At 60.7% G+C, this 53,184-nt stretch carries 60 protein-coding genes, 1 pseudogene and 1 riboswitch (1 of these 62 running past the window's edge); of the genes and pseudogenes, 19 read left to right on the top strand and 42 right to left on the bottom strand.

All coding sequences use genetic code 11. The annotated features are described in order from the left end of the window. The 7 genes from ACKPCU_RS16215 to ACKPCU_RS16185 all read right to left on the bottom strand — a co-directional run. Positions 1-406, bottom strand: partial view of an acyl-CoA dehydrogenase family protein gene (locus ACKPCU_RS16215; RefSeq protein ID WP_321348292.1) — the 5' portion only. 1,247 nt of this gene lie to the left of the window's left edge; the window shows 406 of its 1,653 coding nt (coding positions 1-406); it begins with the start codon at positions 404-406; its stop codon lies off the left edge, out of view. After that, the gene (locus tag ACKPCU_RS16210; RefSeq protein ID WP_321348290.1) at positions 403-1,041 is read right to left on the bottom strand and encodes a TetR/AcrR family transcriptional regulator; all 639 of its coding nucleotides are present in this window, start codon (positions 1,039-1,041) and stop codon (positions 403-405) included. The genes ACKPCU_RS16215 and ACKPCU_RS16210 overlap by 4 nt, the downstream gene beginning before the upstream one ends. A 94-nt stretch (positions 1,042-1,135) precedes the next feature. Further along, the gene (locus tag ACKPCU_RS16205) at positions 1,136-1,306 is read right to left on the bottom strand and encodes a DUF2788 domain-containing protein (protein ID WP_088273917.1); all 171 of its coding nucleotides are present in this window, start codon (positions 1,304-1,306) and stop codon (positions 1,136-1,138) included. A 102-nt stretch (positions 1,307-1,408) separates the two neighbouring features. Further along, a complete protein-coding gene (locus tag ACKPCU_RS16200; protein ID WP_321348288.1) occupies positions 1,409-1,897 on the bottom strand; it encodes an Lrp/AsnC family transcriptional regulator in 489 nt (162 codons plus the stop codon). 119 nt (positions 1,898-2,016) lie between these two features. After that, the gene (locus tag ACKPCU_RS16195; RefSeq protein WP_321348286.1) at positions 2,017-2,220 is read right to left on the bottom strand and encodes a hypothetical protein; all 204 of its coding nucleotides are present in this window, start codon (positions 2,218-2,220) and stop codon (positions 2,017-2,019) included. Between the two features lie 268 nt (positions 2,221-2,488). After that, complete coding sequence (locus tag ACKPCU_RS16190) at positions 2,489-3,370, bottom strand: cation diffusion facilitator family transporter (RefSeq protein ID WP_321348285.1); 882 nt, start codon at positions 3,368-3,370, stop codon at positions 2,489-2,491. Beyond that, positions 3,370-3,882 (bottom strand): polyribonucleotide nucleotidyltransferase, encoded by a 513-nt coding sequence (locus ACKPCU_RS16185; RefSeq protein WP_321348284.1) that lies wholly within the window; start codon positions 3,880-3,882, stop codon positions 3,370-3,372. Before ACKPCU_RS16185 ends, ACKPCU_RS16190 begins: the two co-directional genes overlap by 1 nt. A 19-nt stretch (positions 3,883-3,901) precedes the next feature. Between ACKPCU_RS16185 and hrpB the strand changes: the two genes are divergently transcribed. The 3 genes from hrpB (at position 3,902) to ACKPCU_RS16170 (ending at position 8,354) form a co-directional block, all read left to right on the top strand. Further along, the gene (gene hrpB, locus ACKPCU_RS16180) at positions 3,902-6,439 is read left to right on the top strand and encodes an ATP-dependent helicase HrpB (RefSeq protein WP_321348282.1); all 2,538 of its coding nucleotides are present in this window, start codon (positions 3,902-3,904) and stop codon (positions 6,437-6,439) included. Between the two features lie 70 nt (positions 6,440-6,509). After that, positions 6,510-7,529 (top strand): class I SAM-dependent methyltransferase, encoded by a 1,020-nt coding sequence (locus ACKPCU_RS16175; protein ID WP_321348280.1) that lies wholly within the window; start codon positions 6,510-6,512, stop codon positions 7,527-7,529. 26 nt (positions 7,530-7,555) lie between these two features. Further along, a riboswitch (yybP-ykoY riboswitch) is annotated at positions 7,556-7,719 on the top strand. A 47-nt stretch (positions 7,720-7,766) separates the two neighbouring features. Next, complete coding sequence (locus ACKPCU_RS16170) at positions 7,767-8,354, top strand: TMEM165/GDT1 family protein (RefSeq protein ID WP_104737220.1); 588 nt, start codon at positions 7,767-7,769, stop codon at positions 8,352-8,354. Between the two features lies 1 nt (position 8,355). Here the strand turns inward: ACKPCU_RS16170 and ACKPCU_RS16165 are convergent, their stop codons facing one another. Continuing rightward, positions 8,356-9,297 carry a GGDEF domain-containing protein gene (locus tag ACKPCU_RS16165; protein WP_104737219.1) on the bottom strand — a complete coding sequence of 314 codons (942 nt, stop codon included), beginning with the start codon at positions 9,295-9,297 and terminating at the stop codon, positions 8,356-8,358. Positions 9,298-9,383: 86 nt separating this feature from the next. Further along, positions 9,384-10,694, bottom strand: coding sequence for a hypothetical protein (locus tag ACKPCU_RS16160; RefSeq protein WP_321348276.1), 1,311 nt, complete (start codon positions 10,692-10,694; stop codon positions 9,384-9,386). A 159-nt stretch (positions 10,695-10,853) separates the two neighbouring features. On the opposite strand from ACKPCU_RS16160, the gene ACKPCU_RS16155 reads away from it, so the two are divergent. Further along, positions 10,854-12,116 (top strand): ABC transporter substrate-binding protein, encoded by a 1,263-nt coding sequence (locus tag ACKPCU_RS16155; protein WP_321348274.1) that lies wholly within the window; start codon positions 10,854-10,856, stop codon positions 12,114-12,116. On the opposite strand, the gene ACKPCU_RS16150 is transcribed toward ACKPCU_RS16155, so the two are convergent. From ACKPCU_RS16150 to ACKPCU_RS16125, 6 genes are all read right to left on the bottom strand, one after another. Continuing rightward, entirely contained in the window at positions 12,113-13,096 is a 984-nt protein-coding gene (locus tag ACKPCU_RS16150) for an ArsA family ATPase (RefSeq protein ID WP_321351859.1), read from the bottom strand. The two genes, ACKPCU_RS16155 and ACKPCU_RS16150, sit on opposite strands and share 4 nt — an antisense overlap. A 50-nt stretch (positions 13,097-13,146) precedes the next feature. Then, on the bottom strand, positions 13,147-13,428 hold the full coding sequence (locus ACKPCU_RS16145; protein WP_088273516.1) for a cory-CC-star protein: 282 nt from the start codon (positions 13,426-13,428) through the stop codon (positions 13,147-13,149). Beyond that, a complete protein-coding gene (locus ACKPCU_RS16140; RefSeq protein WP_321348268.1) occupies positions 13,418-15,103 on the bottom strand; it encodes a carbon starvation CstA family protein in 1,686 nt (561 codons plus the stop codon). Before ACKPCU_RS16140 ends, ACKPCU_RS16145 begins: the two co-directional genes overlap by 11 nt. 75 nt (positions 15,104-15,178) lie before the next feature. Continuing rightward, complete coding sequence (locus tag ACKPCU_RS16135; RefSeq protein WP_321348266.1) at positions 15,179-15,535, bottom strand: antibiotic biosynthesis monooxygenase family protein; 357 nt, start codon at positions 15,533-15,535, stop codon at positions 15,179-15,181. Positions 15,536-15,553: 18 nt separating this feature from the next. Further along, positions 15,554-16,147, bottom strand: coding sequence for a LysE family translocator (locus tag ACKPCU_RS16130; protein WP_321348264.1), 594 nt, complete (start codon positions 16,145-16,147; stop codon positions 15,554-15,556). Next, the gene (locus tag ACKPCU_RS16125; RefSeq protein WP_104737475.1) at positions 16,147-16,383 is read right to left on the bottom strand and encodes a DUF1272 domain-containing protein; all 237 of its coding nucleotides are present in this window, start codon (positions 16,381-16,383) and stop codon (positions 16,147-16,149) included. Before ACKPCU_RS16125 ends, ACKPCU_RS16130 begins: the two co-directional genes overlap by 1 nt. Positions 16,384-16,497: 114 nt before the next feature. Between ACKPCU_RS16125 and ACKPCU_RS16120 the strand changes: the two genes are divergently transcribed. Beyond that, complete coding sequence (locus ACKPCU_RS16120) at positions 16,498-17,145, top strand: DsbA family oxidoreductase (RefSeq protein ID WP_321348260.1); 648 nt, start codon at positions 16,498-16,500, stop codon at positions 17,143-17,145. Here the strand turns inward: ACKPCU_RS16120 and ACKPCU_RS16115 are convergent, their stop codons facing one another. Together ACKPCU_RS16115 and ACKPCU_RS16110 are read right to left on the bottom strand one after the other, a co-directional pair. Continuing rightward, positions 17,146-17,526, bottom strand: a complete 381-nt coding sequence (locus tag ACKPCU_RS16115; protein WP_321348259.1) for a hypothetical protein — start codon at positions 17,524-17,526, stop codon at positions 17,146-17,148. 192 nt (positions 17,527-17,718) lie between these two features. Next, the gene (locus tag ACKPCU_RS16110; RefSeq protein ID WP_104737210.1) at positions 17,719-18,216 is read right to left on the bottom strand and encodes a hypothetical protein; all 498 of its coding nucleotides are present in this window, start codon (positions 18,214-18,216) and stop codon (positions 17,719-17,721) included. Positions 18,217-18,415: 199 nt separating this feature from the next. Between ACKPCU_RS16110 and chrA the strand changes: the two genes are divergently transcribed. Then, a complete protein-coding gene (chrA, locus tag ACKPCU_RS16105) occupies positions 18,416-19,729 on the top strand; it encodes a chromate efflux transporter (RefSeq protein ID WP_321348256.1) in 1,314 nt (437 codons plus the stop codon). 6 nt (positions 19,730-19,735) lie between these two features. Here chrA and ACKPCU_RS16100 read toward each other — a convergent pair whose 3' ends face one another. From ACKPCU_RS16100 to ACKPCU_RS16090, 3 genes are all read right to left on the bottom strand, one after another. Beyond that, positions 19,736-20,389, bottom strand: a complete 654-nt coding sequence (locus ACKPCU_RS16100) for a 7-cyano-7-deazaguanine/7-aminomethyl-7-deazaguanine transporter (protein WP_104737988.1) — start codon at positions 20,387-20,389, stop codon at positions 19,736-19,738. 207 nt (positions 20,390-20,596) lie between these two features. Then, positions 20,597-21,403 (bottom strand): M48 family metallopeptidase, encoded by an 807-nt coding sequence (locus tag ACKPCU_RS16095; RefSeq protein WP_321348251.1) that lies wholly within the window; start codon positions 21,401-21,403, stop codon positions 20,597-20,599. Between the two features lie 67 nt (positions 21,404-21,470). Beyond that, entirely contained in the window at positions 21,471-21,605 is a 135-nt protein-coding gene (locus tag ACKPCU_RS16090) for an entericidin A/B family lipoprotein (RefSeq protein WP_321348249.1), read from the bottom strand. A gap of 206 nt (positions 21,606-21,811) precedes the next feature. On the opposite strand from ACKPCU_RS16090, the pseudogene ACKPCU_RS16085 reads away from it, so the two are divergent. Continuing rightward, positions 21,812-23,936: pseudogene (locus tag ACKPCU_RS16085) on the top strand (methyl-accepting chemotaxis protein). On the opposite strand, the gene ACKPCU_RS16080 reads toward ACKPCU_RS16085, so the two are convergent. The 3 genes from ACKPCU_RS16080 to ACKPCU_RS16070 are packed head-to-tail and all read right to left on the bottom strand — an operon-like array spanning position 23,921 to position 25,013. Continuing rightward, positions 23,921-24,571: an SOS response-associated peptidase gene (locus ACKPCU_RS16080; RefSeq protein WP_321348247.1), complete on the bottom strand. Its 651-nt coding sequence runs from the start codon at positions 24,569-24,571 to the stop codon at positions 23,921-23,923. The pseudogene ACKPCU_RS16085 and the gene ACKPCU_RS16080 overlap by 16 nt on opposite strands. After that, positions 24,568-24,816, bottom strand: coding sequence for a putative signal transducing protein (locus ACKPCU_RS16075; RefSeq protein WP_321348245.1), 249 nt, complete (start codon positions 24,814-24,816; stop codon positions 24,568-24,570). Before ACKPCU_RS16075 ends, ACKPCU_RS16080 begins: the two co-directional genes overlap by 4 nt. A gap of 2 nt (positions 24,817-24,818) precedes the next feature. Further along, a complete protein-coding gene (locus ACKPCU_RS16070) occupies positions 24,819-25,013 on the bottom strand; it encodes a CPXCG motif-containing cysteine-rich protein (protein WP_211287101.1) in 195 nt (64 codons plus the stop codon). A gap of 115 nt (positions 25,014-25,128) precedes the next feature. On the opposite strand from ACKPCU_RS16070, the gene ACKPCU_RS16065 reads away from it, so the two are divergent. Next, positions 25,129-26,286, top strand: coding sequence for a 1-acyl-sn-glycerol-3-phosphate acyltransferase (locus ACKPCU_RS16065; protein ID WP_104737981.1), 1,158 nt, complete (start codon positions 25,129-25,131; stop codon positions 26,284-26,286). A 12-nt stretch (positions 26,287-26,298) separates the two neighbouring features. Here ACKPCU_RS16065 and ACKPCU_RS16060 read toward each other — a convergent pair whose 3' ends face one another. Beyond that, the gene (locus ACKPCU_RS16060; protein ID WP_104737980.1) at positions 26,299-26,574 is read right to left on the bottom strand and encodes a hypothetical protein; all 276 of its coding nucleotides are present in this window, start codon (positions 26,572-26,574) and stop codon (positions 26,299-26,301) included. Positions 26,575-26,852: 278 nt separating this feature from the next. Here ACKPCU_RS16060 and ACKPCU_RS16055 point away from each other — a divergent pair, with 278 nt between their 5' ends. From ACKPCU_RS16055 to ACKPCU_RS16025, 7 genes are all read left to right on the top strand, one after another. Continuing rightward, a complete protein-coding gene (locus tag ACKPCU_RS16055) occupies positions 26,853-27,314 on the top strand; it encodes an outer membrane lipoprotein (RefSeq protein ID WP_104737979.1) in 462 nt (153 codons plus the stop codon). A 218-nt stretch (positions 27,315-27,532) separates the two neighbouring features. Beyond that, the gene (locus ACKPCU_RS16050) at positions 27,533-30,325 is read left to right on the top strand and encodes a monovalent cation/H+ antiporter subunit A (protein ID WP_321348241.1); all 2,793 of its coding nucleotides are present in this window, start codon (positions 27,533-27,535) and stop codon (positions 30,323-30,325) included. Beyond that, positions 30,325-30,651 carry a Na+/H+ antiporter subunit C gene (locus ACKPCU_RS16045; protein ID WP_104737977.1) on the top strand — a complete coding sequence of 109 codons (327 nt, stop codon included), beginning with the start codon at positions 30,325-30,327 and terminating at the stop codon, positions 30,649-30,651. Before ACKPCU_RS16050 ends, ACKPCU_RS16045 begins: the two co-directional genes overlap by 1 nt. Then, a complete protein-coding gene (locus tag ACKPCU_RS16040) occupies positions 30,651-32,168 on the top strand; it encodes a monovalent cation/H+ antiporter subunit D (RefSeq protein ID WP_104737976.1) in 1,518 nt (505 codons plus the stop codon). The genes ACKPCU_RS16045 and ACKPCU_RS16040 overlap by 1 nt, the downstream gene beginning before the upstream one ends. A gap of 2 nt (positions 32,169-32,170) precedes the next feature. Further along, on the top strand, positions 32,171-32,671 hold the full coding sequence (locus ACKPCU_RS16035; RefSeq protein ID WP_211287102.1) for a Na+/H+ antiporter subunit E: 501 nt from the start codon (positions 32,171-32,173) through the stop codon (positions 32,669-32,671). Continuing rightward, positions 32,656-32,925, top strand: coding sequence for a K+/H+ antiporter subunit F (locus ACKPCU_RS16030; protein ID WP_104737974.1), 270 nt, complete (start codon positions 32,656-32,658; stop codon positions 32,923-32,925). The genes ACKPCU_RS16035 and ACKPCU_RS16030 overlap by 16 nt, the downstream gene beginning before the upstream one ends. Positions 32,926-32,934: 9 nt before the next feature. Next, positions 32,935-33,273: a Na+/H+ antiporter subunit G gene (locus tag ACKPCU_RS16025; RefSeq protein WP_104737973.1), complete on the top strand. Its 339-nt coding sequence runs from the start codon at positions 32,935-32,937 to the stop codon at positions 33,271-33,273. A 27-nt stretch (positions 33,274-33,300) separates the two neighbouring features. Here the strand turns inward: ACKPCU_RS16025 and ACKPCU_RS16020 are convergent, their stop codons facing one another. Both ACKPCU_RS16020 and ACKPCU_RS16015 read right to left on the bottom strand, forming a co-directional pair. Beyond that, a complete protein-coding gene (locus ACKPCU_RS16020; protein ID WP_321348237.1) occupies positions 33,301-34,626 on the bottom strand; it encodes a Na+/H+ antiporter NhaC family protein in 1,326 nt (441 codons plus the stop codon). Positions 34,627-34,756: 130 nt separating this feature from the next. Continuing rightward, a complete protein-coding gene (locus tag ACKPCU_RS16015; RefSeq protein ID WP_321348235.1) occupies positions 34,757-35,314 on the bottom strand; it encodes an OmpA family protein in 558 nt (185 codons plus the stop codon). Positions 35,315-35,468: 154 nt separating this feature from the next. On the opposite strand from ACKPCU_RS16015, the gene ACKPCU_RS16010 reads away from it, so the two are divergent. Then, positions 35,469-36,110 (top strand): hypothetical protein, encoded by a 642-nt coding sequence (locus ACKPCU_RS16010; RefSeq protein ID WP_321348233.1) that lies wholly within the window; start codon positions 35,469-35,471, stop codon positions 36,108-36,110. A gap of 25 nt (positions 36,111-36,135) precedes the next feature. Here the strand turns inward: ACKPCU_RS16010 and ACKPCU_RS16005 are convergent, their stop codons facing one another. The 5 genes from ACKPCU_RS16005 to ACKPCU_RS15985 form a co-directional block, all read right to left on the bottom strand. Next, positions 36,136-36,837 carry an ABC transporter ATP-binding protein gene (locus tag ACKPCU_RS16005; RefSeq protein WP_104737969.1) on the bottom strand — a complete coding sequence of 234 codons (702 nt, stop codon included), beginning with the start codon at positions 36,835-36,837 and terminating at the stop codon, positions 36,136-36,138. Between the two features lie 13 nt (positions 36,838-36,850). After that, positions 36,851-37,618, bottom strand: coding sequence for a high-affinity branched-chain amino acid ABC transporter ATP-binding protein LivG (livG, locus tag ACKPCU_RS16000; RefSeq protein WP_104737968.1), 768 nt, complete (start codon positions 37,616-37,618; stop codon positions 36,851-36,853). Then, positions 37,615-38,871, bottom strand: a complete 1,257-nt coding sequence (locus ACKPCU_RS15995; protein ID WP_104738002.1) for a high-affinity branched-chain amino acid ABC transporter permease LivM — start codon at positions 38,869-38,871, stop codon at positions 37,615-37,617. Before ACKPCU_RS15995 ends, livG begins: the two co-directional genes overlap by 4 nt. After that, a complete protein-coding gene (livH, locus tag ACKPCU_RS15990; protein ID WP_104738001.1) occupies positions 38,871-39,797 on the bottom strand; it encodes a high-affinity branched-chain amino acid ABC transporter permease LivH in 927 nt (308 codons plus the stop codon). Before livH ends, ACKPCU_RS15995 begins: the two co-directional genes overlap by 1 nt. Before the next feature lie 112 nt (positions 39,798-39,909). Beyond that, a complete protein-coding gene (locus tag ACKPCU_RS15985) occupies positions 39,910-41,037 on the bottom strand; it encodes a branched-chain amino acid ABC transporter substrate-binding protein (RefSeq protein ID WP_104737967.1) in 1,128 nt (375 codons plus the stop codon). A 308-nt stretch (positions 41,038-41,345) separates the two neighbouring features. On the opposite strand from ACKPCU_RS15985, the gene ACKPCU_RS15980 reads away from it, so the two are divergent. Further along, positions 41,346-41,648, top strand: coding sequence for a DUF2288 domain-containing protein (locus ACKPCU_RS15980; RefSeq protein WP_321348228.1), 303 nt, complete (start codon positions 41,346-41,348; stop codon positions 41,646-41,648). 27 nt (positions 41,649-41,675) lie between these two features. Here ACKPCU_RS15980 and phnE read toward each other — a convergent pair whose 3' ends face one another. Genes phnE through ACKPCU_RS15960 form a run of 4 tightly spaced genes read right to left on the bottom strand, consistent with a single transcriptional unit; the run spans position 41,676 to position 44,939 of the window. Then, entirely contained in the window at positions 41,676-42,440 is a 765-nt protein-coding gene (phnE, locus tag ACKPCU_RS15975; protein WP_104737965.1) for a phosphonate ABC transporter, permease protein PhnE, read from the bottom strand. Then, positions 42,437-43,270 (bottom strand): PhnE/PtxC family ABC transporter permease, encoded by an 834-nt coding sequence (locus ACKPCU_RS15970; protein ID WP_321348227.1) that lies wholly within the window; start codon positions 43,268-43,270, stop codon positions 42,437-42,439. The genes phnE and ACKPCU_RS15970 overlap by 4 nt, the downstream gene beginning before the upstream one ends. Beyond that, positions 43,270-44,073, bottom strand: a complete 804-nt coding sequence (locus ACKPCU_RS15965; protein ID WP_321348224.1) for a phosphonate ABC transporter ATP-binding protein — start codon at positions 44,071-44,073, stop codon at positions 43,270-43,272. The genes ACKPCU_RS15970 and ACKPCU_RS15965 overlap by 1 nt, the downstream gene beginning before the upstream one ends. Next, positions 44,070-44,939, bottom strand: coding sequence for a putative selenate ABC transporter substrate-binding protein (locus tag ACKPCU_RS15960; protein ID WP_321348222.1), 870 nt, complete (start codon positions 44,937-44,939; stop codon positions 44,070-44,072). The genes ACKPCU_RS15965 and ACKPCU_RS15960 overlap by 4 nt, the downstream gene beginning before the upstream one ends. A 165-nt stretch (positions 44,940-45,104) precedes the next feature. Here ACKPCU_RS15960 and ACKPCU_RS15955 point away from each other — a divergent pair, with 165 nt between their 5' ends. Beyond that, positions 45,105-45,896: a hydroxypyruvate isomerase family protein gene (locus tag ACKPCU_RS15955; protein ID WP_321348220.1), complete on the top strand. Its 792-nt coding sequence runs from the start codon at positions 45,105-45,107 to the stop codon at positions 45,894-45,896. Here the strand turns inward: ACKPCU_RS15955 and ACKPCU_RS15950 are convergent, their stop codons facing one another. Together ACKPCU_RS15950 and ACKPCU_RS15945 are read right to left on the bottom strand one after the other, a co-directional pair. Further along, positions 45,897-46,322 carry a PA0061/PA0062 family lipoprotein gene (locus ACKPCU_RS15950; RefSeq protein ID WP_321348218.1) on the bottom strand — a complete coding sequence of 142 codons (426 nt, stop codon included), beginning with the start codon at positions 46,320-46,322 and terminating at the stop codon, positions 45,897-45,899. It abuts the gene before it with no gap. Next, on the bottom strand, positions 46,319-47,572 hold the full coding sequence (locus ACKPCU_RS15945) for a transporter substrate-binding domain-containing protein (RefSeq protein ID WP_321348216.1): 1,254 nt from the start codon (positions 47,570-47,572) through the stop codon (positions 46,319-46,321). The genes ACKPCU_RS15950 and ACKPCU_RS15945 overlap by 4 nt, the downstream gene beginning before the upstream one ends. Positions 47,573-47,787: 215 nt before the next feature. Between ACKPCU_RS15945 and ACKPCU_RS15940 the strand changes: the two genes are divergently transcribed. Continuing rightward, the gene (locus ACKPCU_RS15940) at positions 47,788-48,639 is read left to right on the top strand and encodes an SDR family NAD(P)-dependent oxidoreductase (protein WP_104737958.1); all 852 of its coding nucleotides are present in this window, start codon (positions 47,788-47,790) and stop codon (positions 48,637-48,639) included. Positions 48,640-48,773: 134 nt separating this feature from the next. Here ACKPCU_RS15940 and ACKPCU_RS15935 read toward each other — a convergent pair whose 3' ends face one another. The 5 genes from ACKPCU_RS15935 to rfbB form a co-directional block, all read right to left on the bottom strand. Then, positions 48,774-49,640: an alpha/beta fold hydrolase gene (locus ACKPCU_RS15935; protein ID WP_321348212.1), complete on the bottom strand. Its 867-nt coding sequence runs from the start codon at positions 49,638-49,640 to the stop codon at positions 48,774-48,776. 121 nt (positions 49,641-49,761) lie between these two features. After that, positions 49,762-50,640, bottom strand: a complete 879-nt coding sequence (gene rfbD, locus ACKPCU_RS15930; protein WP_321348210.1) for a dTDP-4-dehydrorhamnose reductase — start codon at positions 50,638-50,640, stop codon at positions 49,762-49,764. Beyond that, positions 50,640-51,185, bottom strand: a complete 546-nt coding sequence (gene rfbC / locus ACKPCU_RS15925; protein WP_321348208.1) for a dTDP-4-dehydrorhamnose 3,5-epimerase — start codon at positions 51,183-51,185, stop codon at positions 50,640-50,642. The genes rfbD and rfbC overlap by 1 nt, the downstream gene beginning before the upstream one ends. Further along, positions 51,182-52,060: a glucose-1-phosphate thymidylyltransferase RfbA gene (rfbA, locus tag ACKPCU_RS15920; protein ID WP_321348207.1), complete on the bottom strand. Its 879-nt coding sequence runs from the start codon at positions 52,058-52,060 to the stop codon at positions 51,182-51,184. Before rfbA ends, rfbC begins: the two co-directional genes overlap by 4 nt. Positions 52,061-52,081: 21 nt before the next feature. Then, a complete protein-coding gene (gene rfbB, locus ACKPCU_RS15915) occupies positions 52,082-53,179 on the bottom strand; it encodes a dTDP-glucose 4,6-dehydratase (protein ID WP_321348205.1) in 1,098 nt (365 codons plus the stop codon). Positions 53,180-53,184 lie beyond the last annotated feature (5 nt).

The raw sequence follows: 53,184 nt of genomic DNA, 5'->3' as shown, positions 1-53,184 counted from the left end.
AACTGGTGCCAGCTTCAGCCTGGTTGTGCAGGTACATGGTCGCGGCGCGGGCGACCTGAGCGCCGGGACGTGGGTCACTCCACGGCGCACTGGTGATTCCGGCCTGAATGCCGGCGCTCATCAGCTCGTGATAGGCTGGGTGGAAGTCAACCATGTCGACGCGGTGCCCATAGCGGTCGTGGCTTTTGAAAACCGGCTTGTTTTCGTTGGCGAGAAAGCCGGCTTCCATCAGCGTGCCGCCAGCCAACTGACCGTAAGCACTGAGCTGCTCGTCAGCCCAGCCACCGTGGTAGCGGCGCACCCACTCCTGCAAAGGCAGGTCGCTGCGGTACAGGTTCAGGCCGTCCAGCGGTGGTACCTGATTGGTGACCTCGTGGGTTTCGGCGTATTGGTGCAGCTGATTCATGGGACCTCCTTGGCGTTGATGGCGCGCAGACAGAAACGAACAATGGCGAGGGTGACGGCTTCCAGTGATTCACTGGGCAGGCCGCTCTCACGATCTGCACGGGCCTGCGGCGAGAGTGGGCCGACCAGCGATTCGGCTACGGCGCCAACCACGCAGGCGGATGTCAGTGGGATGTTTTCGACCTGGAAGCTGCCGTCGGCGATGCCGTCGGCGATCAATTCGCCGTAGAGCGAGGCGTAGGCCTGACGGTAGTACAGGCGCTGGGTTTCGACCTCTTCCTCTGCCGGTTCGGCGATCAGTGCGTAGGCCAGCTGGCGGCTATGCCATGCGCGTGCAGCAAATTGGGTCAGGCCGTTGCGCAGGCGATCAGCCGCGCGGCCCTTGGCTTGAAACTGCTGTTTGAGGGTGTCGAGTTCCAGCCGGGTTGCCTTGATGAAAACGTCGGCAGCCAGTTCACCCTTGCCGGAGAAGTGCCGATACAGGCTGCCAGTAGCTACCCCGGCGCTGCGCGCCAGGGCGCTCATGGTCAGCGAGCTGAAGCCGCCTTCTGCGACCTGTTGTACGGCGCAGTCGAGGATATGTTCGCGCAACGCCTGATCGCGCTCGATACGGCTGGCGGTGGTGCGGTAGGCCATACTCTGAACCCTTGTTCACTTCTTTGTTGCCTAGTGAATCAGGATTCAGATGTTGGGTCAGCGGGGATAATGGTCAGAAAGGCGGCCGAATCGGTCAGTGCTCCAGCACCATGATCATGACTTCCTTGACGATGAAGGCGAACACGCCCAGGCCCAACGCAAAAAACAGCACCGCGGTGCCGTAGCGGCCAGCTTTGGATTCCTTGGCCAGATCCCAGACGATAAAACCCATGAAGGCGACAAGGCCAAAGATCATCAGGGGCATGGCAATGGCTTCGAACTGTTCGTAGTTCACGAGCGGCTCCGTTAGAAAAAGGGGGAGCGGCAGTATACCGGGTAGTCAGTCGCCCTGCGCGTACGGTTCTACTCAGTTGAGGCCAAGATGTTTCAGCGGCAGCTCGGTACTGGCGATGATCTGATTGAGTACGAAGCTGGAGCGGACGCTGGATACGCCTTCAATGCGGGTCAGCGTGCCCAGCAGCAGCTGCTGGTAGTGCTCCATGTCAGGTACCACCACCCGCAGGTGGTAGTCGGCATCCATCCCGGTGACCAGGCAACAGTCGAGCACCTCGGGACATTGGCCGATTATCTTCTCGAAGCCGGCAAAGCGCTCGGGGGTATGGCGGTCCATGCCGATCATGACGAAAGCCGTCAGTTTGAGGCCCAGCTTGGCTGGGTCCAGCAATGCAACCTGGCGTCGAATCAGGCCACTTTCCTCCAGTTGTTTGACTCGGCGCGAGCAGGGCGACGGGGACAGACCGATGAGCTCGGCCAGCTCCTGATTGCTGATGCGGGCGTCGTGTTGCAGGGCGGCGAGAATCTTCAGATCGTAGCGATCGAGGTTGAGATTGTTCATGAGATTTACTCAATTGCGGTATTTTTAGTATTTTTAGTTTTTTATTGCTTATGGCGCAAGTTTTTGTGCAAAAACAGGTAATTAATTTCGCGCGGATGAGGATAATATTTTCAACAGATTCAGCCGAAGCCGATCGTCCAGACCGCTTCGTCCACAAGGCGAAACGGGGCCGCAGCATCCAGAAGATGTGAGGCCAGTCGGTTACCCAGCCCACGAGGCACGGGAGTAAAGGCATCATTCCAAGAGAATGAAGGCGGACGTAAAAAGGCGAGCTGCCCTGCAGGCAGCTCGCCTTTTTTTATGCGTTTTTCAAGGTTCTTCACGGAGTTCGGGGTTATGCGCCATGGGGGATTTTGCCGAATGCGCTGATGGTGGAGTGTGCACTCAGGGTTCCTCCCGTATACGCGGGCGAGTAACGCAGTGAACCCGAAGGGCCGCGTAGCCGGGTGCCTGGGAGGATCACAAAGGGGGGCTGGGCAAGCAGTCCCCTTTCGCTCTTGCTCTTTACCACGAAGTTTTATCATGTGAGCGCGAGGAAGCTACAAATCTCGGAGGCTCCCCCCGTTAATCCGTGATGAACCTTTTATGCGCTCACGCCGGGTCCTTGTGAACCAGCACGTCGGCCTGCGGGAAGCGCTCCATGATCGCCAGACGGACCTGTTCGCCTCGCGCGTGGGCGTCGGCCAAGGTCAGGGTGGCAGGCAGCTCCAGGTGCAGTTGCATGAACCAATGCTGGCCCGATTCGCGGGTGCGCAGGTCGTGAACGTCGATGACGTCCGGCACCGCGCGGGCAATGCGCAGCGCCTCGGCGCGCACCTCGTCCGGCAGCTCGTGGTCCATCAAAATCTGAATCGCATCCAGTCCGATACGTACCGCACCGTAGCCAATGAAGAGCGCAATACCCAGACCGAACAGCGCATCGGCCCGCTGAATACCGAGCTGGGCCAGCAGCAGCGCGGCGATGATGCTCAGGTTGAGCAACAGGTCCGAGCGATAGTGCAGTGAATCGGCGCCGACTGCAGTGGAGTTGGTGCGGGTGATTACATGCTTTTGAATGACCAGCAGGCCGAGGGTTGCGACAATCGAGAACACCATGACGGCGATGCCGGCCCAAGCGGTTTCCAGCGGCTCGGGGTGGAGCAGGCGGTTAATGCCCTGCAGCAACACCAGCACGGCCGAGCCGGTAATGAATGCCGATTGCGCCAGCCCGGCCAGAGCTTCAGCCTTGCCGTGGCCGAAACGGTGCTCCTTGTCGGCGGGTTTGAGTGCATAGCCAACGGCGAACAGGTTGATGATCGAGGCGGCGGCATCCATTAGCGAGTCGATCAGACCGGCCAGCAGGCTGACTGAGCCGGTTGACAGCCAGACGGTGGCTTTCAGGGCAATCAACACCAGTGCAACGGCCACCGATGCGCGGGTCGCCAGTCGCAGCAGGCGGGCCCGCTCTTCGCCAACAGCGTGTGGTTGGCTCATCAGCCGCGGCCTGTGTATTGCAGCATGGCCAGTTGGGCTGCTGAGTCGGCCTTGATCTGGCGCGCCTGTTCCAGTGGCAGGTCCTGTCCCAGTTCCTGTTTGAGGATCTGCTGCAGTGCGGCGGTATCGACTTGACCATTGGTATCGATGGCCTTGTTCAGCGTCGCGGGGGCAACACTGTACTTGCCGTCAGGCAGATAGATCGCACCGGTGACGAAGTCGATACCAAAGGCAATCAGTCCAGGGATGATGAAAATCAGCAGGCCGATGCCGTTGAGAATGGCCACGCCCGGGTCGATCTGGCCACTGATCTGGCCGCGGCGCTCGGGGTAGAAGATGGTGCCGCAGGCACTGAGTTGTGTGATCAGGGCGCCGCAGAGGATGGCGGCAGACAGCGATTTGAGACGGCTATTCACGGAGCAGGACTCACGATAGAGGGTTGAACCAGCCGCATTAGCATAGCGGTCGCCCTGAGTGACGGAAAGCCCGCGCTCGCTATAATGCTGGCTCATTTCAATCAGCTCAGGCGCCATGAACGATCTGCCCGTCTCCCGGATTCTGCCCGAACTCAAACAGACCCTTGCCGGCCAGCATTCGGTCGTCCTGCAGGCGCCGCCCGGTGCCGGTAAAACGACGCTGGTGCCGCTCGCCCTGCTTGAGTGCGGCTGGCTGGCCGGGCAGAAAATCATCATGCTGGAGCCACGTCGGCTGGCGGCCAGGGCCGCGGCTGAGCGGCTGGCCGAGTTGCTGGGCGAGCCGGTTGGGCAGACTGTAGGCTATCGCATCCGGCTGGAAAGCAAGGTCAGCGCGGCGACACGCATAGAGGTGGTCACCGAAGGGATTCTGCAGCGAATGTTGCAGGATGACCCGGAGCTACCGGGCGTTGGCGTGGTGATCTTCGACGAATTCCACGAGCGCAGCCTGGATGCCGATCTGGGGTTGGCGCTCTGTGTGCAGACCCAGCAATACCTGCGGGATGATCCGCCGCTGCGGCTGCTGGTCATGTCGGCGACGCTGGATGCCGAAGGCGTCAGCCGACTGTTGGACGACGCGCCGATCATCACCAGTCAGGGGCGTCAGTATCCGGTGGATGTTCGTTATGGCGCACCGGCAACCCTTGGCCGCTCGAATGATGCCGAGGTGGTACAGACCGTGCTGCGCGCGCTGGACGAGGAAACCGGCAGCGTGCTGGTGTTTCTGCCGGGTATGGCCGAGATCCGCCGGGTGCTGGCACGGTTGGAGGAGGCGCTGGGTGATCAGCCGAAGGTGCTGCTCACACCGTTATTTGGCGATCTGGATCTGGCGGCCCAGCGCCGCGCCATCGCTCCGGCGCCGGCCGGCGCGCGCAAGGTGGTGCTGGCGACTGCCATTGCCGAAACCAGTTTGACCATCGAGGGCATTCGCGTGGTGGTGGATGCCGGCCTGTCGCGTGAGGCTGCTTTTGATCCGCTTTCTGGCATGAGCGCACTGCAGACCCGGCGGGTATCGCGCGCCGCTGCCGAGCAGCGCGCCGGCCGTGCTGGTCGTCTGGAACCCGGTGTCTGTTACCGGCTGTGGTCTGCCCAGCAGCACGAGCAGCTGGCGGCGCAGCGTGATGCCGAGATGCTGCAGGCGGATCTCGCCCCACTGGCGCTGCAGCTGGCGCAGTGGGGAGTACAACAGCCTGATGAACTGGTCTGGCTGGATCCGCCCCCGGCTGCTGCACTGGAGCAGGGGCGTGAGCTGCTGGAACGGCTCGGTGCCTTGCAGCGCGACGGTGCCAACTGGCAGTTGACTGATCACGGCCGTGTGCTGGCTGGCTTACCGATGCATCCACGGCTAGCGCATATGCTGGTTGAAGGGCGGCGGCTTGGCCTGGCTGAGCTGGCAGCGCGTATTGCTGCGGTGGTTGATGAGCGCGACCTGCTGCGCCGCGCCGACAACGCCGATCTCAGTGCGCGGCTGGCACTGTTCGATGATCCGCGGGGCGCCGATGTTGATCGCGCGGCGCTGCAACGCGCCAAGCGGCTGGTTGACCAATGGAAGCGGCTGCTGAATCGTCTGCCGGCCAGCGATCCGGTCAGTGATCCGCAGCATGATGACTGGCACGGCGTTCTGCTGGCGCTGGCCTACCCGGATCGCATCGCTCAGCGACGTGGCGCGGCCGGCTCCGACTATCGCCTGGCCAATGGCCGTTCAGCCGGGTTTACCGAGGTCGACCGACTGCAGCAATCGGTGTGGTTGGCGGTGGCGGCTTTGGGTGGGCAGGGCGGTCAGCGTCAGGCGCGCATTTTTATGGCTGCCGAGCTGAATGTGGAGCGCCTGCTGGCGGTTGAACCGGCGCTGCTGAGTGAGCGCGATACGCTGGAGTGGGATAGCCGCAGTGAAACCCTGCTGGCCGAACGGCAGCAGCGCATCGGCGAGCTGATCTGGCAGCGCAAGGCGCTGCCGCAGGTGGCACCGGAACAACGCCAGCGGGCGCTTTGCGACGTGGTGCGGCGCCAGGGTATCAACCTGCTGCCGTGGAAGCCGGAGCAGCGCCAATGGCAGGCGCGCGTCATGCTGCTGCGCGAGCTGGATCTTGCGCAAGGTACTGACAGCCGTTGGCCCGACCTATCGGACGAGGCCCTGCTCGCCAGCTTGGAAGACTGGCTGGCGCCTTATCTGGGCAAGGTCAACCGGCTCGCGCATTTCGCCAATCTGGAGCTGGGTAATATTCTCGCCGGGCTTTTGCCCTGGCCATTGCCAAAGGAACTGGACGAGCAGGCGCCGACCCACTGGACGGTGCCGACCGGCTCACGGATGCGCATCGACTACAGCGAGACGCCGCCGGTGCTCGCGGTGCGCCTGCAGGAGATGTTCGGCAGTACCGATACCCCGCGTATCGCCGGCGGTCGGCAGGCGCTGAAACTGCATCTGCTGTCACCGGCCCAGCGCCCGGTGCAGGTGACTCAGGATCTGGCTGGCTTCTGGCAGGGCAGCTACGCCGAGGTGAAGAAGGACATGAAGGGGCGCTATCCCAAACACTACTGGCCCGATGATCCGCTGCAAGCTGAACCGACCCGGCGAGCCAAGCCGCGTGGCAGCTGACGGTCCGCCTAGTGACTGACGGCGCCTTCCCTTACAATGCGCCCCTTTGTAGTGATCAGCGGAGAGCCCGATGGACAACACCAGTCAGATACTTGAGCGCAGCGCCGAGCTGTTCAGCGGTCAGCGCCTGCTGCTGGTCAATCCGGTCGCTGATGGTTTGACCCGCAACCTGTCGGCCGACTGGACCCTGTGGAGCTGGGATTACGCCAGCAGCCGCGGACTGGCCGGCTCGCTGCCGGAAGAGCGGTTGGTGTTCTCCCATCTGTGCCCGCCGGTCGAACATCTCGATGCGGCGATTCTGGTCATGCCCAAGGCGATCGAGCGCGCCGAGTATGCGCTGGCGCAGATGGTGCCGTTGCTGGCGCAGGGCAAGCCGGTCTATCTGGTTGGCGAAAAGAAGGGCGGCATTACCCGGGCGGAGAAGCTGCTGGGCCGCTACGGCGCGCGCCCTGAGAAACTGGACTCGGCGCGGCACTGCCAGCTCTGGCGGCTGATCGTCGATCAGCCGGTTGCGCCGTTCAGTCTGGGGGATTGGCTGCAGCAGTACGAGCTGAGCTTTGACGATCAGCCGCTGCAACTGGTTAGCCTGCCGGGCGTGTTCAGTCATGGCCGACTGGACGAGGGCAGCGAGCTGTTGCTGGCCGAGCGGCAACCGCTGCCAGCGGGCCGGGTGCTGGACTTCGGCTGTGGCTCCGGCGTGTTGTCGCTGATCTTGGCACGGCGTAATCCGGAGGCGCGGTTCGAATTGGTAGATGTCGATGCACTGGCCATCCATTGCGCTCGGCAATCGCTGGCGCTCAACGGTGTCGAGGCCGAGGTGCATGCCTCCGACGGGCTGAGTGACGTGCACGGTCGGTTTGCCGCCGTGATCAGCAATCCGCCATTTCACACCGGCATCCGTCAGGACACCAGCATCGCTGAACGCTTCTTCGAGCAGGTGACCCGGAACCTGCTGCCGGGAGGAGAGTTGCGCATCGTTGCCAACGGTTTTTTGCGCTATCCACCGCTGATTGAACAGCACATCGGACCTTGCCACGTGTTGCGCGAGAATAACCGCTTCAAGGTGTACTCGGCGGTCGCACCGGGTTGATTCGGCCTGCCGTTGTCGTTATATTTGCGTCCGTCTTAGGGGAGTAGTCTCTCCGCAAGCGCCTGCTTGCATTGGCAAACGTCAACATAATTGATCCGCAGATCATGGCGTTTGCGACCCTCCACCGCCCTGCGCGGTACCGGGTTTGACGAGACCTTTGACACGCGACCACCAGCCGAGGGCGGGGGGTAGTCGTGTGTCAATGGAATCGTAACCCCGCCCTCTGTTGGAAACTCCGTGGAAGCTTTTTTCGTATCGAGCGGGATCGTCACGCTGGCTGAGATCGGCGACAAGACCCAATTGCTGGCCTTGCTGCTGGCGGCACGCTTTCGTCGGCCGTGGCCGATCATCTGGGGCATTCTGGTAGCCACTGTGGTCAATCATGCGATGGCGGGGGCTATCGGTCAGCTGGTTGCCGACTACCTGAATGACACCTGGCAGCACGCGATTCTTGCTGTGTCGTTTCTGGCGGTCGCTGCCTGGACGTTGATTCCCGACAAACTGGATGAAGACGAAGCGCCGCCGGTCGGACGGTACGGCGCCTTTATCGCTACCGTGATTGCCTTCTTTTTGGCTGAGATGGGGGACAAGACCCAGATCGCAACGGTGGTGCTGGCTGCGCAATTTGATGCCTACGTCTGGGTTGTGCTGGGGACGACCGTTGGCATGTTGCTGGCTAACGTACCGGTGGTGATTTTGGGTAATGTCGCGGCCGAACGCCTGCCGCTGACGCTGATACGCCGCATTACCGCATTTGCCTTCCTGGTGCTGGGGCTGTACTCGGCTTGGTTGCTGGTTCAGCCCATGCTGGCAACAGCGGGCTGAGTCAGCCGCCGTTAACGATGCGATTGCGGCCCTGCTGCTTGGCCTGATACAGGCTACGATCCACTGCGTCGAGGAAGGCACGTGGGTCGTCCTGCTGGCCAGGCAGTATGGTGCCGATGCCCATGCTGACAGTGAGAATCTGCCCGGTCTCCGAATTGGCGTGGGGGATCTGCTCCTTGAAGATCAGTGACCGGCAGCGCTCTGCCACCCGCTCGGCTGCCTTGGCATCGGTTTCTGGCAGGACCAGCACAAATTCTTCACCGCCGTAGCGGGCAAAGAAATCGCGTGAACGTGCCGCCGCGCCTCCCAGCGCCTGGGCGACTCGCTTGAGGCAGTCGTCGCCGCAGATATGACCGTAGTGGTCGTTGTACTGCTTGAAGTAGTCGATATCGAGCAGAATGACCGAAAGCGGCTGACTGTTGCGTCGGGCGTTGGTCCACTCCAGTTCCATGATCGAGTCAAACATACGTCGGTTGGCAGCGCCGGTCAGGCCATCCTTGAATGACAGCTCTTCCAGCTCCCGCTGCAGCGTCTTCAGCTTTTCTTCGGTCTTCTTGCGTTCGCTGATGTCGAACATGAAGCCGATCAACGCTTCCACTTCGCCGTCGTCGTCGCGCACGACATGCACTACGTCGCGAATCCAGACGTACTCGCCATCGGCAGTGAGGGCGCGATAATCGGCTTCATGATCGGTACCAGCCTGAGACTGGGAAATACAGAAATTGACCACCCACTCGCGGTCCTCCGGGTGCATGCGAGTGGCCCAGTCATCGGCGCTGATCCAGCTGTCCTGGGTCCAGCCCAGCAGATGCTCGATTTGCGGGCCGATATAGGCAAACGTCATGGTCTTCCAGTCGATCTTCCACGGAATGGCCTTGGTTGATTCAAGCAGGGTCTTGTAGACCGCGCTGTCGTGGGCAATTTCGGTGGCGATGTCGCTCATGCGTTTATCCTGTTGACGGTTTGGTTGTCGATGCCTAAATCAAAGCACGCTTTATGCCAAGTAGTCGCGATGGCTGTACATGATCGTCACTGAGCCTGGCCTGCGGTATTCAGGGCCCTCTGGTACAGGGCCAGAAGCTTGGCGGGCTGGTCATACACGATGCGTTCCCCGGCGCGCAGCTCTCGGCGCATCAGGCGGATCATCTGTTCCAGTACCGGTTCTGCGAAGTTACTGGCGGCTTGGCCGGTCACCTCTGCCAAGCGTCCGGCGATGACGGCGGTATCGCTGACCACCGGACAGATACGGTAGCGGTAGGTGCCTCCGATGGCTTCGGGGACCAGGTCCATGAAGCGGTCCGGGCGCTGCCGAAAGAAGCTCAGTGGCAGGCGGTAGGCGTTATTGCCGAGAATCGGCAGATCGTCCGGCACCGCCTCCTCTTCGTCCAGCACCTGCAACCGGGTCGCCAGTGGTAGCAGCTGATCGAGTTTGTACGTCGAGGCCATGTGCTGATTGCCGACCCGTACCAGGTTGGCAATCAGCTCTCCGAGCGAGGCGTGGCCGATAATGGCTGCGCGCTTGGGCAGGCCACCCCAGGCGCCATCTGCGCCGTTGAGCAGCGCCTCGATGACGGACGCGTTCTCGAAGCCGCCGCCGGCGTGCATGTGTACCAGCAGCTTTAGCGGGCGTGGCAAATAGCGGCGGGCGACAGCTACGTAGGCGCCAACCTGGAAGGGCAGGTAGGTGCCACGGTCGTCTTCCATGCTCAGGCCGAAAATGGGTTGCTGGGCAAGTAGCTGGAGAATTTCGATAGTTTCGTTCGGGTTCTGGGCGAAGGCGTCACAGCCGTCGACGATGTTGATCAGAATCTTCGGCGCGTCACCGTTATCGCCCCGGATGTTTTGCTGCAGCCAGGCGATGCTGGCGGGGATGCTGCGGCGCAGGGTGGCGAAGTCGTACTGGCTGCTCATGCCGTCCTGGCTCAGGTAGATCTCGTGCAGGGTGTTGGGTACGCCGTAGTCGCGCAGCTTGAGCATCGATGGCGAGGGTGTGAACTGGCCCGCTGTGTCGACCAGGCCTATATCGGTAAAAGCGTAGCAGCCGGTCATGTCGATCTGGTGATCGCGCAGGTACATCATGAAGTCATCATCGACTTCCAGCTCGTCGGGCATGGAGTAGTCGAGGGTGCCGAGCAGGATGTTGCGGAAGCCGAATTCGCGTACCTTCGGCAGGATTGCCAGCTTGTCCTGCAGGGTTTGACCAACCCGTGCTCCGACCGGATTCTCGCGCAGCGACAGGTCGATGAAAAACGGATCAATGTTGCGTAGTTGGTCTATCTTGTCGTTTACACCGGCCAGTATGGCGTGGGCGTCGGCGAGTTGGTTTGTTGCTGTGGGCATGGGTAACCTTCCTTGGCGGTCAATAAAACATTCTGTATAGCACCGCGCTATGAGGGCTGCCAGTCGTTATCCGACTTGGATGCGACCAAAGGACACTGCCAGCTGTCATATGCCTGTGAAATCATGTGGCTATTCTGCTGAGCATCAAGGATGTTTGCCATGACTCTAGGTATCACTCGCCTGTTCCGTTGCTTGTTGACCTGCCTCGCCATGGGCTGGGTTTGTTTCGCCAGTGCCGCCGAGCCGATTGTGCTGGGCGTAAACCTGCCGCGCACCGGTCAGTACGCCCAGGAGGGCCTGATGCAAATGCGCGGCGCGATGCTGGCGCTGGACGAGATCAATCAGGCTGGCGGGGTGCTGGGCCGCCCGCTTGAACTGCTCGAGCGCGACTCGGCCTCCAATCCGGAGCGGGCGGTGCGTAATGTTGATCAGCTGGCCGATGCCGGTGCCCGCATGCTGTTTGGCGGTGCCTCCAGTGCGGTCGCGATTGCTGCTGGCAAGCGGGCCCGTGAGCGGGGACTGCTGTACTTTGGCACCTTGACCTACTCCAATGACACCACCGGGCGTGACGGTCAGCGCTACCTGTTCCGCGAGAGTTACAACGCCTGGATGGCGGCGCGCGTACTGGCTGCGCAGCTGCAGGCCCAGTTTGCGGATAAGCGCTATTACTACGTGACTGCGGATTACACTTGGGGTCACAGCACCGAGGCATCGATGCGCCATTTTACCGGTACCGACGATGCCGGTGTGCATGGTTCGACGCTGATTCCGTTCCCCAGCGCTTCGTTGCGTGAGCTGCGCGAGGCACTGCAAGAGGCCCGCGATGCCAATCCCGAGGTGCTGGTGCTGGTGCTGTTCGGTGATCAGATGGTCAAGGCAATGAGGATTGTTCATCAGCTGGGTTTTGACAACGTACAGGTGGTGGTGCCTAACCTGACTCTCAGCATGGTTGAGCAGGCCGGGCCAGCGGTGATGGCGGGTGTGGTGGGGGCCGTACCCTGGACCTGGAATGTGCCTCGTGACTTCGGCTTTGAGCGTGGCGAGCAGTTTGTCAGTACCTTCGTCGAGCGCTATCAGACCTATCCTTCCAGCTCGGCTGCGTCGGCCTACAGCATCGTCTATCAGTGGGCTGATGCGGTTACGCGCAGCGGTTCGCTTGATAGCGAAGCATTGATTGGCGCGCTGGAAGGGCACAGCTATCAGTTGTTGAAGGATACCCAGACCTGGCGCGCCTTCGATCATCAGAATCTGCAGACGGTCTATGCGGTGCGCATCAAACCACGTGCTGAGGTCATGGCTGACCCGCTGCATCAGGATTACTTTCAGATCATCGGTCAGCTGTCGGGTGAAGACGCCGCGCAAACATTGGAGCAGTGGCAGGAAGAGCGCAGGGCGGCAGGGCAACCATTGCGCCTGCTCTAAAACCCCTGCTCTGCCAACAGCTGGGCCAGTTGCTGAAGGACCTCGATGCCCTGCACGTCGGTTTCCAGCCAGGGTAATAGTGGGCGCGGCAGGTGGCCCAACTCGTGGTCAATACGTTGCAGGTAGCTGGCTTCCTGCCGTCGTCGTTGCTGCAGGAAGTGGCCGTCGGCGCTGTCGGGGATGACTCGGTTGACCAGCGCCGCAGCGACCGGAATCTGCGCCTGCTGCAGACTCTCTACTGCCCGTACCGTTTCCAGAATCGGCAGTCGCTCGGCTGTCAGCACAAACAGAAAACCGCTGACCGTCGGGGCCTCCAACTGGCGGCGAGCCTGATGGAACAGTCTTCTACGGTTGCGTAAGGTTTCAGCAACGCTGCGGGTGCGCTGGTCCAGGCCGTCCAGAGGGTCTTCGTTGGGGTCGTCAAACGGGCTATTCAGATCACGCCCGCTGCGTGGGGTCAGGTGCTGCAGCACCTTGCCCAGCTCCGCAGACTTACGGTTGTGGCTGAGCAATCCGTCGGTCCAGGCGGCCATGGCTTCGGGGAGGGTGAGCAGGCGCAGGGTATGTCCGGTCGGGGCGGTGTCGAAGATAATCAGGTCGTAGTTGTCTGGCGGCGCCGTGACCAGTCTGGCGATGCGCTCAAGCAGCGCCGCCTCCTGAGTCCCGGGCGAATGGCGGGTCAATTGCATCTGTCGCGTCAGCTCGCTCAGCATCTCCGGCGCGGCCAGTTTGCGCATCTGCTCGGTTACCCGTTGCAGATGAGCGTCGACCTCGGCGTCGGGGTCGATTTCCATGGCGTCCAGATTGGGCAGCAGACGTTTCGGGCGATCATCCAGCGGGCGATCAAACACATCTCCCAGGCTGTGCGCCGGGTCAGTCGAGACGATCAGGCAGCGTAGCCCCCGGCTTGCCGCCAGCACGGCCAGCGCTGCAGCGACCGTGGTTTTGCCTACGCCGCCCTTGCCGCCGACCCAGAGCAGGCGGCGTTGCAGCAGATCAAGGTTGGTAGTGGAAATGTCGGCTCTCCCGGTCAGCAGCAGCGGAAATGGTCCAGCGGTGAATGCTCCATGCCCATGCGTCGGTGCCAGTCGTGGAAGCGTTCAAGCAGCAGTGGCTGCAGCTCCAGAGTGTAGTAGGACGCTGGGTTGGGCACGCCCATCATCTCGCTGAACACCAGCAGCATGAATAGATCATCATGGTCACGTCGGCTGCGGGCGATAGCACCGCGGTAGCGCGAGCTATAGGCCTCTTCCAGGAAGAAGCGCGCCTGACTCAGCCAGGCGCGCCATTTCTCGCCACGGTCAGCGGCCATCGGCTTGCTCCGCTGCCGCCAGTGCCAAGTGCCGTTTCAGCGCCGCAGCGCACTCCAGCGCGACCAGAATGGCGGCAATCAGCACCACGATATCCAGCACGAGCAGGAAGTAGTTCTGCTGGTCGTAGAAGGTCTTGAGCTGAATCACCAGTGCGGTCACTGTCATCAGCAGCAGGAAACACAGCGGTAGCAGGGTGTACCACATGGGCCGACGGTAGTGCACCAGCATGACGGTGATCACCAGCAGGGTCAGGCCAGCGAGCAACTGGTTGGTGGTGCCGAACAGTGGCCAGATAATCATGCCGCCGGCGCCGTCCGCTCCGCCGGCACCAAAGGCCAGCAGCAGGCAACTGCCGATGGCCAGCAGGGTGGCTGGCAGCGGCTTCTTCATCCACTCCTGATGATAGATCTCGCCCCACTCCTGGAAAATATAGCGCTGCAGGCGCAGGCCGGTATCCATGGTGGTGCCGGCAAACAGGGCCGCCATCACCGTGAGCAGGGTCGCGGCAGTCACCTGCGGCAGGCCAAGCCCATTGTGGATGACATAGGCGCCGCCCTGCACGAAGGCGGTCACGCCACCCTGGCCAAAGGCGCTATACATGGCTTTCCAGTCCGTCAGGCTGGCAAAACCGGCGCAGGCAACCAGAATCGCCGCCAGTGACAGGCAGCCTTCACCGATGGCACCAAAGTAGCCGACGAAGCGGGCGTCGGTTTCCTTGTCGAGCTGCTTGGACGTGGTACCGGAAGACACCAGCCCGTGGAAGCCCGAAATGGCGCCGCAGGCGATGGTGACAAACAGTAGCGGGACGATCGAGGGCGTGCCGGCAGGCACATCATCGTTGATCATCGGCGCGACCAGCGCCGGGTTCAGCAGCATGATTGCGCCGTACAGAATCAGCAGGCCGACGAACAGCTGCAAGCCGTTGATGTAGTCACGCGGCTGCAGCAGCATCCACACCGGCAACACTGAGGCGATGCCCGCGTAGAGGAATAGCAGCAGAATCCAGATGGCATTGCCTGACAGTCCGGCAACCTCGGCCGGCATCTGAATCGGGACGCTCGGGCCTGCCCAGATCAGTGCATAGAGCGCAACGACGCCAATTACCGAGACCACTGGCAGGCTGATCATGCGGCGATAGATCAACTGGCCGATGATCAATGCGACGGCAATGGCGCCCCAGACCGGCAGCACGGCGGTCGGGAAATTCATCATCAGCTTGGCAATCACCACCGCAAATACCGCGTTGACCATCAGCAGCACCAGGAAGATCACGATCATGAAAATGCTGCGGGCGCGTTTGCCCACCACATCGCCGGTCAGCGAACCGACTGATTTGGCCTTGTTGCGTACGCTGGCCCAGACCGCCCCCATATCGTGTACGCCGGCGAAGAAGATGGTGCCCATGACCACCCAGATGAAGGCGGGCAGCCAGCCCCAGATTACTGCAATGGCGGGCCCGACGATGGGTGCAGCGCCGGCGACGGAGGTGAAATGGTGACCCCACAGCACGAAGCGGTTGGTCGGTACGAAGTCGATGCCATCTTCGAACTCGTGTGCTGGCGTACGAAAATCCGGATCGAGGCGATAGATCCGGTTGGCAATGAAGCGGGAATAAATGAAGTACCCCAGGGTCATCAACCCCAGCCCGATCAGTAGCAGGATCGCTGCGCTCATGCTGTGGCTCCTGTGTTGTGGCTCTTGTTGGATAGCCTGCCGAAGCGTCTGCGTCGGCCCACAGGTCACTATAGCTCAGCCTGGCTGATGGGGCTGGGCGGCCACCGGTTGGGCGTCGAAACTGTAGTCCCGCTCAACCCGGGCAATACGCACCCGGTACTGGGCGTACCAGTCGCTGCGACCCCGGCGCTGGGCATCAAGGTGCTCGCTTTGCTGCTTCCAGCGGTGAATGGCGTCCAGGTCGCGCCAGTAGGATAGGGTGATGCCGAGCCCGTCGCGGGCTGACTCAACGCCAAGGAACCCTTCCTGCTCAGCCGCGAGTTCCAGCATGCGCGCCGCGGTCTGCGCGTAGTCGTCGTCCAGTTCGGTTCGCACGGAGGTAAATATCACCGTGTAGTACGGCGGCTGTGGCGTGTTGGCAATCTGGGGCATGGGGTTCTCTATAATCAATCAGCGACTGGCTAGCCAGAGGCCGCAGCCTATGATCAGGCCGCCGCCGAGTCGCCTCAGGGGGCGGCTGTGATGGTGTTTTGTCAGGCGGCTGCCGAACAAGGCGTAGAGGCTTTTGACCAGCAGCAGGGCTACCGCAGTGGTGATCAAGAGTTGCAGGCACACCAGCGGCGATAGTGGTGCAGTAATGAACAGCGGGAAGAAACTGGCATAGAACACCAGCGCTTTGATGTCCCCCAGCGTCAGCAGCAGTCCGGCAAGCAGGCTGCTGAACCAGCTACCCTGGCTGGCGGGCAGCACCGTCTTTCCCTTACAGCCAGACCACAGCGACCAGCCAAACCAGATCAGGTAAGCGGCCGCCATCCAGCGCAAAATGTTGAACATTATGCCGAGACTCTCCATGACGGCCTGCCAGCCGGCCAGGGCCAGCGCTGCCAGCAGGAGGTCGGCAAGGGTAATGCCGACCGCAGCGGCAAGGCCTTGGCCAATACCGCTCTCTGCACTGCGCACTATCACCAGTGCGACGCTGGTGCTGGGCAGGGCAGCAAGTGCGATCAGCGCAAGAAACAGCGGCAGCAGCGTCCCGATATCCATCAGTGGGCGCGCGTCTTGAGTACGCGCTCGGTGCTGGCCGGGTAACGTTCCAGCAGCGCGGTAGGGCGAATCGGGCGGACGACCAGGTTGCCGCCGCAGTTCGGACAGCTTCCGGCGAAGCGCTGTTCTGCGCAGTCGCGGCAGAACGTGCATTCGAAGCTGCAGATCAGGGCATCGGTTGCCTCGGCGGGCAGGTCGCGGTCGCAGCATTCACAGTTGGGGCGCAGTTGCAGCATGGTAATCACCGGCAAGATGGTTATTTGCAGTTATAGCAGTGGCTGATGCCCGATGAAACCCGCTGTATATGGTGTAGTCTCATTCTTTAAACCCAGCCAAACGTGAGTAACACCATGCAGAACCTGACCATTGATATTGTCTCCGACATTGCCTGCCCTTGGTGCGCCATCGGCTATGCTCGCCTGGAGCAGGCTTTGGCGGCGCTGGAAGGCGAGGTGGAAGCAACGGTGGAGTGGCACGCCTTTGAGCTCAATCCCGATCCGGCCCAGCGGCCGATGCCGATTGTCGAGGCGCTGTGCCGCAAGTACGGTCGTAACGAGGTCGAGGTGCGGGCGGCGCAGGATGACATGATTCGTATCGCCACCGGTCTCGGGCTGAATTTCACCCATATGCAGGAACGCTACACCGCCAATACCTTCGATGGTCACCGGCTGGTGAAGTGGGCGGCTGAACATGATCGCCAGACGGCGATGAAACAGGCCTTGTTCGACGCCTACTTCGGAGCGGCAAAGGACGTCAGCAACAGGGACGTATTGCTCGATGCAGTGCGTGCCGCTGGGCTTGATGCGGCAGAGGCCGAGAAGGTGCTGAGCAGTGACCAGTTTACTGATATTGTCCGCGCCGACGAAGCTCATTGGCAGCAGGCGGGCATCTCGTCGGTACCGGCCTTCGTGATCAACGGCCAGTACCTGATTTCCGGGGCGCAAGAGCCCGAGTATCTGGTGCGCGCGCTGCGGGATATCGCCGCGCAAGCAGCCTAGTTATTCGTTCCAGCGGCGGCCGTTCGTTGCGGTGGGCTGGGCTTGGTTTTCTATCGCCTGCCGCAGGACGCGTTCCACGACGACGCGCTGGAATGCTTCTGAGGGCTCGGTGGTGTTCGGCGGAAACAGCATTGCGTAGCCGTTGCGCAGCAACTGAATCGGTGTCATCAAAATACCGAAGGGGATGCCCCACCAGCCCAGCAGAAACGATTGCAGCACGTCGCCCCCCTGCCGCTTCAATGCGCAGCGGCGGCAGCAGATCAGTTCGTTGGTGCCCCAGCGGGTAAGCAGAATGAACGACTGCACAAAGTGCGATTGATGCAGGTCGATTGAACCTGTTTCCTTGCAACGCGGGCATGGCCCGCGATAGACCGACTGCACCAGTCTGGTCCTGTCATACGAGGACATTTGTCTGGCTGCCAGGGCTACCTGACCCTCCCTCAGGCAGTGAGCGTTGCAGAAGCGCAGTCCTTGTTCCTCAACGCCTCCGAACAAAATCATTTTTTTGCATGATGCGCAGCTAGCCATGGGGTTTCCTCGTTTTTTGTTGTTTTGATCGGGCTTCCGGGCGCGTCAGTGATCACGTACTACGGATATAGCCCATTGCAGCTGGTTACGCCGGTTATAGGAAAACAGCAGCCAGCAGGCGGGAATGCAGCTAAATAATCCGCCGGTGTAAAGCAAAAGAAGTCCTGGGGTACTGAGTGGCTGCTTCTGTCCGCCAGTCAGGATCAGCGAAATGCTGATCGCAACTGTTACGACGATGCCTGTGGCCACAATCCAGCCAGTCATGGCTCGCCAGATGTAACCCCAGATGCCCACAGGTTCAACGGTCGGTGTTTCGTTGATACCCGGCAGCTTGTTGTGGCGCAGGATGTGTATCAGATAGATGATCAGAGCTGTCTGCAGGCTGTTGTAGACAGCCATAAATACGTCCGGGTAGGGGAGGTTGATCAGTGCATCACTGCGTGGTGACTGGTCAGCGAAAGGTAAGATCAGCCCTGCAGCACAGCAAATAAGCAATGCGTTACGCGCTGCAGCTTCGTGGCGAAACAGCTGAAGTGGAGACATCTACAAATCCCTGTAGGCTGGGCATATTGATGTGAGCCCAATTTATCCGAGGCCTTATCATGCGGGTTGTGGTGAGTCTTGCCAAGGTTTTGTGTGACTGACGCTAAGTTGCAATTTTGCTGCGTCACTCTGTGCCACAAGCATGAACAGAGAGTGAAAAATGACAGCAAGACGGTCGGTACAGCAAGGTGCAACTCAAATGAGCAGGCGCGAAGCATTTCGCTTCTGGCTGAAGTTGGGGTTTATCAGCTTTGGCGGGCCGGCCGGGCAGATTGCGTTGATGCATGAGGAGCTGGTGTCCCGGCGTCGTTGGTTATCCGAACGCCGTTTTTTGCACGCCCTGAATTACTGCATGCTGCTGCCCGGGCCGGAGGCGCAGCAGTTGGCGACCTATCTAGGCTGGTTGCTGCATCGCAGCTGGGGTGGGGTAGTGGCCGGGTTGCTTTTTATCCTGCCGTCGCTGTGTCTGCTGATGTTGCTGGCTTGGGTGTATCTGGTTTATGGCGATCTGCCGCTGATAGTGGGGGTGTTCTACGCGATCAAGCCAGTGGTGGTGATCGTGGTCTTTCAGGCGGCCTGGCGGATTGGCGGCCGGGTGCTGCGTAACCACTGGCTCTGGGCGATTGCTCTGGCGGCCTTCGCGGCGATATTTTTCCTGCAGCTACCTTTTCCGCTGATCGTACTGGCGGCGGCGCTGGCGGGCGCGGTGGGTGGGCGACTGCGGCCATTGGCCTTTTCGCCTTCGGCGGCGGCCCAGGCGCCGTCTGATGGCGGCGGGGATGCGCTGCTGAATGATCATAGTCCGATACCTGAGCATGCCCGCTTCAACCTGTGGCGCCTGCTTCGAGTTTTGCTGGTCGGGGCTGCACTCTGGGCCTTGCCAATGGGCCTGCTGATGCTGTGGCAAGGCTGGCACGGGCCTCTGACCGAGATGGCCTGGTTTTTCACCAAGGCGGCGCTGCTGACCTTCGGTGGCGCCTACGCGGTGCTGCCGTATGTCTATCAGGGCGCCGTGCTGCAATACGGCTGGCTCTCGCCGTTGCAGATGATCGACGGCTTGGCGCTGGGTGAAAGCACGCCGGGGCCTTTGATCATGGTGGTCGTGTTTGTGGCGTTTCTTGGTGGCTATCAGGGCGCGTTTTTGGGGGCTGACCAGGCGCTGGTTGGTGGCATGCTGGCGGCGCTGATGGTCTGCTGGTTCACCTTTCTGCCGTCGTTTTTGTTTGTGCTCGGCGGCGCACCGTTGATCGAGGCCACCCGTGGCGAACTGCGCCTGACAGCAGCCCTGACCGGCGTAAGTGCCGCTGTTGTGGGTGTTATCGTCAATCTGGCGCTGTACTTCGGCTGGCACGTTTTCATGCCGGCTGACGCCGCAGGGCCGGATTGGCTGGCGCTGGGAGTGGGGCTAGTTGCGGCCGGCTTGCTGTTCGGGAGGGGCTGGACGGTGCTGCAGACCCTGCTGCTGGGCGCTGCAGCAGGGCTGCTGTTGGGCTGGACTGGGTTGGTGCCCTGAGTCGGCTCAGGCGGCTGAGGTCGCCGGGCCACCGAGACGATTCATCAGGGCGCGCAGCAGCACTCCATACAGAGGCAGGAACAACAGCATGCTGATGGTCAGCTTGATGGCGTAGTCGACCGTGGCGATCTCGACCCAATGCTCGGCCATGAACGGGTTGCTGCTGTGCCAGAAGGCGACCGAAAAGAAGGCAAAAGTGTCAGCCAGATTGCCTAGCACCGTAGACAGGCTTGGTGCGATCCACCAGGCCCTGATGCGTCGCAGGCGGTCGAATACCTGAATGTCCAGCAACTGGCCGATCACGTAGGCGACGAAACTGGCCAGCGAGATGCGCAGTACGAAGTCGTTGAACGATAGCAAAGCCTCAACGCCACGGTAACTGCCCTCCTGAAACACCACAGACACCACGTAAGACGCAACCAGCGCCGGCAGCATGACGCGCGCAATAACGCGGCGGGCGGCTTGTTTACCGAGCAGGCGAACGGTCAGGTCGGTAGCCAGGAAAATGAATGGAAAACTGAAAGCGCCCCAGGTGGTGTGGTAGCCGAACAGGGTGATGGGCAGCTGCACCAGATAGTTGCTGGCGATGATTATGGCAATGTGAAAACTGATCAGCAGTGCGAGCGCGCGGCGCTGCATGCCGGAGGTAAGTGCGGTCATGGTCTGTCCTTTTTTACGATTCGAGTCTGTTGACTCGCCGTTTTGTCAAATGGGGTGAGGGAACCCATATCGTTCGTCAGTGGGCGCGTAATGATGTTTCGGCGGTCCCATGGCGACGGCGCGCAATTGTACGGGTTTTGCGCGGATTAACCAGAGTATTTGCTGCTTTCCGACCGGCGGAGCTGCTGGGCCGCCGGTCGGAAGGCCTTACTTGGAAGCTTCGTACAAACCTTGGACGCGTGGAGCAGCGGCTTGCAGTGCCTGAATCCGGCCAGAGGAGGACGGGTGGGTACTCATGAAGGCTGGTGGCTCGCCTTCGGAAGCGGCCTGCATCTTTTGCCACAGACTGACCGCCGCTTGCGGGTTGTAGCCGGCGCGGGCTGCCAGTTCCATACCGATCAGGTCGGCTTCGCTTTCGTTGGAGCGGCTATTGGGCAAGGTCAGGCCGTATTGCACTGCCATCTGGGCTGCCTGGTTTCCACCTTCGCCCAAGCCCAGCAAGGCGCTGGCGAGCTGGGTGCCCATTTGGGTTGCATAGGCGCGGGAAATCGCCTCGCGGCCATGTTCACGCAGCGCGTGGGCAATCTCGTGGCCCATGATCTGGGCGATCTCGGCATCGGTCAGTTGGAGGCGGTCGATGATGCCCGAGTAGAATAGAATTTTGCCGCCCGGCGCACAGCTGGCATTGAGCTGATCGTCCTTGATCAGGTTGACTTCCCAGTCCCAGCTGCTGGCGTCAGGACGAAAATGCGGCACCTGCGCGATCAGCTTGGCGGCGATGCGATTGAGTCGTCGCACGGTGGACGCATTGGTATTGAGCAACCCCTGTTTCTTGGCCTCGTCGAGCGTTTCCTGATAGGACTCCGCGGCCATTTGATTGACCTCTTCACTGGACAGGCCGCTCATCATGTACTGGGTGCGGTTGACGCCAACATTGCCGCCCTGGGTGGTCTGCACGCTTTGGCAGCCAATCAGCAAGACGGCGGGGAGTAGAAGGGCGTATCGCAGTTTCATCGCTAACTTCCTTGATAGGTTGAGGGTAAATACTGCCGCTGCTCCCTAATCAGGCAGCGGCCCGAGTTCATTTGCTGGCGGCATCTTCGATGCTATCGCCAACTTTTTGGATATCCTTGCCGAGGCCTTCCATGGTATTGCACCCGGCCAGGCTGGTGGTACCGAGCAAGACACAGAGCAGTAGTATCAGTGATTTGTTCATGCTCTATTCTCTCATTAGATGTTTAGAGGGCGTTGTATGTCGCCGGGCATTGCCCCGTCGCTGCAGACGTGACTGGAAAATATTAAGCCATTGGACCCGCATTTGGGTAAAACTATACAAAAGGCTGTAGATTTTTGGTCTCTGGCCGATAAAACCGATGAACCGGTATCTTTCGCCGCTCTGTTGCTCCAACGTCGAGGTATTACATGAAATTCAGGTCAATTCAGCTCTCCATCGCCGTGCTGGCCGGTGCCTGCCTGTTCATCGCCGTTGGGGTGATGACGCTGTATTCGGTTTACTCCACCGAGCGGAGTCAGTCGTTGGTACAGCAACGCTCGCGGGCTTTGATTGATGGCCTGGTTAAGGATCGTGTGATTGCGATTGCCGCCGGCGAGCAGGCGCGTATTCGTCGCCATCTGGAGTACCCACTTGGTGTTGCATCACAGCTCGCGCAGCTTAATTCCATGCTCGGCCAAATTCAGGATGACGGCATGCCTGCGCTGATGATGGGGCGCGAGGAGATGACGCGGGTTATTCGGATGACGCTGGAGAGTAATCCGAACCTCTGGGATGCCTACGTCGGTTGGGAGCCCAATTCGCTGGATAACCTCGATAGCTTTTTTGAGGGTATCGAGACTGATGGTTATGACGGCTCGGGCCGCTACATGCCGATGTGGTATCGCAACGATGATGGCAGCCTGAGCCTGGAGGCGCTGGGCGACATGGAGAGCGAAGTCGTCCTCGATAATGGTGTACGTACCGGCGAATACTATCTGTGTCCGCGCGAGACCAAGAGCAACTGTGTGATTGACCCTGCACCCTACCAAGTGGGTGGCAAAACGGTTCTGTTGTCTTCGTTTACCGTTCCGATTATGAGTGACGGCCAGTTCATGGGGATTGCCGGCGCTGATCTGTCGATGGACTTTCTGCAGGGTATGCTGCAAGAAAGCAATTCGGACCTGTATGGCGGGCAGGGTGAGCGGCAGTGGCCGCCTTGTTGCCTACACCGGTGATGGGGCCAAGCCGGGAGACCAGGCGTCGAAAGTGCTGGATGCTCAGGAGCTGGACGCGATTGCCAAACTGGGGAGCGAACCGCTGTTTGAGGTGGATCACGAAGGCGTGTCGCACATGCAGCTGATCATGCCTATTACCCTCGAGGGCACTGGGGTTCGCTGGGCGCTGGTGATCAAGCTGCCGCTAGATGTGGTAATGAAAGACTTCAACCAGCTGGATGTTGAACTGACCGACATGCGTCAGCAGGACACATTGCTGCTGGCAGGTATTGGTCTGCTGGTTGCCCTGGCGGGTCTCGGTGTGATGGTGCTGCTGGCTTACGGCCTGGCCAAGCCGGCTCGTCAACTGGTTGCGATGCTGGATGACATCGCCAAGGGTGAAGGTGATCTGACCAAGCGGCTGAATGTGGATCGGGCTGATGAGCTCGGCTCTATTGCCCGTGGCTTCAATGCGTTCCTCGACAAGCTGCAGGGCATGATTCGTGAGGTCGTCGGCTCGGTCCAGCAGGTCACGGATGCTTCGGAGCACACTGCTGATATTGCGCTGCGTACCAATGACGGCGTTCAGCGTCAGCTCAGCGAGATCGATCTGGTCGCTACGGCGGTAACCGAGATGACTGCGACCGCACAGGATGTGGCGCGCAATGCCTCGCAGGCCGCCAGTGCCGCGCATAACGCCGACGGGTCTGCCTCCCACGGGCGTGAAGTGGTGCGGGCAACCGCCGAGACGATTCAAAATCTGTCGCAGGATATCCAGCGGGCGGTCGACAGTGTGCAGTCACTGGCACGCGACAGCGAAAATATTACCGGCATTCTCGACACCATCCGCGGTATCGCCGAGCAAACCAATTTGCTGGCGCTGAACGCTGCCATCGAGGCGGCGCGTGCGGGAGAGCAGGGTCGCGGGTTTGCGGTGGTTGCCGATGAAGTTCGCAATCTGGCGCAGAAGACCCAGAGTTCGACCGAAGAAATCCAGCACATGATTGAGCAACTGCAAAATGGTACACGGGAAACCGTCAAGGTCATGGAGCAGAGTCGTGCCCGTACTGAGCAGAGCGTGTTGCAGGCGGAGGAAGCTGATGCAGCACTGACCTCGATTACCCAGGCGGTGTCGGTGATCAATGATATGAACAACCAGATCGCCAGCGCAGCCGAGGAGCAGAGTGCGGTTGCCGAAGACATCAACCGCAACGTCACTACCATTGATACGGTTGCCAAGGATGTGGCCAAGGGCGCAGGAGAGGCCTCTGAGGCCAGTGCGTCACTGACCAAACTGGCCGAACATCAGCGTCGTCTGATCAATCAGTTCAAGGTCTGAGCCGGGCCCGCGGGGCTGCAGCAATGCGGCCCCTGGGTTGCGGGGTTGCTGACTGCAGTGCTGACCGGATAGGTCATTTCGATGCGGCTGTCGGCGTTCATGAGTAATGGTTGCAAGGCGCTGACAGCGGTGTGCTCAGCCAGCCAGATAGCCTGCTCACCGCTGTTCAATGCTACCGGCATGCGGTCACTCAGACGGCTGGCTAGGCCTTTGGCGGGCACCGTGATCAGGGCGCAGCTGTCCCAGAACTGGCCGTCATCAAGCTGATAACGTTCCCATATACCCGCCAGCGCCAGCCCCCCTTCTCGACGGCGCAGATACCAGGGCTGCTTGCGCGCACCCTGCTGCAGCCAGAGAAAATAGCCGTCCACCGGAATCAGGCAACGGCGCTGGGCGAAGGCGTGCCGGAACATCGGCTTCTCATGCAGATACTCCGCCCGGGCAGAGAATGTCGCGCGGCTCAAGTCCTTCAACCAGCCAGGGGTCAGATTCCACAGTACCGAGGCACACTCCAGTTTGCCGACGTGCTTGCGCAGGATCAGCGCCTGTTTGCCCGGTGCCAGGTTCCACTGTGGCTGCCAGCCGGCCGGGAGGTCCGAATGGGGCGCGTTGAACTGGGCAAGACGGCCACTCATGAACGGGGCGCCTCCAAATCATCGTCGCCGACCGGACTGGCGCTCAGGTAAGCGTGGATCAGTTCAAGGCTGCGGGTGCTGTCTTCGTCCACTACCCAGAGTCCGAGCAGGTCGTGCACGGGCAGATCGCCAATTGCCCCCTGCAGATAGCCGCCACTGACATGGCAGCGGATGTGGTGATCAGCCAGAACGCCAGCCAGCAGCGTAGCCTCTGCCATGTCGGCAGGGCGGTAGATGCATTGCATGCTTAGTCCTGTTCTCGGCGCAGATCGACGTGATAGTCGTCGCCTTGCTCGTCAATCCAGACACTGACGTGAATCGGCTGACAACAGACTTGACAGTCTTCGGTGTAGGATTGGGCTCCACCGCTCAGATCGAGCAGCAGGGTGATGGGCTCGCCGCAGTGAGGGCAAGCCAGATTGGCTTCTTCCAGTGCCTGCACTGTAAATACTCCTTGCGGCTTGTGTGTGACACGAAGTGTAGCCGCATCGTCAATCTGGCGAAACCACGGTTGGCAACGCATAATGCGCGGCTGACGACAAGACTCTGAGGGTGACATGAGCGAGTTCGAGGGCATTCGCCCGTACAACGATGCCGAAGTTCCGGGCGTGCTGGAGCGTCTGCTGTCTGACCAGGACCTGATGCGCATGCTGGCGGGCTACCGCTTTCCGCGTCTCAATCGGCTGCTGCCGGGGCTGGCTCGGTCGGTAGTGCAAATGGCGCTCAAGCGCGAAGCGCGCGGCGTTAAATCGGTTGACGACCTGCAGCACAGGCTGGAGCCCTATCTGGACCGCCTGATCGAGCGTAGCACCCTGACTGTCACCTACAGCGGCCTGGACAACCTGCGCCGTGATCAGGCTCACCTGTTTATCGCCAATCACCGTGACATCGTCATGGATCCGGCGTTCGTCAACTATGCGCTTTATCATGCGGGCCACCCGACGCCGCGTATTGCCATTGGTGACAATCTACTGCAACGCCCCTTCGTTGCTGACCTCATGCGCTTGAACAAGAGCTTCATCGTGCACCGGTCGCTAACCGGGCGCCGCGAGAAGCTGCAGGCGTACCAGACCATGTCGGCCTATATCAGCCACTCGATTGCTGAGGGCCAGTCGATCTGGATTGCCCAGGCGGAAGGGCGTGCCAAGGACGGGTTGGATGAAACCGACTCGGCAATCATCAAGATGTTCTGCATGGGCCGCAAGAGTGAACCCTTCGCCGAGGTGATCCGCTCGTTGAGCATGGTGCCGGTGTCCATCTCCTACGAGTGGGACCCCTGTGATGGCATGAAGGCGCGCGAGCTGGAGCAGCGTGCGCGCGAAGGTAGTTACAGCAAGGAGCCGGGGGAGGATGACCGGTCCATTGCCATGGGGCTCACCGGGTACAAAGGGCGTGTGCATGTTGCCTTCGGCGAACCGCTGACGGCTGAATATGGGGATGCCAAGCTGGTTGCGGCGGCGGTGGATAGACAGATTCTCGGGCACTATCGACTGTATCCGAGCAACTATCTGGCGTTTGAGCAGTCCGAAGGCCTGCCAGCGGCTTTGGCCGACTGGCGCAAGGAATACGCAGCGGCTGATCTGGCTGCAGAAGAACAGCGTTTCCAGGCGCGCCTGCAGGCGTTGCCTGAGGCCCAGCGGCCATTCTGGCTGCTGCAATATGCCAATCCGGTACGCAGTCGTTTGCGGGTTTTGGCTGAGTCGGCTGGCGAGTAGGTCGGAGCGGGGTCAGACTTGGGTGCTGATCATACTCAGTGTCAGAGCCATCGTCAGACATACGGTACCGACGCTGTAGAACAGACGGTTGATACGCTGGTCGCGTTGCAGGTTCAGGTCTGACGTGCTGGCTGGCAAGGTAGCCAGGCGCTGGCGGCCCAGGCTGCTGCGCAGTTGGGTGGCAATCCACAGCCAGCTGCCATTGATGGCGAAGAACAGCGCCAGACCGTTGAGGACCAGCGCCGGGTTTTCAAGGTAGTACAACCAAGCTGCCTGTAGTGGAAACATGGCAGAACCTCCGGTGTCTCGGATTCGGGCAACCAGGTTCTATTGGTTTTTTTGTTGGTTACGACGAAACGCAAAAGAATGTTTAGGCGCGCCGCTCTCAGCGCGTCTATTGATAAGCGCGGCCGATGTTATGCCACGGCGCGATTAAATTCGACTCGGATTGATCAAAATCCGATCAACGGTTTGCCCGCAAGACGGCCAGTATTGCCTGTTGACAATACAGCGCGCACCCTTGCGGAATAGGCCTGAGTAAAAGGCGCGATAACTGAGGTGTCGTTATGAAAAAGCGGTATGTGGTAACCCTGATGCTTAGCGCAGTTCTGGCGCTGGGTGGTTGTGCCTCCTCGCTGACCGGCGATGTGTACAGCCGTGATGACGCGCGTGCGCCGCAAACCGTGCGCATGGGGACAGTTGAGTCAGTGCGTTTGGTGCAGATCGAAGGCACCAAGACGGTCATCGGTCCGGCCGCGGGTGCGGCTATCGGTGGTGTGGCCGGCAGCAGTGTTGGTGGCGGCAAAGGCAGCGCCATTGCTGCCATCGTCGGTGCTCTGGCCGGTGGCGTGGCTGGCGCCGCTGCCGAGGAAGGTATCACCCGCACCCAGGGCGTGGAAATTACCGTCCATGAAGACGGCGGCTATACTCGTGCCTATGTTCAGGAAGTGGCAGAAGGCGTGAACTTTGCTCCCGGTGACCGTGTGCGCATCATGTCGGTGAATGGGCAGTCCAGGGTGGTCAAGTAGGCCCTGGCAGCCTCTGCGGGCGGCAATGCCCCGTTGCCGCCTCGCTGGCGCTACGCATTTTGTAACGGATTCAGCGGCTTGCGTTGATCGATGGTGTCAACTTGCCCCTATAATGGCTTGCACTTCCTGACCTGGATTGCCCGGCAATATATGCCTTGATGCGGTGTTGTCCGTGCTGGGTTGGAGGTCGCAATGGCCATATAAGGAGTAAGTCCTGCATGACCCTGGCGCTGATCGTCGTTCTTCCGCTGCTTGGCAGCCTGCTTCCACTGTTGTTCAAGAACCAAGGGCGCTCGCTCTGTGCTGCAATGGCCATGGTGGCCCCCGTTGTTGGGCTGGCGCTGCTTTGGCGTCATGTTGATGCGGTTTTTGCTGGCAACACTCTGATTCAGTCCTGGCCCTGGCTCAGCGAGCTGGGTCTCAACATCAGTTTTCGGCTTGATGGCCTGAGCTTTCTGTTTGCCCTGATGATTCAGGGGATCGGCCTGCTGGTCATTCTGTACGCCCGCTATTACCTTTCCAAGAACGACCCTATGGGGCGTTTCTTCTGTTATCTCCAGTTGTTCATGTCGGCCATGCTCGGTGTGGTGCTGTCCGAGAATCTGCTGCTGATGATGGTGTTCTGGGAGATGACCAGCCTGTCATCCTTCCTGCTGATCGGCTACTGGTCGCATTCCACTGATGCGCGCAAGGGCGCGCGTATGGCGCTGGCCGTCACTGGTGCCGGCGGTCTGGCGCTGCTGGCCGGCATCCTGCTGCTCGGCCAGGTCGTCGGCAGCTACGAGCTGACAGATGTGTTCGCGGCGGGGGAGCAGATTCGTCAGCACGCGCTGTATCCGGTAATCCTGGTGCTGGTACTGCTGGGCGTGTTCACCAAGTCGGCGCAGTTTCCCTTCCACTTCTGGCTACCGCACGCGATGGCGGCGCCGACGCCGGTTTCTGCCTATCTGCATTCGGCGACCATGGTCAAGGCCGGGGTGTTCCTGCTGGCGCGCCTGTATCCGGCGCTGGCCGGCACCGACTTGTGGTTCTACATAGTCAGCAGCGCCGGTATGGCGACATTGCTGGTGGGGGCCTGCACCGCGCTGTTTCAGCATGATCTCAAGGGGCTGCTGGCCTACTCGACCATCAGTCATCTGGGGCTGATTACCCTGCTGTTTGGCCTCGACACCCGGCTGGCCGCGGTGGCGGCGGTATTCCATATCATCAACCATGCAACCTTCAAGGCCTCGCTGTTTATGGCTGCCGGAATCATCGATCACGAGACCGGCACCCGCGATATGCGGCGTATCAACGGGCTGCTTCGCTTCATGCCGCATACGGCGGCGCTGGCGATGGTCGCGGCGTCGGCGATGGCGGGGGTTCCGCTGCTCAACGGCTTCCTCAGTAAGGAAATGTTCTTCACCGAAACCCTGGAACAGCACATGCTCGGCAACTGGAGCTGGCTGATCCCGCTCGGGGCGACCCTCGGTGGGGTCTTCTCGGTGGCGTATTCGCTGCGCTTCGTGCACGACGTGTTTTTCAACGGCAAGCCGGTGAATCTGCCCAAGTACCCGCCCCACGAGCCGCCGCGCTATATGCGGGTGCCAGTCGAGATTCTGGTGGTCATGTGCCTGGCGGTGGGGCTGGCGCCAGGCTTCACCGTTGCCGGTCTGCTGGCTGTGGCTGCCGAGTCGACAGTGGGCAATGCGCTGCCCGAGTACAGTCTGGCGATCTGGCATGGCTTCAATCTGCCGCTGCTGATGAGCTTTTCCGCTATGGTGCTGGGCATTTTGGTCTACTCGCTGCGTCGTCCGCTGTTCGACTGGTACGCCCGTCAGCGTGATGTGGATGCCAAGTTGGTCTTTGAGGCCGCTGTGCAGCGCCTGGTGCGCGGTGCGGGCCAGGTAACCTTGTTGCTGGAGAACGCCTCGCTGCAGCGCTACCTGCTCTGCCTGTTGTTTGCCGCGCTGGTGGTGACTGGCTTCTGGTTGGTGCAGCTGCCCGCTCTGCGTGGTTCGGTGGCGCTGACGCCAATTGACGGCGTGACCCTGGCGGGAGCAGTGGTGATGATGCTCAGTGCAGTCGCGACCGTCTACTGGCACCGTCTGCGGCTGGTCTCTCTGGTCATGCTCAGCGTGGTTGGTCTGGGTGTGGTGCTGGCCTTTGCCCGCTTTGCTGCTCCGGATCTGGCACTCACCCAGATCTCGGTTGAGGTGGTGACCATCGTTTTGCTGATGCTGGCGCTGTTTTTCCTGCCGGCGCGTACCCCGCGCGAATCTTCTGGCCTGCGCCGCAGCCGTGATCTGGTCATAGCGCTGCTGTGCGGCACGCTGGTCGGTGCGTTGGCCTTTGCCGTGCTAACCCGGCCGTATGACAGCATCGCCGACTTCTTCCTCGCCAACAGTGTCACCGGTGGTGGTGGTCACAACGTGGTGAACGTCATCCTGGTCGACTTCCGTGGCTTCGATACGATGGGTGAAATCAGCGTGCTCGCCATCGCCGCTATCGCCATCTACGCCCTGATCGACGGTCTGCGCCTGCGCATTCCCGGCGCCGACAGTCTTGGCAAGCCCTGGGCACACCGTGGCGACCTGCTGATGCTGGTCAATCTGTCCCACCTGCTGCTGCCGCTGGCGCTGATGATCTCGGTCTACATCTTCCTGCGCGGCCACAATCTGCCTGGGGGCGGCTTTATCGCCGGCCTGATCACCGCGGTTGCGCTGATTCTGCAGTACGTTGCCAGTGGTGAAGCCTGGACCTCCCAGCGCTGGCCAGTGAATTATCACTGGTTGGCTGGCGCCGGTGTGCTGATCGCTGGTGCCACGGGGCTGGGTAGCTGGGTGTTCGGCTATCCGTTCCTGACCAGTGCGTTTGATCATTTCCACATTCCGCTGATAGGCGACATCGAATTGGCGACCGCGATGCTGTTTGATCTGGGCGTGTACCTCACCGTGGTAGGCGCAACGCTGCTGATTCTGGCGAATCTCGGCAAGCTGTCGCAGCCGCGCGTAGCAGAAGGAGGATACTGATGGAATTGTTGTATGCCCTGGCACTGGCTGTGCTGACCAGTTGCGGGATTTACCTGATGCTGCGTGCGCGTACTTTCCCGGTAGTGGTTGGGTTGGCGCTACTGAGTTATGCGGTGAACCTGTTTTTATTCGCAATGGGACGGCTGGGTGATGCCGCTCCTGCAGTCCTCGGGAAGGCCGAGGTCTATGCTGATCCGCTACCGCAGGCGCTGGTACTGACGGCGATTGTCATCGGCTTTGCCATGACGGCCTACGCGCTGGTACTGGCGCTGCGGGCGCAGGGCGAGCTGGACAGCGATCACGTTGACGGCAAGGGAGACCATTGATGAGTCACCTGCCAATCCTGCCAGTTCTGGTGCCGATGTTTGCCGGTGCGCTGCTGCTGGTGCTCGGCGCAAGCATGGATACCAAACGGGCGCTGTCGTTGTTGGCGACCTTTCTGCAAATTCCGCTGGCGGCGATGCTGCTGGTCGAGGCAGGGCAGGGCATCAGTGTCTACGCGCTAGGCAACTGGATGCCGCCGTTCGGCATTGTGCTGGTGGTCGACCGCCTCAGTGCACTGTTGCTGCTGGTAACCGCGGTGCTGGCCTCGGCGGCGCTGATCTACGCGGTGCGCGGCGATGACGCTGCCGGACGCAATTTCCATCCGTTGTTCCAGTTTCAGTTGATGGGTATCAACGGCGCCTTCCTCACCGGTGACCTGTTCAACCTGTTCGTATTCTTCGAGATTTTGCTGATCTCGTCTTATGCTCTGCTATTGCATGGCGCGGGTTCGGCACGGGTGCGCGCCGGCCTGCATTACCTGTTGCTCAATCTGACCGGGTCGGCACTGTTTCTGATTGCCGTTGGCACCCTGTATGGTGTGACCGGCACACTGAACATGGCCGACATGGCACTCAAGGTGCGGGCGCTGGATCCGGCTGACGCGCCGCTGGTGGGCGCGGCGGGCATGCTGTTGCTGGTTGTCTTCGGTCTGAAGACGGCAGTTTTTCCACTCTACTTCTGGTTACCCCGTGCGTATGCTGCCGCCGGTGCCCCGGTCGCTGCGTTGTTTGCGATCATGACCAAGGTCGGGCTGTACTCGATTTTGCGGGTCTACACCCTGATTTTTGGGGCCGAGGCAGGCGAACTGGCGAACATGGCTCTGCATTGGTTGTGGCCGTTGGCGCTGGTGACATTGCTGCTCGGAGCGATCGGTGCACTGGCTGCTAGCACCTTGAGTGCCCTGACTGCTTACCTGGTGGTTGTATCGGTCGGCACCATGCTGGCTGGTTTGGCGCTGGGGACTGCTGAGGCATTGCAGGCGACGCTGTTCTACCTGATTCACTCGACCTGGATTACCGGCGCCATGTTCCTGTTCACCGGCATCATCCAGCGCATTCGCGGTCCACGTTTCTCGGCGCGGTTGGTTTCCGGGCCACAGTTGCCTTTCCCGATGCTGATGGGCGGTGTGTTTTTCCTTATTGCCATGTCCATCGTCGGGATGCCGCCGCTGTCCGGTTTCCTTGGCAAGTTGATGTTGTTGGGTGCGGCGGGGCAGGGCAACGCGGCCGCCTGGCTGTATGCGGCGGTACTGGGCAGCGGGCTGCTTGGTCTGGTAGCGCTCAGCCGAGCCGGCAGCACCCTGTTCTGGCGGCAGACTGATCAGGCCGCCAGCGGTGAGCCGGTGGACGGTGCGCGCATGGGGGCTGTGGTACTGCTGTTGCTTGGAAGTCCGCTACTGGTTGTGCTGGCCGGACCTCTGCTGGGCTATTTGGGGCAGACGGCTGAGCAGTTGCTGCTGCCGCAGATCTACATCGATGCTGTGCTGTCGCAGGTACCAGTTGGAGGAGCTACACCATGAAAATGCCTGATCGCGTTTTCCCTCATCCCTGGCTGAGCGTTTCGCTGCTGATCGGCTGGCTGCTGCTGATGAATTCGGTATCGTTCGGCAATCTGATCATGGCCGCCCTGCTGGCATGCCTGATTCCCTGGCTGACCCATGTATTCTGGCCCCGCTCACCCCATCGCTTGCGGTTTGGCCAGTTGCTGGTATTCGTCTGCCGGGTGCTCAGCGATATCCTGCTGGCCAATCTGCAAGTGGCCAGGTTAATTCTCGGGCCGCGCCGGCAGCTGCGGCCGGCGTTTGTCCACTATCCGCTGCAGTTGCAGCAGGATTTTTCGATCAGCGTGCTGGCCAGCACTATTTCGCTGACGCCCGGGACAGTGTCGGCCGATATCAGTCCGGATCGCAGTACCCTGCTGATTCACGGTCTGGATGTGGGCGATGAGCAGGCGCTGATCGATCATATCCGCCAGCGTTATGAAGAACCCATTCGGGAGATTTTCGAATGCTCGACACCGTAATTCTGCTCTGTCTGGGCATCATCACCGCTGCTCTGCTGCTGACCTTTGCCCGGTTAATCAAGGGGCCGGATCTGCCTGATCGGATTCTTGCGCTCGATACTCTCTATATCAACGGCATCGCGCTGATCATGCTGCTCGGTCTGTATCTGGACTCAAATCTGTTCTTTGAAGCGGCGCTGTTGATTGCAGTAATGGGGTTCGTCAGTACCGTTGCCATCGCCAAGCACTTGTTGCGCGGCAACATCATTGAATAGGAGCGTGCCATGAGCGATGCGAGCTGGGTGGAATGGCTGGTCGCAGCGTTGCTGCTGACCGGGAGCCTGTTTGCGCTGGTTGGCGCGATCGGGCTGTTCAAGCTGCCGGACTTTTTTATGCGCCTGCATGGGCCAACCAAGGCAACCACGCTGGGGGTGGGAGCGCTGGTGCTGGGGTCGATGGCGTATTTCAGTGCCCAAAGTGGCAGCATCAGCCTGCACGAGCTGCTGATTACCTTCTTTCTGTTCCTGACCGCACCGGTCAGCGCCAATATGCTGGCCAAGGCTGCCATGCACGAAAAGCTGCGCCGCGAGCCTCGTACTCGCGGCGAACCCTGGGACCAATAGGGACGCAGCAGGCTGCGTCCCGGGCAATCATGCCGCTGGTGTCGTGGGCTTGAGGCGCGGCAGGCCGAAGGCGATCGCCAGTACTGCCATCAGACCAAGCAGCCAGCAGTAGTGCACCTGGCTGATCAGCAGCATTGGTGACAGCGCCGCCAGCGAGCCGGCGAGCAGAATCTGTGCGCCATAGGGAATCAGGCCCTGAATCACGCAGGAAAAGATGTCGAGTAGGCTGGCGCTGCGGCGCGGGTCTACCTGGTAGTGGTCAGCCAGATCCTTCGCGACACTGCCGCTGATGATGATGGCGACAGTGTTGTTGGCGACAAACAGGTTGGTCAGGCTGACCAGTCCGGCGATCCCGGTTTCTCCGCTGCGACGGCCCGCAGAGCGCGAGGTCAGCGCCTGAATGCGCTCGCGTAGCCAGTCCAGCCCGCCTTCCTGCTTCATGATGGCCGACAGGCCACCAATCAGCATCGACAAAATGGTGATCTCCAGCATCCCGGCGAAGCCCTGGTAGATGTCGTTGCCGTAGCTGGCCAGCGCGTAGTCCGGCTTGACCAGCATGCCGGTCACGCCAGACAGGATGATGCCGGTCATCAGCACGATCATGACGTCGAGCCCGCACAGGGCCAGAACCAGAACGCTCAGATACGGTAGTACCAGCCAGGGGTTGTAGGCCTCAACGGCGGCGGCCCCGTGAGCATCGCCGACTACAAACAGCACTGCCAGGGTCAGCAGCATGGCGGGCAGGGCAATAATCAGGTTGAGACGGAACTTGTCGCGCATGCCGACACCCTGGGTCCGGGTGGCAGCGATGGTGGTGTCGGAGATGATCGACAGGTTGTCTCCGGCCATCGCTCCGCCAATTACCGCGCCAACCGCCAGCGGAATCGACAGGCCCGTAGCCTCGGCAAAGCCAAGGGCAATGGGCACCAGTGCACCGATGGTCCCCATTGAGGTGCCCATCGCAGTGGAAATGAAGGCGGCAATCACAAACAGGCCCGGCAGGATCAGGCTCGGTGGCAGTACGCTGAGGCCCATGTTCACGGTGGCGTCGACGCCGCCAATTGCTTTGGTCACGCTGGAGAAGGCGCCTGCCAGCAGAAATACCAGCGCCATAGTGATGATGTTGCGATCACCTATGCCGTCAATAAAGGTCTGCAGGTTCTCGCGGTAGCTCGGTTTGGCTAGCAGAAGCCCGAGGATGATGGCGGGCAGTATCGCGACCGGGGCCTTGATCTGATAGAACGCGAAGTCGGTGCCGGACAGGCTGTAGTAAATGCCGCTGCCGAGGAAAATCAGCAGGAACAGCAACAGCGGGAGCAGGGCTGAGGCCCTGGGATGTACGGGTTTAGGCATGGGTTGTCTCTGACAGCAAAGGGACACGTCGGGTCTGTCGACGATGGCCGCGCAGTGTAGCAGAGGCTGTCAGGCTCAAGTATGCAACTGGTCGGGAGCTGGCGGGCCACTGTGACCCGCCTGGTCAGACTCAGGGTGCCAGAGCAACGCTGGAAGCAGGTAGGCGCGGGGCAATGTTGATGACTACGCGGCGGTTCTGCTCACGCCCGGCGGCGGTAGCGTTGTCACCACGCGGGTCGGCTTCGCCAAGGCTGATCAATTCCATGTTGTTGCGGCTGACGCCGCCGAGCTGCAGCACGCTGGCAACCGCTTGTGCGCGTTCCAGACTGAGACGCTGGTTTATGGTGTCATCGCCCAGGCTGTCGCTGTAACCGGTCACCTGGATGTGACTGTCGGTAGCGCCGCGCAGCAGCTTGGCAACCCGGGACAGCGGGACCAGCCCGGAGGGCAGCAGCAGGGTGCGCTTGGGGTGGAAGTTGCCATTGACCGGGATGATCAGACGCACGTTGTCGCCGTCGCGTTCAATCTCGTAACGCTCTTCTGCGGCAATGGTATTAAGTTCGTCGATGTGCAAGTGCACCCAAGGGGTGACCTGCGGCGGCGGTGGCGGAGGGGTTGCCTTGGTGCTGGAGCAGGCGGTCAGCAGAATCAGGGCACTTCCGAGTGAAATGGCAGAAAGCAGTTTCATTGTTATATATCCACACGCAGTTCGGGAACCAAATGCGCTTGCTGGAATCGCAAGCGGGACGATGCGGCACAGGTTACCATTGGCGTGGTGGTTTGTGAGCTGCCGTATGTCATGATTCACGCCTGAGTCCGCTTAACGCAAAGGAGTTCACAGATTGAGTCCGATTCGCTGGGGTATAGCGGCCTTGGTGTCGCCATTGCTGCTGACCGGTTGTGGCGTCATGCAGGGAGTCTGGAGTGGTGAACAGCAGCGGTTGAGCGGCTTGCTGGAGCGCAGCAACGGCGGTTTTGTACTCCGTGAATGTGGTAGCCAACGCGTGATTCCGCTGGTCGAGTCAGAAAACGTGAGCGCGATCTACCTGCAAGCCAGTCAGCCTGGCCAAACGGCGATCTTTACCGATCTGACCGGCCAGCTTGATCGGCATGGCCGTCTGCATCCTGATCAGGTGCTGCGCATGCAGTCACATGGGCGTGGTTGTAGTGATGACAGCGCACGTACCGCGCAGTGGGTTGCGCAGGGATACCAGCCGGTCTGGCAGGCCTGGTTGTCTCCGGGCGGGTTGGTGCGTTTTGATGGCGAGCTGACTTACCCGGCGCGTTCCGTGGTGATCGAACAGCTACCCGATGGCGCACTGAATGCGGCCAGTCTGCCTGATCATCAGGTCGAGTTGTGGCTGTATCCGCAACCCTGCCAGGACCCGACGACAGGGGACTATTTCCACCTGCGCGCCACGCTGCTGGTCAACGGCGAGCAACTGCGTGGTTGTGGCTACCAGGGTGCTCTGGTCACGCCCTGATAGCCACAGCGGCTGCTGCCAGGCATCAGCCGCCGAGGTAGGCCTTGCGCACTTCCGGGTCGGCCAGCAGTGCCTCGCCGCTGTCTTCCAGCACGATATGACCGTGCTCCATTACGTAACCTCGGTCAGCCAGTTTGAGCGCCTGGTTGGCGTTCTGTTCGACCAGAAAGACGGTAACGCCCTGCTGGCGCAGCTGTTCGATGATATCGAAGATCTGCTGGATGATGATGGGCGCCAGGCCCAGTGACGGCTCGTCCAGCAGCAGCAGGCGCGGCTTGCTCATCAGTGCTCGGCCGATCGCGAGCATCTGTTGCTCGCCGCCGGACATGGTCCCGGCGCGCTGCTGGTAGCGCTCCTTCAGTCGTGGGAACAGCGTCAGCACCGTGTCGAGCTGAACCTGACGGGTTTCCCGGTCACTGAAAAAGGCCCCCATACTCAGGTTTTCCTCGACCGTCAGGCGCGAGAACACGCGGCGTCCTTCCGGCACGATGGCAATTTCCTTGCGCATGATTTCGGCGGTGGTCAGGCCGGTCAGTTCGTCGCCTTCGTAGCGAATACTGCCGGTTGTGGCCTTGGGGTCGCCGCACAGAGTCATCAGCAGGGTGGTTTTGCCGGCGCCGTTGGCGCCGATCAGGGTAACGATTTCGCCGCGACGTACCTCAAGGTTGACGTCATGCAGCGCCTGAATCTTCCCGTAGTGGGTCGACACGTTCTTCATGTACAGCATGCGGTGCTTTCCCTCAGGTCTCGCCCAGATAGGCTTTGATGACGTCCGGATTCTGCTTGATCTCGTCCGGGGTGCCGGCGGCTAGCGGGCGGCCCTGGTTGATTACGACGATGTGGTCGGAAATGCTCATAACCAGCTTCATGTCATGCTCGATCAGCAGCACGGTAATTTGGTGCTCATCGCGCAGTTCACTGATCAGCGTCTTGAGGTCGTCAGTCTCCTTCGGATTCAGGCCGGCGGCGGGTTCATCAAGCATCAGCAGTTTCGGCCGAGTCACCATGCAGCGGGCGATCTCCAGCCGACGCTGCTGGCCGTAGGCCAGAGTGTTGGCCGGGCGGTTGGCAAACTCGCGTAGGTCGACACGGTCTAGCCAGAATGCGGCGCGCTCCATCGCCTCCTGCTCGCTGCGGCGGTAGCCCGGGGTCTTGAACAGACCCGCCAGCAGGTTGGTTTTCATGTGCTGGTGCTGCGCTACCAGCAGGTTTTCCACTACGGTCATTTCCTTGAACAGGCGCACGTGCTGGAAGGTGCGGATCATGCCGCGACGGGCGACCTTGAAACCGGGCATGCCCTGAATCTCGCGGCCATCGAAGACGATTTTGCCGCCGCTCGGCTTGTAGAAGCCGGTCAGGCAGTTGAACACGGTCGTCTTGCCGGCCCCATTGGGGCCGATCATCGACACGATCTGACCGGGTTGGACGCTGAGGTGAACGCCGTCAACGGCCAGCAGGCCGCCGAAGCGCATGGTCAGGCCCGATACGTCGAGAAGGGGGCGGCTCATGTACGTAACTCCATGTGCGGACGGCTCATCGGCAGCAGACCCTGCGGTCGCCAGATCATCATCAGGACCATCATCAGGCCGAACAGCAGCATGCGGTATTCATCAAATTCGCGCGCCATCTCCGGCAGGATGGTCATGATGATCGCGGCCAGAATGACGCCGACCTGTGACCCCATGCCGCCGAGTACCACAATGGCGAGGATGATGGCGGACTCAATGAAGGTGAACGATTCCGGGCTGATGAAGCCCTGGCGTGCGGCGAAGAAGCAGCCAGCAAAGCCGGCGAAGCTGGCGCCGATGGTGAAGGCACCCAGCTTGACGGCAGTCGGGTTGATGCCCAGTGCGCGGCAGGCGATCTCATCTTCGCGCAGGGCTTCCCAGGCACGACCGATCGGCATGCGCAGCAGGCGGTTGATCACAAACAGGGTGATCAGCACCAGTAGTAGGGCCAGCAGGTAGAGGAAGATCACCCGATGCTCGGAGTTGTAGCTGATGCCGACAAACTCATGGAAGCTCTGCATGCCTTCGCTGGCGCGGCGGCTGAATTCCAGACCAAACAGGGTCGGTTTGGGGATGCCGCCGATGCCGTTCGGGCCGTTGGTCAGCCAGGTCATGTTGTTCAGCAGGATGCGGATGATCTCGCCGAAGCCGAGCGTCACGATGGCCAGATAGTCGCCACGCAGGCGCAGTACCGGGAAGCCGAGCAGGAAGCCGAACAGGGCAGCCAGGCAACCGGCGATCAGTAGACCAGTCCAGAAGCCGACATCGAAGTACATCGCCATCAACGCGTAGCCATACGCGCCAACCGCGTAGAAGCCGACGTAGCCGAGGTCCAGCAGGCCGGCCAGACCCACCACGATGTTCAGACCCAGGCCCAGCATCACGTAGATCAGCACCAGGGTGCCGAGGTCGGTTCCGCTACGATTGGACAGAAACGGCCAGATGATGGCAGCGGCAATCATGAAACACCAGAAGAGACGGCGTATGGCCGGCTTGCTGGCAAACTGATTCATGCTTTCAGGTGCTTTGGGCAGGCCCGGTAGTCCCTTCCACAGCGCACTGAGCTGATCGCGGAACAGGTTAAAGCAGAACAGGAAGGCGGCGGCAGCGCCGATTTTCCAGTACACGTCTGGCCCGGCGCCAACCAATGCCAGGGTTGTTCCCTGCTGATCAAGGCGTATGCCGAGCAGCAGGCCGGTCAGAATGGTAACGACGACGGCAGAGATGATCGCCGGTTTGAGGTTTGCGCGGATCATACCTTCTCCACCTCCGGGCGCCCGAGGATGCCACTGGGGCGGAACAGCAAAATCAGAATCAGCAGGCCAAAGGAGACCACATCCTTGTATTCGGTACTGAAGTAACCGGCGGTCATTGATTCGGTTACGCCCAGCAGCAGGCCACCAAGTACGGCCCCCGGGATGCTGCCAATTCCGCCAAGTACGGCGGCGGTGAAGGCCTTGAGACCGGCCATGAAGCCGATGTAGGGATTGATTACGCCGTAGTACATGCCCAGCAGGACACCGGCAACGGCTGCCAGTGCAGCGCCGATAACGAACGTCAGGGCGATGACGGCGTTGGTGTTGATGCCAAGCAGGTTGGTCATCTTCAGGTCTTCGGCGCAGGCACGGCAGGCGCGGCCCATGCGTGACCGGGAGATGAACAGGGTCAGCAGGGTCATGGTGACCAGGGTGACGACGAAGATGACCATCTGCATGTAGGAGAGGGTCGCGTGGAAGCCATCGTGTGGCCCCAGGTCGACGCCGCCGCTGATCAGGGTTGGCATGGCGATGTCGCGCGAGCCCTGGGCTATACGCACCAGGTTTTGCAGGAAGATCGACATACCGATGGCGGAAATCAGCGGAATCAGGCGGTTGCCGCCGCGCAGCGGGCGGTAGGCGACACGTTCGATGCTGTAGCCGTAAGCGCTGGTCACCATCATGCTGATGGCAAACGCCGCGACGATCATCACCGGCACCGACTCGATACCGAACATCGCCAGCGCGGCAATGACGATAAAGGTGATGTAGCTGCCGATCATGTACACCTCGCCATGGGCGAAGTTGATCATGCCGATGATGCCGTAGACCATGGTGTAGCCAATGGCGATCAGGGCGTAGGTGCTGCCGACGGTCAGACCGTTGAGCAACTGTTGAATAAGGTAATAAAGGGACTCTGGCATGGCCATGACACCGAAGGGACAAGGGAAACAGTGCTGGTCCGCACAGGCGTGCGTTCGACGCTAAAAAAGCGGGCCTGCCAACGCAGGGTTGGGCAGGCCCGTTGCGGGTCGATTACTCGGTCAGTGCGGTCTTGCTGGCGTCAGCGTGCCATTCATAGACGACGAAGTTGAAGTCCTTCAGGTCGCCCTTTTCATCGAAGCTGAGAGTGCCGGTCGGGGTTTCGAAGCTGTTGCTGCGCAGGGCGTCAGCTACGGCTTCGGTGTCGGTGCTGTCAGCGATCCGAATACCGTCGGCAATGACCTGGACTGCTGCGTAGGCCGGGAACACGAACGGACCGGAGGGGTCTTCGTTTTTGGCCTTGAATGCCTCAACCAAGTGGGCGTTCTTCGGGTCCTGATCGAAAGCTTTCGGCAGGGTCACCAGCAGGCCTTCCGATGCTTCACCGGCGATCGCGGAGATGTCAGTGTTACCGACGCCTTCCGGACCCATGAAGCGAACGTCCAGACCCTGTTCGCCAGCCTGGCGCAGGATCAGGCCGAGTTCGGGGTGATAGCCGCCGTAGTAGACGAAGTCCACGTCGGCCTGGCGCAGCTTGGCGATCAGGGCAGAGAAGTCCTTGTCGCCGGCGGTGATGCCTTCGAATACCGGTACTTCAACGTCATTGGCCAGCAGCACATCACGCACGGCGGTTGCAATACCTTCGCCGTATTGCTGCTTATCATGGATGACGGCAACTTTCTGCGGGTGGATGTGCTCGACGATATAGTTGCCGGCGGTCGGGCCCTGCAGGCTGTCCAGGCCGATGGTACGGAAGACCATCTGGTAGCCGCGGTCGGTGATCTCAGGGCTGGTAGAGGCCGCAGTGATCATCAGGATGCCTTCTTCCTCATAGATATCGGATGCGGGCTGGGTCGAGCTGGAGCAGAGGTGACCAACCACAAAGCTGATGCCCTCATTGACGATCCGGTTGGCCACCGCCACGGCCTGCTTCGGATCACAGGCATCGTCAAACACCACACCTTCGAGCTGGGCACCGTTTACGCCGCCAGCGTTGTTGATCTGCTCAATGGCCATCTTGGCGCCAATGAACTGCATGTCTCCATACTGGGCAACCGGGCCGGTAACGGGGCCGGCCAGAGCGATCTTGATGGTGTCCGCTGCGACTGCACAGGTGCTGGCGCCAACCAGCGCCGCTGCGGCGATCATCCGGGAAAGTGCTTTTTTGTGTGCCATTTTCATGTCATCTGCTCACTTATGTTGTTATGCCGAAAAAGGGGTCGGTGCAGTGCTTCGTAATAGAACGCGACATCGGTTCGGAACTGTACCGGCGCAGTTTAGCAACCGTCCTGTGGCCAATGGAATCTGGGTTGTGCAAAAAATAAACCCATGTCCTCAAACTGCAATAATCTGTCTTTATGGCGACATCTTCGGATCAAGAATAGCCATTTATGCAGAACCTGCGTCATCTGAAGTACAACAGTGGCTTGCGTTACGGCGCGAGGGCATTAGTATTCTGCGGCTTAAACCAAGGGAGACTGTGAGCGAGTATGACGGTATCAGATGAAGCCTACGCGGCGATTCTTGGCGCGACTGCGCAGATCGAATGGAAGGTGCTGGAGCCGCATTTTGCCCGCGGCGACCTGCTGGCAGTCGATGCGGCGCTGGATCTGGTGCAAGTGGCGGCGGCGATGATGGAGGACAACAGCGAAGCAATCAAAGGCTGGATGGACTCTGGCAAGCTGCAGGTGGCAAGCGACAGTTGCGCTGCCGATTGGGCCGAGCGTAATCCGGATACCCTGTGGGCGGTGGTGATTCGGCCCTGGGTGCTGGTGCAGGAGCGGGCGGCCTGATCGGTCTGCTTAACGGTGGGCGTTTGTTTAGCCCAGTCGGGCACGTAACCAACCGCTCAAGGCATCGACTAGCAGGACCATCGCCAGCATGGCGATGATGACACTGGATGCCTTGGACTGCTGGAACAGGCTGAGGGTAACGTGCAGCATCTGGCCGAGCCCTCCAGCGCCGACAAAGCCGAGTACCGCAGCCATGCGGATGTTGTTTTCCCAGCGATACAGGGTGTAAGACAGCCATTGCGGCAGGACGCCGGGCAGGGTGCCGTATAGGAACGCGGTAATGCGCCCGGCGCCGGACTCACGCAGGGCAACGGCCGGAGCGGTCGGAGTATTTTCCAGCGCCTCGGCGAACAGCCTGCCAAGTACCCCAGTGGTATGCAGCGCCAGTGCCAGTGTGCCGGCAAAGGGGCCGAGCCCGGCAGCCAGCACCATCAGTGCCGCCCAGACCAGTTCCGGTACCGAACGTAGCGCGTTGAGGAGCAGCCGGCAGAGGCTGCGGGCGACAGCACCCATGCGGCCGGCAGCGAGCAGGCTGAGAACGGCGCCGAACAAGGCTGCCAGCAGTGTACCGATCGCCGAGATAGCCAGCGTTTCCAGCGCCCCTTGCCAGAGTTTGGCCAGCCACGCCGGGGTGGTATTGGGTGGGAAGAAGGCTGCCACATAGCGGGCCATCTGTTCACGCCCATCGGCGGTGACCAGCGCACTGAAATCCAGTTGCAGCCAGATAAACGAGGCAGCAACCGCGCCGCATAGCAGAGTCAGGGTGACCAGGTTGGCCAGTATGCGTTTCATGCCAGCCTCCTGCGCAGGTGCAGGCTGATTTGGTCTGCGAACAGTACCAGCAGCAGGAAGGTCAACAGGATGCTTACCACCTCACCACCGGCAAACATGCGAATCGACAGGTCAATCATCTGACCCAGTCCGCCGGCACCGACAAAGCCCATTACGACCGAAGCCCGTACTGCACACTCCCAGCGGTAAAGGCTGTAGGAAGTCAGCTCCTGTGCTGCATTGGGCAGCAGGCCATAAAAGAAGGCGGCAGTGCGCGAGCTGCCACTCTGCAGTAATGCCCGTGCCGGCGCCTGATCGACTGACTCCAAAATCTCGGCGTAGACCTTACCGAGCATGCCGCTGTAGGTAATGGCAATGGCCAGCACCCCGGCGGTTGGCCCCAGCCCCACGGCACGGACGAACAGCAGCGCCCAGACGATCTCCGGGATGCTGCGCAGCACAATCAACAGCAGACGCATCGGGTACCGCAAGGCCCGCCCCAGTCGGCTGGGCCGGCCCGTTAGTAAAGCGGAGACCGACAGCGCGCGGGTGGCCATCAGGCTGGCAGGGATTGCCAGTAACAAGGCTAGCGCCATACCGGCGGTTGCCATGGCGAGGGTTTCCAGCGTAGCGCGTACCAGCAGGCGGAGAAATTCGGCGTCGGTCGCCGGTGGCCAGAAGCCGCTGAGAAAGCGACCCATGGTTTCCAGACTCTGGCTGTCGAACAGCGCCTGCGGACGAAATTCGGTTAGCTGCAGGCCGGGCCAGAGCAGCAGCAATATAACCGCCGTCAGCAGAGCGCGGGGTAGTGCGGCAGGGTCGCGTTGGCGCCAGTGGGCAGACGCAGGCATCACAGGCAGCGGACCGGCCGGGCAGGGTCGCCGGGCAACGGCCTGGGTGTACCTGCTGACAGTGTGCTGTTGGCGTAGAGTGCGGTCAGATCCTGCTCGCTGACCTCGTCAGCCGGTTTATCGAACAGCACCTTGCCAGCGCGCAGGCCGACAATACGGGGGAAGTGCTTGAGCGCCAGATCCACTGCATGCAGGCTGGCGATCAGGGGTAGCTGTCGTTCGCGGGCAACTTCACCCAGCAGGCTCAGCGTGTGATCGGCCAGCACCGGATCCATCGCCGAAACCGGCTCGTCGGCCAGCAGCAGGTCCGGGCGTTGATACAGGGTGCGAGCAATGCCGACGCGTTGCTGTTGGCCGCCGGACAACTGATCGCAGCGCTCGAACACACGATCGGCCAGGTCCAGACGGGCCAGTTCCTGCCGCGCCCCCGGGATGTCCAGCGGGTAGCACAGCGAGACCAGTGCGCGCAGCAGTGACCACTGGCCCAGTCGCCCGGCCAATACGGCGGTGACCACCCGCTGTCGCGGTGGCAGAGGCGGGCTCTGGTGGATCAGACCAATGCGGCTGCGCAGGCGTCGCAGGGCGCCACCGCGTAGCCTTGCCGGGCGTTGGTTGAGCAGATCCAGCTCGCCGCTGCTGGGCAGCAGGCTGGTGGCGAGCAGCCGCAACAACGTGGTTTTTCCCGCACCGGACGGGCCAATAATGGCGACCTGTTCGCCCGGTGCTAGCGTCAAGTCAACTGCCTGCAGTGCCGTTTGCCCGTTGGGGTGGACATAGCCCACCCCGGACAGGCGGACACTCACTCCAGCAGGCCCGCTGAGCGTGCGGCTTCTTCAATGCCGGTGTAGTTCTCGGCGCTGGTCGGTACGAAGCGCGAGGCACGTTGCAGATCGAGGATGGCCTTGTGCGCGGGGTTGGCCGGGTCCAGTGCCAGGAAGGCGGCACGGATGCGTTCAACCAGTTCCGGCTCCAGATCACCGCGCACCGTCCAGTTGTAATCGTAGTAGGTCGGGGTTGTGGTGTAGACGTGTACCTTGCTGGTGTCGACCTTGTCCTGCTCAAGCAGTTTTTCCCAGACCGAGGAGTTCAGTACCCCTGCGTCTACCTTACCGGACTCGACCCAGGCGACGGTGGCGTCGTGGGCGCCGGAGAAACCAACGCGGCTGAAGAAGGTATCCGGGTCAATACCGTCCTGTTGCAGGAAGTAGCGCGGCATCAGGTGGCCTGAGGTGGACGAGACCGAGCCAAAGGCGAAGCTTTTACCCTTGAGGTCGGCGTGGCTGTGTACGTCCGGGTCCGCAGTGATGAAGGTGCTGGTAAAGACTTCATCCTGTTCACGCTGTACCAGCGGAATGGCGTTGCCGGTGCGCAGCTTGGCTTGCACGAAGGTAAAACCGCCGAGCCAGGCCATATCCAGACGCTTGGAGCCCAGCGCTTCGACTACGCCGGCGTAGTCGGATACCGGTTGGAATACGACCGGGATGCCCAGTTGCTCCTGCAGGTAATTACCGAGGGGTTCAAACTTGCGCAGCAATTCGGTAGGTGCTTCATCCGGAATGGCAGAAACGCGAAGTTCGGTTGTTTCAGCGCTGGCAGCAGCAGAGAACAGGGTGGCAACAGACAGGCAAAGGCCTGCCAGCAGCGCGGCGGGGCGACGGCGTTCAGACATGATTTTCTCCGGTTCAATAGCGGAATACTCAAGCCCAAGCTTGTTACTTGGGCAGGGCGTGTGCGCAGTTTAGTGAAAAATGATGACGAGGCGAAGCACTGCTTCGATGCAGGCGCAATTGTTGTCCGTTGGATTACACTGCCGGTTTTCGCTCGGAGTCTTCCCATGCGCTGGCCGCTGGCTGCCAATCTGTCGATGTTGTTTTCCGAACTGCCTTTGCATGAGCGGCCGGCTGCTGCCTGCGCGGCTGGCTTTGCCGGGGTGGAAATCCAGTTTCCCTATGAGCTGGCGGCCAGTCAGCTTGAGCGTGAGTTGGCGCGCCTGGCGCTGCCGCTCGTGTTGATCAATGTACCTGCTGGTGACCTGATGCAAGGCGGAGCCGGGCTGGCTGCTGTGCCCGAACGCCGCGCCGGGTTCCAGGCCGCTCTGGAGCAGGCCGTGGCATATGCCGAGCGCGCTCGGCCGCAGCGCGTTAATGTCTTGCCGGGGCGGCTGGCCGATGGCGTTGAGCGGGAGGCCGCACTGGCCTGTCTGGCCGACAATCTGCGGCTGGCGGCCGACCGCTTTGCCGGTCTGGGGGTGGGCGTCTGCTGCGAAGCGATCAATCGGCTGGATATGCCGGGTTTTCTGGTCTCCAGCTCCGCTGAGCTGGACGATTTGCTGGCCCGGGTTGATCACTCGAATCTGTCTGCCCAGCTTGATCTTTATCACATGGTGCGCATGGGCGAGGCGTTGCCGGAGTCGATTGGCCGGTTGGCCGGGCGGATTGGTCATGTGCAATTCGCTGACGCGCCGGGTCGCGGCGCGCCCGGTTCGGGTAGCCTCGACTTTGTCGACGCAATGCAGGCACTTGATGAGGCCAACTATCGTGGCTGGCTGGCCGCCGAATATTGCCCGGGTGTGAACGACACCCTGGCGTGGTTGGCAGACTGGCGGGCGGCTGGCTGGGTCGGCTGATCAGACTCCGGGGCCACAACGTACTTCGCTGGCTCGGGCCAGCGGTTCATCGCTGTGATCATCATACAGCCAGCCCGCCGGGCGCCAGCCGCGGCGGGCCAGCTCAAAGCGGTAGTGTTGTCCGGGCATGAAGTTGTGCCTTACCGCCATGATGCAGGTGCGTCGACCGCTGTTAAGTACGCCTTGTACCGATCCGCCGGTGGACACTTCAAATTCGAATCGGACCTGCAGCTCATGCTGGCCGGGCGTGAAGTCGTCGAAGCGCAAGCTGCGCTCTGGCACGCCGTCCAGCCTGTAGGCGCGTACCAGACTGCCGACATCAGCGTCCAGAGTAACCCTGACGCGGTCGCTGGCAAGCGGGGGCTGCGGTTGTGCCGCGCAGGCGGCAAGCAGCAGACATGCCGCAACCGCTGACAGCCTGTTCATGGCGTTTCCGCCTTGATGTTGTGGGGTTCCAGGTCTTCCATGCGTAGCGCCTTCTCGATGTCCAGACCGATGATAAGAACGCCAATCACGGCGCCGCCCTGCGGGTCGTGAATGCTGGTACTGACGTGAACCTGAAAGCGGCGAGTGGATTGGTCATAGTTTAGCGTGCTCATGTAGGGCTGATCGGAAAAGAACGGATCGGCGAACTTGGTCTCGTCGCCCTGCCAGTAGTCGGTCGTGGGGTCGCTAATGGCAACGTTCAAGCCCTGTTGGTCGGTGACAATGATCTCACTGATGACGCCATCGTGCTCGGTCTGTCTGGCCCGCAGCCACTGGGCCAATGGGGTATTCAGAATGTGGTTGGTCAGTGGCCGCTGGTCAGTGGACAGCGTTTGCTCCTGGCGCCACTGCTGATCCAACTGCTCAATTTGCTGGATAGACAGCGTCTGATTGCGCTGGTTCTGCTCGGCGACCGCGGCGATAAGGGCTGGCTCGTGGCGCCACCGGTCAAACAGCGTGTCGTGAAGCCTGTGCAGTCGCTGGCGTTCATCGGCTCGCAGCACACCAAACTCGGGCAAGCAGCCGAAGACATGGTTATTGAATCGTTCGAGGAAGTCGGGATGTCTGCCGATGTAGTGATTGGAAAAATAGACGCCCAGAGTGGTGTACTGCTGGAAATGCGCAAACCTGGGACGCAGCACCGTGGGCTGTCTGGTCATTTCGATCCGCAGCGTTTGCTGGTCGGCGAGGAATGCATCAACTCGGTCACGTTGCAGCAATTGCAGCAGTTGCCCGGTGCCGCTGACCAGCGGATCAACCCGATACCCGTGTTGCTGCAGCCACTCGACTTCGTTGCTGCCACGGATGCCGGCAACGCGCAAGCTCGAGCCTAGCCCCAGGCTCGGTGGCCGGCTGGCGCTGTTGCTGAACCAATACCACTTCTCCAGCGCAAGCGGGGCCGAAAGGGTGGCAAAGCTGCTCGCTCGATTCATTCGGGTGGCGGAAAAAAAACCTTCGGCCTTGCCGTCGGCGACCTCCTGGATCGCTCGTTCCCACGGTAGCACGCGAATCTCGTACTCGACTTGCATGGCGTCGAAAATACAGGCTAGCGCCTTGACTGAACTGCCCGTCAGCCGGTCCCCTTCACGTACCTGATAGGGCGGGAAAATGTCGGTGTTCAGACGAATGCTCCCAGCCTGGGTCGTGCAGGCCAACAAAATCAGCAGTAGCAGCATCAATACGCGGAGCATCGGCGGCAGTTCCTGAAGGGTTCTTTATCAATATAGGTGAAATCGTCGGCGTTATCGGCGGTTGGAAATATTTCGATAAATCCGATTGCTGCTGTCTGATCAAGCAGACCGATAGCGCTGGTGGAACGGTGTTCGGCGGCGCATCCTATTCAGACAACTTATTATCAGCAAGTCTGCGCATAAGCGATGTAGTGCATTTTACGAGGAGACACAGCATGCAAGACCTTCAGGGCAAGGTGGCGGTAATCACAGGTGGTGGCAGTGGCCTCGGTCGCGAACTGGCGCTGTGCTGCGCGGCACGCGGCATGAAGCTGGTGCTGGGGGATGTGGACGAGCGTGGCATGCAGGAAACGTTGCGTCTGGTTGAAGACGCAGCACCAGGCACCGAATCAGCCACCATGCGTCTGGATGTCTCCAAGCTGGAACAGGTACAAGCGTTGGCCGACCTGTGCAAGTCGCGCTTTGGTGGTGCTCATCTGCTGTTCAATAACGCGGGCGTCAGCGTTGGTGGTGCCGCCTGGGAAAACACCCCGGATGATTGGGAGTGGGTGATGGGCGTTAACGTCTACGGCGTGATCTGGGGCGTCAAGGTGTTCACCCCGATGATGATTGAGCAGGGTGAAGGTCACATCGTTAATACTGCCTCTGCCGCTGGCTGGCTCAATGGTCCGAACATGGCGGTCTACAATGTCAGCAAACACTCAGTTGTTGCACTGTCTGAAACTCTGGCGCTGGATCTGCGTGACGTGGGTGCCAACGTCGGCGTGACCTGCTTGTGCCCGGCGTTCTTCCCCACCGGTATTTCCGAGTCCGAGCGTAACCGTCCGGCTGACAAGGCCGATACGGTCGCCCTCAGTGAGGTTGCGATCAAGCGTAGCGAGATGACCAAGGCTGCAGTTGCCAAGGGCAAGATTCAAGCGTCCGACGTCGCCGAAATGACCGTCAAGGCGGTTGAGGCCAACCAGTTCTATGTGTTCCCGCATCGCAAGATCAAGCAGTTGATTGCCCTGCGCGCGCAGGCAGCGGACAACGAACAGACCGTATTCGACTCGCTGAATCCCCAGTAACAGGCTGCTCCGCTGCATGCCGCAGTAGCGGAGCAGGCGGTTTTTGGGCAGGTCGAGCCCCGGCTCGACCTGCAGGCGGGAATGCAGCACGTTGGCCGAGTTGAAACTCGGTCTTACTGTCTGTCGGGTGCTTTTCAGCCTGCCAACGCCAGTTTCTGCCTGGCGGCTCTGGCAGGCTCTCCCAGCACAAAACCCTCGACTGCGGCGCGGGTATCCTGCATCGCTGTTTTATGCTCCATCTCCAGAAAGTGCCCCGTATGCGCGACGCTCACGAAGCGCGCGTTGGTCGCCAACCGACCAAAGCTGCGGGCATCCTCCACGCTGGTGTACTTGTCCCACGCGCCATTGATGAACAATAACGGAATGTCGATGTTGCGCACGCAGCTCATGTACTGCCCTGCGTCGAGCTCCAGTACCTGACGTATGTGGAACAGCATCTGGCTGTATTCGTGTTCATCCAGGCTGCTGACATGACGGAAATTGCAACGCTTGTACAGCGAAGGTAGATGTTCGCCGATGGTATCGTTGATCAGCATGGCGATAGCCTGTCGATCACAGGCTGCCAAATGCGTCTTGCCGCGCGTCAGGTAGTCCTGCATGTGCGGGTTGAGTATGGGCGAGAAAGAGGAGATGACGGCACGCTGAATACGTGACGGCCGTTGCGCCAGCGCAAGCATGGTGGCCACGCCTCCCCACGAGAACGACATGACCTGATCGGCCTGGAAGTGTTCTATCAGGTCGAGCAGGATCAGTGCTTCATCTTCCTTGCCGATCAACGGCAGCGAGGGGTTGTGCGGGCGCGAGTGACCGCTGTACGGCTGGTCGAACAGCACCACATTGCACAGCGGCTGCAGATAACGCAGGGTCTGGCCGAAGGATGCACTGGTTGCCAGCGAGCCGTTGACCAGGATGATGGTCGTCTCGCTGGCGGGATTGGGGTAAAACCAGGTGTGCACCTGCAAATCACGGTGCACGCGAATAACAGCTTTCTCAGCGTACATGGGCACCTCGATGTCAGTAGGGGTTGCCGACGCGGTGCGCCGACCGGAGTGCCCCAGCTAACCCCAGGCAGATGACAGGGGCGTTGCATCAGGTTGCCGTTTGTCTGTGTTCATCAGGGTGTCATTCAACAGCCTGTTGACTGGCCAACTCCTCGATCATCGCCCTTAGCGCTGGCCGCCAGTCAGGCTGCGTGATACCGCATTCGAGTTTCAGCTTACTGCAGTCGAGTACCGACCAGCCGGGGCGACGGGCCGCGGTCGGGAACTGTGCACTGGTGATGGGAGACAGCGCCGGGCTCTGGGGTAATAGTCTGCAGGCGGTGGCGTCGGCGAATATCTGACCGGCAAAGGTGTACCAGCTGCAGCTGGGTGTCCCGCTCAGATGGTAGATGCCGCAGGCGTTCTCGTCGTCGGCCAGTTGCCAGAGCGCCGTGGCAATGGCCCCAGCAGGAGTCGGGCTGCCGATTTGATCGTCCACTACGCCGAGCTCCTTGCGCTCGGCACCGAGTCGCAGCATGGTTTTGACAAAGTTGCTGCCATGCGAGCTGAAGACCCAGCTGGTGCGCATTACCAGGCCGGCCCTGCCCAGCTCCAGAACCGCTTCCTCACCTGCCAGCTTGCTGGCGCCATAGACGCTGAGCGGATGACAGGCCGCTGTTTCCGGATAGGGCGCCTCAGCGTTGCCGTCAAAAACATAGTCGGTTGACAGCTGGAACAGCCTGGCATTGGCTTCGGCAGCGGCCGCTGCCAGGGCCGCTACAGCCGCAGCGTTGATCTGAAATGCACGCTCGGGTTCACCTTCCGCGTTGTCCACTGCGGTGTAGGCGGCCGCATTGATGATCAAATGCGGGCGCGTGTGAGCAATCCATTGGCGGACCTGCTCTCTGTTCTCCAGGTTCAACTCGGCAGAGTGTGGTGCAATGCACTCTACCGCATCAGGTTTGCAGTCCAGCAGGGCCTGCCCGACCTGTCCGCTTCCGCCAATCAGCAATACCCGCATCAATTATTCTCGGTCTGAATCAGAGCGCGCAAAAGTGGGTGGTCGCGGTCCTTGTCAGACAATATGGGGTCGGCTACCGGCCACTCGATGGCCAGTTCGGGATCGCTCCACAAAACGCCCCCTTCGTCGCTCGGCAGGTAATAGTCGGTGCACTTGTATTCAAAGTCGGCGACATCGCTGGTGACGCAAAAACCATGGGCGTAGCCGGGCGGAATCCACATCTGCAGGTGGTTTTCGTCGGAGAGCGTGGCGGCGACGTGCTGGCCGAAGGTCGCTGACTGGGGATTAATGTCGACTACAACGTCGAATACACTGCCACGGCTTACGCGCACCAACTTGCCCTGTGGCCGGGTACGCTGGAAGTGCAGACCACGAAGCACGCCTCGGCCCGATCGCGAATGGTTGTCTTGAACAAAGGGCAGCTCGATGCCGATGTCGCGATAGCGCTGGCTCTGGAAGCTCTCCAGGAAGAAGCCGCGCTCGTCACCAAATGTCTGGGGTTGCAGCAACAGGACTCCAGGCAGTGTTGTCTGCTGTACTTTCATTGATCGCCTTCCTGCTGTAGCAGGCGGAGCAGGTACTGGCCGTAGCCCGTCTTGCTCAGGGCAGTGGCCTCTGCTTCAAGCTTCTCCGCCGATAACCAGCCCTGGCGAAAGGCGACTTCCTCAAGGCAGGCCACCTTCAGTCCCTGGCGCGCTTCAATGGTCTGGACAAAGGCGCTGGCATCCATCAGTGAGTCGTGGGTTCCGGTGTCCAGCCAGGCAAAGCCACGCCCCAACAGGCTGACCTTGAGATCGCCACGGCGCAGGTAGGCCATGTTGACATCGGTTATTTCAAGCTCTCCACGGGCGGAGGGCTTGATGTTGCGGGCGATCTCTATCACGTCGTTGTCATAGAAGTAGAGCCCGGTAACAGCATAGTTGGACTTTGGCGTTGCAGGTTTCTCCTCAATCGATATGGCGGTGCCGCCGGCATCGAACTCAACGACACCGAAGCGCTCCGGATCGCTGACGTGGTAGCCAAAAACCGTGGCACCCGTTGTACGTGCTACAGCCTCCTTGAGCATGGAACTGAAGCCGTAACCGTAGAAAATGTTGTCGCCAAGAATCAGGCATACGTTGCTGTCGCCAATGAACTGCTCGCCTATCAGAAAAGCTTGGGCGAGCCCGTCGGGCGAGGGTTGTTCTGCGTAGCTCAGCAGGATGCCGAAGTCACTGCCGTCACCCAACAGGTTGCGGAAATTCGGAAGGTCCTGCGGTGTGGATATGATCAGAATTTCCCGAATGCCAGCGAGCATAAGTACTGACAGCGGGTAGTAGATCATCGGCTTGTCGTAGATAGGCAGCAGTTGCTTGGAAACACCGCGGGTGATCGGGTGCAGCCGAGTACCGGAGCCGCCAGCCAGAATGATGCCTTTCATGCGCGTTTCCTGTTGTTGGAGTCAGTGTTCGGTGTTGCCGAGCCTGTTCAACTTGTAGTTGCCGTTGAGAACATCTTGCCACCATCGTCGGTTAAGCAAATACCATTCCACGGTCTTGCGGATGCCGCTTTCAAAGGTTTCCTGTGGTACCCAGCCTAGCTCGCGCTGAATTTTTGACGCGTCGATGGCGTAGCGTCGGTCATGCCCGGGCCGGTCCTTGACGAATGTAATCAACTCACGATAGCTGGTGATCTGTGCAGGCCGTTCAGCGGACGCTAGCTCGTCTAGCAGCGCACACAGCGTTTCGACTACCTCGATATTGCGTTTCTCGTTGTGCCCGCCGATGTTGTAGGTCTGGCCAACTTCTCCTCGGGTTGCGACCTCAATCAGCGCCCTGGCGTGGTCTTCGACATACAGCCAGTCGCGCACCTGAGCACCGTCGCCGTACACCGGCAGGGGCTTTCCTTGGAGCGCGTTGAGAATGATGTGCGGGATCAGCTTTTCCGGGAAGTGGTAGGGGCCGTAGTTATTGGAGCAGTTGGTTATGACTGTCGGCAGACCGAAGGTGCGTTGCCACGCACGCACTAGGTGGTCAGAGGCTGCCTTGCTGGCGGAATAAGGGGAGCTGGGTGCGTAGGCCGTGGTCTCGCGGAACAGATCTTCGTCACCTTCGAGGTCGCCGTACACTTCGTCGGTCGAAACGTGGTGAAAGCGAAAGCGGGCCTGGTGCTCTTGTGACAGGCCTTGCCAGTAGCCGCGACAGGCTTCCAGCAGGTTGTAGGTGCCGACGATATTGGTCTGAATAAACTCGTTGGGGCCGTCGATGGAGCGGTCAACGTGCGACTCGGCAGCCAGGTGCATGACGATGTCCGGCTGAAATTCCTGTAACAGCAGGCTCATTGCCGCCTGGTCGGTGATGTCCTGCTGGGCGAATCGGTAACGCGGCGACTCAGTGGCACCCGGAAGTGAGTTCAGGTTGCCAGCATATGTCAGTTTGTCGACGTTCAGTACCTGATGAGCTGTACTTGCCAGCAGAGTGCGGACGACGGCAGAACCGATGAAGCCGGCGCCACCGGTGATTAACAGTTTGCGAGCAGGGCTGTTGCTGTTGGCTGGCAAGATAA

Origin of the sequence: Halopseudomonas oceani, from assembly GCF_963677335.1 — a bacterium.
Taxonomy (GTDB): Bacteria; Pseudomonadota; Gammaproteobacteria; order Pseudomonadales; family Pseudomonadaceae; genus Halopseudomonas; species Halopseudomonas oceani.
This window is presented reverse-complemented; position numbering and strand designations above follow the sequence as displayed.

What these genes read in the sequence shown, in the direction of transcription:
- ACKPCU_RS16210 (WP_321348290.1), bottom strand. Translation starts at nt 1,041, where the DNA reads ATGGCCTACCGCACCACCGCCAGCCGTATCGAGCGCGATCAGGCGTTG.
- ACKPCU_RS16205 (WP_088273917.1), bottom strand. Translation starts at nt 1,306, where the DNA reads ATGCCCCTGATGATCTTTGGCCTTGTCGCCTTCATGGGTTTTATCGTC.
- ACKPCU_RS16200 (WP_321348288.1), bottom strand. Translation starts at nt 1,897, where the DNA reads ATGAACAATCTCAACCTCGATCGCTACGATCTGAAGATTCTCGCCGCC.
- ACKPCU_RS16190 (WP_321348285.1), bottom strand. Translation starts at nt 3,370, where the DNA reads ATGAGCCAACCACACGCTGTTGGCGAAGAGCGGGCCCGCCTGCTGCGA.
- ACKPCU_RS16185 (WP_321348284.1), bottom strand. Translation starts at nt 3,882, where the DNA reads ATGAGCCAGCATTATAGCGAGCGCGGGCTTTCCGTCACTCAGGGCGAC.
- hrpB (WP_321348282.1), top strand. Translation starts at nt 3,902, where the DNA reads ATGAACGATCTGCCCGTCTCCCGGATTCTGCCCGAACTCAAACAGACC.
- ACKPCU_RS16175 (WP_321348280.1), top strand. Translation starts at nt 6,510, where the DNA reads ATGGACAACACCAGTCAGATACTTGAGCGCAGCGCCGAGCTGTTCAGC.
- ACKPCU_RS16165 (WP_104737219.1), bottom strand. Translation starts at nt 9,297, where the DNA reads ATGAGCGACATCGCCACCGAAATTGCCCACGACAGCGCGGTCTACAAG.
- ACKPCU_RS16160 (WP_321348276.1), bottom strand. Translation starts at nt 10,694, where the DNA reads ATGCCCACAGCAACAAACCAACTCGCCGACGCCCACGCCATACTGGCC.
- ACKPCU_RS16155 (WP_321348274.1), top strand. Translation starts at nt 10,854, where the DNA reads ATGACTCTAGGTATCACTCGCCTGTTCCGTTGCTTGTTGACCTGCCTC.
- ACKPCU_RS16145 (WP_088273516.1), bottom strand. Translation starts at nt 13,428, where the DNA reads ATGGCCGCTGACCGTGGCGAGAAATGGCGCGCCTGGCTGAGTCAGGCG.
- ACKPCU_RS16140 (WP_321348268.1), bottom strand. Translation starts at nt 15,103, where the DNA reads ATGAGCGCAGCGATCCTGCTACTGATCGGGCTGGGGTTGATGACCCTG.
- ACKPCU_RS16135 (WP_321348266.1), bottom strand. Translation starts at nt 15,535, where the DNA reads ATGCCCCAGATTGCCAACACGCCACAGCCGCCGTACTACACGGTGATA.
- ACKPCU_RS16130 (WP_321348264.1), bottom strand. Translation starts at nt 16,147, where the DNA reads ATGGATATCGGGACGCTGCTGCCGCTGTTTCTTGCGCTGATCGCACTT.
- ACKPCU_RS16125 (WP_104737475.1), bottom strand. Translation starts at nt 16,383, where the DNA reads ATGCTGCAACTGCGCCCCAACTGTGAATGCTGCGACCGCGACCTGCCC.
- ACKPCU_RS16120 (WP_321348260.1), top strand. Translation starts at nt 16,498, where the DNA reads ATGCAGAACCTGACCATTGATATTGTCTCCGACATTGCCTGCCCTTGG.
- ACKPCU_RS16110 (WP_104737210.1), bottom strand. Translation starts at nt 18,216, where the DNA reads ATGTCTCCACTTCAGCTGTTTCGCCACGAAGCTGCAGCGCGTAACGCA.
- chrA (WP_321348256.1), top strand. Translation starts at nt 18,416, where the DNA reads ATGAGCAGGCGCGAAGCATTTCGCTTCTGGCTGAAGTTGGGGTTTATC.
- ACKPCU_RS16100 (WP_104737988.1), bottom strand. Translation starts at nt 20,389, where the DNA reads ATGACCGCACTTACCTCCGGCATGCAGCGCCGCGCGCTCGCACTGCTG.
- ACKPCU_RS16095 (WP_321348251.1), bottom strand. Translation starts at nt 21,403, where the DNA reads ATGAAACTGCGATACGCCCTTCTACTCCCCGCCGTCTTGCTGATTGGC.
- ACKPCU_RS16090 (WP_321348249.1), bottom strand. Translation starts at nt 21,605, where the DNA reads ATGAACAAATCACTGATACTACTGCTCTGTGTCTTGCTCGGTACCACC.
- ACKPCU_RS16080 (WP_321348247.1), bottom strand. Translation starts at nt 24,571, where the DNA reads ATGAGTGGCCGTCTTGCCCAGTTCAACGCGCCCCATTCGGACCTCCCG.
- ACKPCU_RS16075 (WP_321348245.1), bottom strand. Translation starts at nt 24,816, where the DNA reads ATGCAATGCATCTACCGCCCTGCCGACATGGCAGAGGCTACGCTGCTG.
- ACKPCU_RS16065 (WP_104737981.1), top strand. Translation starts at nt 25,129, where the DNA reads ATGAGCGAGTTCGAGGGCATTCGCCCGTACAACGATGCCGAAGTTCCG.
- ACKPCU_RS16060 (WP_104737980.1), bottom strand. Translation starts at nt 26,574, where the DNA reads ATGTTTCCACTACAGGCAGCTTGGTTGTACTACCTTGAAAACCCGGCG.
- ACKPCU_RS16055 (WP_104737979.1), top strand. Translation starts at nt 26,853, where the DNA reads ATGAAAAAGCGGTATGTGGTAACCCTGATGCTTAGCGCAGTTCTGGCG.
- ACKPCU_RS16050 (WP_321348241.1), top strand. Translation starts at nt 27,533, where the DNA reads ATGACCCTGGCGCTGATCGTCGTTCTTCCGCTGCTTGGCAGCCTGCTT.
- ACKPCU_RS16045 (WP_104737977.1), top strand. Translation starts at nt 30,325, where the DNA reads ATGGAATTGTTGTATGCCCTGGCACTGGCTGTGCTGACCAGTTGCGGG.
- ACKPCU_RS16040 (WP_104737976.1), top strand. Translation starts at nt 30,651, where the DNA reads ATGAGTCACCTGCCAATCCTGCCAGTTCTGGTGCCGATGTTTGCCGGT.
- ACKPCU_RS16035 (WP_211287102.1), top strand. Translation starts at nt 32,171, where the DNA reads ATGCCTGATCGCGTTTTCCCTCATCCCTGGCTGAGCGTTTCGCTGCTG.
- ACKPCU_RS16030 (WP_104737974.1), top strand. Translation starts at nt 32,656, where the DNA reads ATGCTCGACACCGTAATTCTGCTCTGTCTGGGCATCATCACCGCTGCT.
- ACKPCU_RS16025 (WP_104737973.1), top strand. Translation starts at nt 32,935, where the DNA reads ATGAGCGATGCGAGCTGGGTGGAATGGCTGGTCGCAGCGTTGCTGCTG.
- ACKPCU_RS16020 (WP_321348237.1), bottom strand. Translation starts at nt 34,626, where the DNA reads ATGCCTAAACCCGTACATCCCAGGGCCTCAGCCCTGCTCCCGCTGTTG.
- ACKPCU_RS16015 (WP_321348235.1), bottom strand. Translation starts at nt 35,314, where the DNA reads ATGAAACTGCTTTCTGCCATTTCACTCGGAAGTGCCCTGATTCTGCTG.
- ACKPCU_RS16005 (WP_104737969.1), bottom strand. Translation starts at nt 36,837, where the DNA reads ATGCTGTACATGAAGAACGTGTCGACCCACTACGGGAAGATTCAGGCG.
- livG (WP_104737968.1), bottom strand. Translation starts at nt 37,618, where the DNA reads ATGAGCCGCCCCCTTCTCGACGTATCGGGCCTGACCATGCGCTTCGGC.
- livH (WP_104738001.1), bottom strand. Translation starts at nt 39,797, where the DNA reads ATGCCAGAGTCCCTTTATTACCTTATTCAACAGTTGCTCAACGGTCTG.
- ACKPCU_RS15985 (WP_104737967.1), bottom strand. Translation starts at nt 41,037, where the DNA reads ATGAAAATGGCACACAAAAAAGCACTTTCCCGGATGATCGCCGCAGCG.
- ACKPCU_RS15980 (WP_321348228.1), top strand. Translation starts at nt 41,346, where the DNA reads ATGACGGTATCAGATGAAGCCTACGCGGCGATTCTTGGCGCGACTGCG.
- phnE (WP_104737965.1), bottom strand. Translation starts at nt 42,440, where the DNA reads ATGAAACGCATACTGGCCAACCTGGTCACCCTGACTCTGCTATGCGGC.
- ACKPCU_RS15970 (WP_321348227.1), bottom strand. Translation starts at nt 43,270, where the DNA reads ATGCCTGCGTCTGCCCACTGGCGCCAACGCGACCCTGCCGCACTACCC.
- ACKPCU_RS15960 (WP_321348222.1), bottom strand. Translation starts at nt 44,939, where the DNA reads ATGTCTGAACGCCGTCGCCCCGCCGCGCTGCTGGCAGGCCTTTGCCTG.
- ACKPCU_RS15955 (WP_321348220.1), top strand. Translation starts at nt 45,105, where the DNA reads ATGCGCTGGCCGCTGGCTGCCAATCTGTCGATGTTGTTTTCCGAACTG.
- ACKPCU_RS15950 (WP_321348218.1), bottom strand. Translation starts at nt 46,322, where the DNA reads ATGAACAGGCTGTCAGCGGTTGCGGCATGTCTGCTGCTTGCCGCCTGC.
- ACKPCU_RS15945 (WP_321348216.1), bottom strand. Translation starts at nt 47,572, where the DNA reads ATGCTCCGCGTATTGATGCTGCTACTGCTGATTTTGTTGGCCTGCACG.
- ACKPCU_RS15940 (WP_104737958.1), top strand. Translation starts at nt 47,788, where the DNA reads ATGCAAGACCTTCAGGGCAAGGTGGCGGTAATCACAGGTGGTGGCAGT.
- ACKPCU_RS15935 (WP_321348212.1), bottom strand. Translation starts at nt 49,640, where the DNA reads ATGTACGCTGAGAAAGCTGTTATTCGCGTGCACCGTGATTTGCAGGTG.
- rfbD (WP_321348210.1), bottom strand. Translation starts at nt 50,640, where the DNA reads ATGCGGGTATTGCTGATTGGCGGAAGCGGACAGGTCGGGCAGGCCCTG.
- rfbC (WP_321348208.1), bottom strand. Translation starts at nt 51,185, where the DNA reads ATGAAAGTACAGCAGACAACACTGCCTGGAGTCCTGTTGCTGCAACCC.
- rfbA (WP_321348207.1), bottom strand. Translation starts at nt 52,060, where the DNA reads ATGAAAGGCATCATTCTGGCTGGCGGCTCCGGTACTCGGCTGCACCCG.